This window comes from Streptomyces tailanensis (assembly GCF_008386495.1).
GTDB lineage: Bacteria > Actinomycetota > Actinomycetes > Streptomycetales > Streptomycetaceae > Streptomyces > Streptomyces tailanensis.
The window spans coordinates 1-57,671 of record NZ_VTHJ01000017.1; the positions used below are offsets into that span (position 1 = coordinate 1).

47 protein-coding genes (1 of these 47 running past the window's edge) are annotated in these 57,671 nt (G+C 70.7%); 17 read left to right on the plus strand and 30 right to left on the minus strand.

Annotated elements, in window-relative coordinates:
• Positions 1 to 260: 260 nt before the first annotated feature.
• The 6 genes from F3T56_RS16035 to F3T56_RS16060 all read right to left on the minus strand — a co-directional run bounded on the left by F3T56_RS16035 (position 261) and on the right by F3T56_RS16060 (position 13,028).
• The gene (locus tag F3T56_RS16035) at positions 261 to 1,943 is read right to left on the minus strand and encodes a serine/threonine-protein kinase (protein ID WP_149825868.1); all 1,683 of its coding nucleotides are present in this window, start codon (positions 1,941 to 1,943) and stop codon (positions 261 to 263) included.
• A 106-nt stretch (positions 1,944 to 2,049) separates the two neighbouring features.
• A complete protein-coding gene (locus F3T56_RS16040; protein WP_149825869.1) occupies positions 2,050 to 3,726 on the minus strand; it encodes a serine/threonine-protein kinase in 1,677 nt (558 codons plus the stop codon).
• Between the two features lie 130 nt (positions 3,727 to 3,856).
• Positions 3,857 to 5,479, minus strand: a complete 1,623-nt coding sequence (locus F3T56_RS16045; RefSeq protein WP_149825972.1) for a serine/threonine-protein kinase — start codon at positions 5,477 to 5,479, stop codon at positions 3,857 to 3,859.
• A gap of 192 nt (positions 5,480 to 5,671) precedes the next feature.
• A complete protein-coding gene (locus F3T56_RS16050; protein ID WP_149825870.1) occupies positions 5,672 to 8,320 on the minus strand; it encodes a protein kinase in 2,649 nt (882 codons plus the stop codon).
• A 469-nt stretch (positions 8,321 to 8,789) separates the two neighbouring features.
• Positions 8,790 to 11,027, minus strand: a complete 2,238-nt coding sequence (locus F3T56_RS16055; protein WP_149825871.1) for a serine/threonine-protein kinase — start codon at positions 11,025 to 11,027, stop codon at positions 8,790 to 8,792.
• Positions 11,028 to 11,321: 294 nt separating this feature from the next.
• The gene (locus tag F3T56_RS16060) at positions 11,322 to 13,028 is read right to left on the minus strand and encodes a glycerol-3-phosphate dehydrogenase/oxidase (protein WP_149825872.1); all 1,707 of its coding nucleotides are present in this window, start codon (positions 13,026 to 13,028) and stop codon (positions 11,322 to 11,324) included.
• A 280-nt stretch (positions 13,029 to 13,308) separates the two neighbouring features.
• Between F3T56_RS16060 and F3T56_RS16065 the strand changes: the two genes are divergently transcribed.
• Entirely contained in the window at positions 13,309 to 14,517 is a 1,209-nt protein-coding gene (locus F3T56_RS16065) for a nucleotide sugar dehydrogenase (RefSeq protein WP_149825873.1), read from the plus strand.
• Positions 14,518 to 15,241: 724 nt separating this feature from the next.
• Here the strand turns inward: F3T56_RS16065 and F3T56_RS16070 are convergent.
• The 4 genes from F3T56_RS16070 to F3T56_RS16085 all read right to left on the minus strand — a co-directional run bounded on the left by F3T56_RS16070 (position 15,242) and on the right by F3T56_RS16085 (position 19,630).
• On the minus strand, positions 15,242 to 16,366 hold the full coding sequence (locus tag F3T56_RS16070; RefSeq protein ID WP_149825874.1) for a GuaB3 family IMP dehydrogenase-related protein: 1,125 nt from the start codon (positions 16,364 to 16,366) through the stop codon (positions 15,242 to 15,244).
• A gap of 105 nt (positions 16,367 to 16,471) precedes the next feature.
• Positions 16,472 to 17,974, minus strand: a complete 1,503-nt coding sequence (guaB, locus tag F3T56_RS16075) for an IMP dehydrogenase (RefSeq protein WP_149825875.1) — start codon at positions 17,972 to 17,974, stop codon at positions 16,472 to 16,474.
• A 188-nt stretch (positions 17,975 to 18,162) separates the two neighbouring features.
• Complete coding sequence (locus F3T56_RS16080) at positions 18,163 to 18,738, minus strand: sigma-70 family RNA polymerase sigma factor (protein WP_005481141.1); 576 nt, start codon at positions 18,736 to 18,738, stop codon at positions 18,163 to 18,165.
• A gap of 280 nt (positions 18,739 to 19,018) precedes the next feature.
• Positions 19,019 to 19,630, minus strand: coding sequence for a response regulator transcription factor (locus F3T56_RS16085; RefSeq protein ID WP_003948568.1), 612 nt, complete (start codon positions 19,628 to 19,630; stop codon positions 19,019 to 19,021).
• Between the two features lie 401 nt (positions 19,631 to 20,031).
• On the opposite strand from F3T56_RS16085, the gene F3T56_RS16090 reads away from it, so the two are divergent.
• Complete coding sequence (locus F3T56_RS16090) at positions 20,032 to 20,361, plus strand: WhiB family transcriptional regulator (RefSeq protein WP_149825876.1); 330 nt, start codon at positions 20,032 to 20,034, stop codon at positions 20,359 to 20,361.
• Positions 20,362 to 20,426: 65 nt separating this feature from the next.
• On the opposite strand, the gene F3T56_RS16095 is transcribed toward F3T56_RS16090, so the two are convergent.
• Positions 20,427 to 21,329: a LysR family transcriptional regulator gene (locus F3T56_RS16095; protein ID WP_149825877.1), complete on the minus strand. Its 903-nt coding sequence runs from the start codon at positions 21,327 to 21,329 to the stop codon at positions 20,427 to 20,429.
• A gap of 81 nt (positions 21,330 to 21,410) precedes the next feature.
• Between F3T56_RS16095 and F3T56_RS16100 the strand changes: the two genes are divergently transcribed.
• The 4 genes from F3T56_RS16100 (at position 21,411) to F3T56_RS16115 (ending at position 25,337) form a co-directional block, all read left to right on the plus strand.
• On the plus strand, positions 21,411 to 22,091 hold the full coding sequence (locus F3T56_RS16100) for an MOSC domain-containing protein (RefSeq protein ID WP_172638972.1): 681 nt from the start codon (positions 21,411 to 21,413) through the stop codon (positions 22,089 to 22,091).
• Positions 22,092 to 22,222: 131 nt separating this feature from the next.
• A complete protein-coding gene (locus tag F3T56_RS16105; protein ID WP_149825878.1) occupies positions 22,223 to 23,737 on the plus strand; it encodes a multicopper oxidase family protein in 1,515 nt (504 codons plus the stop codon).
• A 49-nt stretch (positions 23,738 to 23,786) separates the two neighbouring features.
• Complete coding sequence (locus F3T56_RS16110) at positions 23,787 to 24,560, plus strand: SDR family NAD(P)-dependent oxidoreductase (protein WP_149825879.1); 774 nt, start codon at positions 23,787 to 23,789, stop codon at positions 24,558 to 24,560.
• 69 nt (positions 24,561 to 24,629) lie between these two features.
• A complete protein-coding gene (locus F3T56_RS16115) occupies positions 24,630 to 25,337 on the plus strand; it encodes an ester cyclase (protein ID WP_149825880.1) in 708 nt (235 codons plus the stop codon).
• A gap of 112 nt (positions 25,338 to 25,449) precedes the next feature.
• Here F3T56_RS16115 and groL read toward each other — a convergent pair whose 3' ends face one another.
• The 4 genes from groL to F3T56_RS16135 all read right to left on the minus strand — a co-directional run bounded on the left by groL (position 25,450) and on the right by F3T56_RS16135 (position 29,766).
• Positions 25,450 to 27,078, minus strand: coding sequence for a chaperonin GroEL (gene groL / locus F3T56_RS16120; protein WP_149825881.1), 1,629 nt, complete (start codon positions 27,076 to 27,078; stop codon positions 25,450 to 25,452).
• A 129-nt stretch (positions 27,079 to 27,207) separates the two neighbouring features.
• Complete coding sequence (gene groES / locus F3T56_RS16125; protein WP_003998759.1) at positions 27,208 to 27,516, minus strand: co-chaperone GroES; 309 nt, start codon at positions 27,514 to 27,516, stop codon at positions 27,208 to 27,210.
• Positions 27,517 to 27,778: 262 nt separating this feature from the next.
• Positions 27,779 to 28,657 (minus strand): polysaccharide deacetylase family protein, encoded by an 879-nt coding sequence (locus tag F3T56_RS16130; protein ID WP_149825882.1) that lies wholly within the window; start codon positions 28,655 to 28,657, stop codon positions 27,779 to 27,781.
• A 59-nt stretch (positions 28,658 to 28,716) separates the two neighbouring features.
• On the minus strand, positions 28,717 to 29,766 hold the full coding sequence (locus F3T56_RS16135) for a polysaccharide deacetylase family protein (RefSeq protein ID WP_172638973.1): 1,050 nt from the start codon (positions 29,764 to 29,766) through the stop codon (positions 28,717 to 28,719).
• 128 nt (positions 29,767 to 29,894) lie between these two features.
• Between F3T56_RS16135 and F3T56_RS16140 the strand changes: the two genes are divergently transcribed.
• The gene (locus tag F3T56_RS16140; protein ID WP_149825883.1) at positions 29,895 to 31,085 is read left to right on the plus strand and encodes a class I SAM-dependent methyltransferase; all 1,191 of its coding nucleotides are present in this window, start codon (positions 29,895 to 29,897) and stop codon (positions 31,083 to 31,085) included.
• A 15-nt stretch (positions 31,086 to 31,100) separates the two neighbouring features.
• On the opposite strand, the gene F3T56_RS16145 is transcribed toward F3T56_RS16140, so the two are convergent.
• The 5 genes from F3T56_RS16145 to F3T56_RS16165 form a co-directional block, all read right to left on the minus strand.
• The gene (locus F3T56_RS16145; protein ID WP_149825884.1) at positions 31,101 to 32,402 is read right to left on the minus strand and encodes an RNA polymerase sigma factor; all 1,302 of its coding nucleotides are present in this window, start codon (positions 32,400 to 32,402) and stop codon (positions 31,101 to 31,103) included.
• 48 nt (positions 32,403 to 32,450) lie between these two features.
• Positions 32,451 to 32,807, minus strand: coding sequence for a YciI family protein (locus F3T56_RS16150; protein WP_149825885.1), 357 nt, complete (start codon positions 32,805 to 32,807; stop codon positions 32,451 to 32,453).
• 140 nt (positions 32,808 to 32,947) lie between these two features.
• Entirely contained in the window at positions 32,948 to 34,009 is a 1,062-nt protein-coding gene (locus tag F3T56_RS16155) for an LCP family protein (RefSeq protein WP_172638974.1), read from the minus strand.
• 74 nt (positions 34,010 to 34,083) lie between these two features.
• The gene (locus F3T56_RS16160; protein ID WP_149825887.1) at positions 34,084 to 35,445 is read right to left on the minus strand and encodes a glycoside hydrolase family 10 protein; all 1,362 of its coding nucleotides are present in this window, start codon (positions 35,443 to 35,445) and stop codon (positions 34,084 to 34,086) included.
• 100 nt (positions 35,446 to 35,545) lie between these two features.
• Entirely contained in the window at positions 35,546 to 36,607 is a 1,062-nt protein-coding gene (locus tag F3T56_RS16165) for a LacI family DNA-binding transcriptional regulator (protein WP_149825888.1), read from the minus strand.
• A gap of 114 nt (positions 36,608 to 36,721) precedes the next feature.
• Between F3T56_RS16165 and F3T56_RS16170 the strand changes: the two genes are divergently transcribed.
• From F3T56_RS16170 to F3T56_RS16185, 4 genes are read left to right on the plus strand one after another with little or no spacing between them, the layout of a single operon-like run.
• Positions 36,722 to 38,047, plus strand: coding sequence for an ABC transporter substrate-binding protein (locus F3T56_RS16170; RefSeq protein ID WP_149825889.1), 1,326 nt, complete (start codon positions 36,722 to 36,724; stop codon positions 38,045 to 38,047).
• Positions 38,044 to 38,955, plus strand: coding sequence for a carbohydrate ABC transporter permease (locus tag F3T56_RS16175; protein WP_149825890.1), 912 nt, complete (start codon positions 38,044 to 38,046; stop codon positions 38,953 to 38,955). Before F3T56_RS16170 ends, F3T56_RS16175 begins: the two co-directional genes overlap by 4 nt.
• Positions 38,956 to 38,959: 4 nt before the next feature.
• The gene (locus tag F3T56_RS16180) at positions 38,960 to 39,862 is read left to right on the plus strand and encodes a carbohydrate ABC transporter permease (protein ID WP_425473577.1); all 903 of its coding nucleotides are present in this window, start codon (positions 38,960 to 38,962) and stop codon (positions 39,860 to 39,862) included.
• 59 nt (positions 39,863 to 39,921) lie between these two features.
• Entirely contained in the window at positions 39,922 to 42,246 is a 2,325-nt protein-coding gene (locus tag F3T56_RS16185) for a beta-xylosidase/alpha-l-arabinosidase (RefSeq protein WP_149825892.1), read from the plus strand.
• A 3-nt stretch (positions 42,247 to 42,249) separates the two neighbouring features.
• Here F3T56_RS16185 and F3T56_RS16190 read toward each other — a convergent pair whose 3' ends face one another.
• The 4 genes from F3T56_RS16190 to tsaB are packed head-to-tail and all read right to left on the minus strand — an operon-like array spanning position 42,250 to position 44,759.
• Positions 42,250 to 42,513 (minus strand): hypothetical protein, encoded by a 264-nt coding sequence (locus F3T56_RS16190; protein WP_149825893.1) that lies wholly within the window; start codon positions 42,511 to 42,513, stop codon positions 42,250 to 42,252.
• Entirely contained in the window at positions 42,510 to 43,613 is a 1,104-nt protein-coding gene (gene tsaD / locus F3T56_RS16195; RefSeq protein WP_149825894.1) for a tRNA (adenosine(37)-N6)-threonylcarbamoyltransferase complex transferase subunit TsaD, read from the minus strand. The genes F3T56_RS16190 and tsaD overlap by 4 nt, the downstream gene beginning before the upstream one ends.
• On the minus strand, positions 43,606 to 44,109 hold the full coding sequence (gene rimI / locus F3T56_RS16200; RefSeq protein ID WP_149825895.1) for a ribosomal protein S18-alanine N-acetyltransferase: 504 nt from the start codon (positions 44,107 to 44,109) through the stop codon (positions 43,606 to 43,608). The genes tsaD and rimI overlap by 8 nt, the downstream gene beginning before the upstream one ends.
• Positions 44,106 to 44,759 (minus strand): tRNA (adenosine(37)-N6)-threonylcarbamoyltransferase complex dimerization subunit type 1 TsaB, encoded by a 654-nt coding sequence (tsaB, locus tag F3T56_RS16205; RefSeq protein ID WP_149825896.1) that lies wholly within the window; start codon positions 44,757 to 44,759, stop codon positions 44,106 to 44,108. Before tsaB ends, rimI begins: the two co-directional genes overlap by 4 nt.
• Before the next feature lie 124 nt (positions 44,760 to 44,883).
• Here tsaB and F3T56_RS16210 point away from each other — a divergent pair, with 124 nt between their 5' ends.
• Positions 44,884 to 45,444 carry a hypothetical protein gene (locus F3T56_RS16210; RefSeq protein WP_172638975.1) on the plus strand — a complete coding sequence of 187 codons (561 nt, stop codon included), beginning with the start codon at positions 44,884 to 44,886 and terminating at the stop codon, positions 45,442 to 45,444.
• A 420-nt stretch (positions 45,445 to 45,864) separates the two neighbouring features.
• Here the strand turns inward: F3T56_RS16210 and tsaE are convergent, their stop codons facing one another.
• The 4 genes from tsaE to F3T56_RS16230 form a co-directional block, all read right to left on the minus strand.
• A complete protein-coding gene (gene tsaE / locus F3T56_RS16215; RefSeq protein WP_149825897.1) occupies positions 45,865 to 46,398 on the minus strand; it encodes a tRNA (adenosine(37)-N6)-threonylcarbamoyltransferase complex ATPase subunit type 1 TsaE in 534 nt (177 codons plus the stop codon).
• Entirely contained in the window at positions 46,364 to 47,605 is a 1,242-nt protein-coding gene (locus F3T56_RS16220) for an alpha/beta fold hydrolase (RefSeq protein ID WP_149825898.1), read from the minus strand. The genes tsaE and F3T56_RS16220 overlap by 35 nt, the downstream gene beginning before the upstream one ends.
• Before the next feature lie 121 nt (positions 47,606 to 47,726).
• The gene (alr, locus tag F3T56_RS16225; protein WP_149825899.1) at positions 47,727 to 48,887 is read right to left on the minus strand and encodes an alanine racemase; all 1,161 of its coding nucleotides are present in this window, start codon (positions 48,885 to 48,887) and stop codon (positions 47,727 to 47,729) included.
• 51 nt (positions 48,888 to 48,938) lie between these two features.
• Positions 48,939 to 49,850 carry a L,D-transpeptidase family protein gene (locus F3T56_RS16230; RefSeq protein WP_172638976.1) on the minus strand — a complete coding sequence of 304 codons (912 nt, stop codon included), beginning with the start codon at positions 49,848 to 49,850 and terminating at the stop codon, positions 48,939 to 48,941.
• 181 nt (positions 49,851 to 50,031) lie between these two features.
• Between F3T56_RS16230 and glmS the strand changes: the two genes are divergently transcribed.
• The 3 genes from glmS to F3T56_RS16245 all read left to right on the plus strand — a co-directional run bounded on the left by glmS (position 50,032) and on the right by F3T56_RS16245 (position 53,963).
• Entirely contained in the window at positions 50,032 to 51,879 is a 1,848-nt protein-coding gene (gene glmS / locus F3T56_RS16235; RefSeq protein WP_149825900.1) for a glutamine--fructose-6-phosphate transaminase (isomerizing), read from the plus strand.
• Between the two features lie 18 nt (positions 51,880 to 51,897).
• The gene (locus tag F3T56_RS16240) at positions 51,898 to 52,269 is read left to right on the plus strand and encodes a holo-ACP synthase (protein ID WP_149825901.1); all 372 of its coding nucleotides are present in this window, start codon (positions 51,898 to 51,900) and stop codon (positions 52,267 to 52,269) included.
• A 245-nt stretch (positions 52,270 to 52,514) separates the two neighbouring features.
• Positions 52,515 to 53,963, plus strand: coding sequence for an NAD(P)H-hydrate dehydratase (locus tag F3T56_RS16245; protein ID WP_172638977.1), 1,449 nt, complete (start codon positions 52,515 to 52,517; stop codon positions 53,961 to 53,963).
• Positions 53,964 to 53,970: 7 nt separating this feature from the next.
• Here the strand turns inward: F3T56_RS16245 and F3T56_RS16250 are convergent, their stop codons facing one another.
• A complete protein-coding gene (locus F3T56_RS16250) occupies positions 53,971 to 54,132 on the minus strand; it encodes a hypothetical protein (RefSeq protein WP_172638978.1) in 162 nt (53 codons plus the stop codon).
• 301 nt (positions 54,133 to 54,433) lie between these two features.
• Here F3T56_RS16250 and coaA point away from each other — a divergent pair, with 301 nt between their 5' ends.
• Together coaA and F3T56_RS16260 are read left to right on the plus strand one after the other, a co-directional pair.
• Positions 54,434 to 55,402, plus strand: coding sequence for a type I pantothenate kinase (gene coaA, locus F3T56_RS16255; RefSeq protein WP_172638979.1), 969 nt, complete (start codon positions 54,434 to 54,436; stop codon positions 55,400 to 55,402).
• A gap of 44 nt (positions 55,403 to 55,446) precedes the next feature.
• A complete protein-coding gene (locus tag F3T56_RS16260) occupies positions 55,447 to 56,385 on the plus strand; it encodes a DUF389 domain-containing protein (protein WP_149825904.1) in 939 nt (312 codons plus the stop codon).
• Positions 56,386 to 56,509: 124 nt separating this feature from the next.
• Here F3T56_RS16260 and glmM read toward each other — a convergent pair whose 3' ends face one another.
• Positions 56,510 to 57,671, minus strand: the 3' portion of a protein-coding gene (glmM, locus tag F3T56_RS16265; RefSeq protein WP_149825905.1) for a phosphoglucosamine mutase. The gene runs 197 nt beyond the window's last position; the window shows 1,162 of its 1,359 coding nt (coding positions 198-1,359); its start codon lies off the right edge, out of view; its stop codon occupies positions 56,510 to 56,512.

The window sequence follows — 57,671 nt, forward strand, 5'->3', positions numbered from 1 at the left end:
GTACGCCCAAGACCGTTCGGGGCGTGCGACTGAGCGGACTCGCTTCTGCTCAGTCCACAGGAACGGTACAAGGTCGGGTCGGCCGATCAGTCGGGCGCGTTCGCGGAGTCCCACGGATCGCTAATCCGACTGGTGAGCCTCGCCGGTCTCGTGGACGGCACCAGGCCGCCGCCCACGACATCACGGCGGACATCATCAAGGCCCGGGCGGCCAAGCTGGACTGAGGCCCCGGGCCCACCGGTCCAACCCGGCCGACCGGCCTACAGGTTGTCGATCTCCAGGGTCGCGAGCGCCGTACCGGCGATCTCACGGCCCTGTTCGGTGAAGTGCCCCTTGCCCGGGTAGTCGACCCACAGCCGGTACATGTCGCCGTTGCCCGCCCTGTAGTAGAGGACCCGGGCCTCCCGCTTCCGCGGGTTCCGGGTGTCCGTCGTCGTGTAGACGACGGTGTTCTCGGCGGCCTTGCGGTCCTGGTAAGTGGTCTCGTGCGGCTCGCCCGTGGGTGCGGGCTCGTCGGCGATGTCCCAGGTGTACTCGCCGTCCTTGAGCAGCCCCCAGTCGACGTACGCCTTGTCCAGCGCGGCGCCCGGGATCTCGTTCTCCTTGTCGTTCTTCTTGACGTCGCGGTCGACGGTGATCCATATCAGGCCGCTGGGGTCGACGAACCGGGCGGCGGGGCCGTCCTTCTCGTCCGGCTCGAACTTGTACTTCACGAACCCGTTGGGCACCCCGACGCTCGCGGCGACGTTCGGACCGAGGTCCCGCTGCTTCCATCCCTCGGGCAGCGGGCCCGCGAACGGCTTCGCGATCACCAGGTAAGCCGTCACCGCAGCCGCGACGACCGCCGCGCCCAGGCCGACGAGTGCCTTGGGGCCGAGGTGTACGCCCTTGCCCTTGCCGGTAGCCGGCCCGGCGGCGACCTGGTGGACCACCTGGGTGGGCGCCGGAGCCGGTGGGTTCGCGGCCTGTTCCAACAGGTCACGCACGCGGGCGGCGGTCGGACGGCGGGCGGGGTCCTTCTCCAGGAGGCCGTTGATGACCTCGGCCAGCGGACCGTGGGCCGAAGCGGGCGGCGCGGGAGCGGCGTTGAGCACCGACTGCAGGGTCGCGGGGGTGTTGCTGCGGCGGAAGGGCGAGACACCCTCCGTGGCCGCGTAGAGGACGACACCGAGCGACCAGAGGTCCGATGCGGGGCCGGGGCGCTGGCCCAGCACCCGCTCGGGGGCGATGTACTCGGGCGATCCGACGAAGCCGCCGGTGTCCGTCAGGTTCGTCTCGCCCTCGATCTGGGCGATGCCGAAGTCGGTGAGGACGACCCGGTCGTGGCGGCCGAGGAGGACGTTGTCGGGCTTGACGTCACGGTGCAGGATGCCCGCCGCGTGCGCGGCCTCCAGCGCGCCGAGGACCTCAAGGCCGATTCTCGCCGCGTCACGCACCCCGAGGGTGCCCTCCTGGAGCGCGTCGCCCAGCGAACGCCCCTGCACCAGCTCCATCACGATCCACGGCTGGCCGTCCACAACCGCCACATCGTGCACATTCACGACCGCCGGGTGATCGAGCCTGGCCGCCGCGCGCGCCTCACGGCGCATCCGCTCGGAGACGTTGGCCCGTTCACGCTCGGGAAGATGGTCCGGTACGCGGGGCTCCTTGACGGCGACCTCACGGTCCACCGTCTCGTCCTTCGCCCGCCATACCGTGCCCATGCCGCCGTGGCCGAGCTTGGCGAGCAGCCGATAACGGCCCGCTATCAGGCGCCCGATGCCGGGGTCGGGGGCGGGCGCGGCCTGCGGGGGCGTCGGCGCCGGTTGCTGGACCACCTGCGTGGGCTGCGCGTACGGGTTGCCCGGGTACGGCACGCCCGGCTGCGGCGGTTGCAGTCCGAAACTCGTCGGTTCATCGGCTCCGTAGCCGGATCCGTAAGGGGCTCCCCCGTTGCTGCTCATACGTTTATCTGTATCGCGGCAAGCCCTTGAGCTTCCACCCCGGTCGTTTTCCGGTCACAGACCCGTGACGCGGGCCGCCGCTTATCTCCCCTTTTAGGTGCCTCTCTCAGGAACCTACGAACGTGTCGACCGCGACGTCGAAGTACTCCTTCGCCTCGCTCACGTCCCCGACCGGCGCCGACACCCACACGTCGTACAGGCGTCCGTCCTGCTCCCAGCACAGGTCGTACGTGTGTCTGGGCCCCTCCGCCGCGCTGAAGCCGTCCCAGGTGAACTCCCAGAGCGCGGCGAACCGTCCGTCGTGCGTGGTCTCGGCGACCCGCCCGTACCGATAGCCGGGGTTGGTGGAGGGCCCCCTCTCGTGCGCGCGCCGCATCACCGCAAGCGGCCCGCCCTCCTTCGCGTCGCCGAGCTTGATCCCGATCCGGATCGCCTTCCCCGGCGACATGTAGAAGACCCGTTCCCCCTGCGGCTCCCGCGTGAAGCCCTCCGGCACGGCCAGACTGAAGCCCCGCTCGTCCTCGGCGAGCCGGTACCCGGAGGGCACGGTCGGCGCGGTGGCGGCCCCCGAGCGCGTGCCGGTGGGCGTACCCGGCTCGTCGGAGGTCTCTGTCGCCCCCGACGTCCCCGCGGTCCCGGTCGTACCCGGCGTACGCGGTGCCGAACTCGTGGGCGTGGGCGTCGGCGTGGGCGCACCGCCACCCCCGTCGCCGCCGTCCCGCATCAGCAGCGCCGCCGCCGACACCCCGGCCCCGGCCATCGCCGCCACCAGCGCGGCCGCGAGCAGCACGCTCCGGGTGGAGTGCGGCGGCGGCCGCCCCGCGGGTTGCTCACGCAGGGCCGCCGCCTCGTCCGGTGCGGGCGGCGGCGCATCCTGGACGGCCCCGGGCGCGGGCGTGTGCGGCACGTCCCCCCGGGTCGGCGTGTACCCGGCCGGTGGTCTCGGCGTACTGCCCGTCTCCCGGAACGCCCGCAGCAGCCGTTCCGCCTCCGCCGCGTCGAGCCGCCGGTCCGGGTCGCGCTCCAGCAGCCCGCGTACGACGGGGAGCAGCGGCGTGGCCTGCGCCGGCGGGCGGATCTCGTCGAAGACGACGGCGTGCAGGACGCCGCCCAACGAGTCCCGGTGGAACGGCGATTCCCCGCTCAGCACGGCGCACAGCAGCGCGCCCAGCGACCACAGGTCGGACTCCGGCCCGGTGCGGAGCCCGGACATCCGTTCGGGCGCGGTGTACTCGGGCGAGCCGACGAAGGACCCGGTCTCGGTGAGCGTCGTCGCGCCCGCGACCTGGGCGATGCCGAAGTCGGTGAGGACGACCCGGTCGGTGCCCGCCTCCAGCAGGACGTTGGCGGGTTTGAGGTCACGGTGCAGCACCCCGGCGTCGTGCGCCCGCCGCAGCGCGGCCAGCAGATCGAGGCCGATCCGGGCGGCCTCGCGCGCGTCGACCGGACCCTGGTTCGCGATCCGCTCCGCGAGCGAGCCGCCGTCGATCAACTCCATCACGATGTACGGGCGTTCGTCCTGCTCGACCACGTCGTGCACCACGATGATGTGCGGGTGACTCAGCCCCGCGACCGCCCGCGCCTCCCGCAGAGTGCGTTCGCGCAGCTGCCGGGACGTCTCCTCCGGCAGCGAGGGATCGAGGGCCAGCTCCTTGACCGCCACCTGGCGACCGAGGAGTTCGTCGGTGGCGCGCCACACGATGCCCATACCGCCCCGGCCGATCCTGGCCTCCAGCCGGTAACGACCCGCTACGACACGGACGTTCTCCCCCTCGGTCCCCATACGCCCCATCATGCCCCACCGGACCGGAACCCTCCGGTGCCTAGTCACGGGCTGGCCGACAAGCGACGTACGCGCGTCGCACGAGCGGCGCGCGGGAGCCTCGCCGCCACTCCCGCGCCCGCTGCCGTCGCTACTGCGCCGGCCGCCAGCTGCGCAGCACCGCGTCGAACTGCTCGCGCGCCGTCGCCCAGTCCGCCGTCGGCGCGGACATGTAGATCGTGTACTCGACGCCGTCCCGGGCGAGATACATCTGCTCGATCGCCCGGCGCGGCCCGGGGGACTCCGTGTCCTTCGCCACCGCGGTCCAGGTGAAGTCCCACAGCGCGCCCGGCCGGTCGCGGTAGATGTTCTCCTCCAGACGCACCCGCCGGTACTCGGTCCGCACCTTCACCTGCTCCTCCAGGTCGAGCTGGTGGTGGTACGGGCTGTCGAAGTCCGGCGAGTCGTCCACGGCGATCCGGAGGAAGTGCTCACCGTTGTCGGGCGTGTAGTCGATCTGCGCGCCGTCCACCTGCCGCTTCCAGCCCTTGGGCAGCGCAAGGTTGAATCCCTCCGGGTCCTCGACCCGCTCCCATCCCTCGGGAACGCCATCGGTCGACTGCTCCCCCTGGTTCCCGGCCGTCTGCCGCCACTCGTTCGCGTAGTACATCGCGGCGGCGCCCCCGGCCCCGACGAGCACGGCCAACAGAACGACGAGAGCGATCGTACGAACCCGCCGGCGCCGCCTGACGACGGGCGCGGGCGCGGGAGCACCGCCCTGCTGGACGGTGACCATCGGGGTGACAGGCGTGACGGGTCCCGCGGACGCGCCGTCCCCGGCGGCGGTCACGGGCGACGTGTGCTGCCCCGACACACCCGGCACATGCGCACCGCCTCCCTCTCCCACCTCACTCCCCGCCTGCTGCCGCGTGGGCACGTACGCCTGTGCCACCCGCGGCCGCCGCCCCTCCGCCGCCTCGGCGAGCATCTGCCCGGCCTCCTCCGCACCGGGCCGTGCGGCGGGGTCCTTGCACAGCAGCGCGGTGATGACGGGTCCGAGCGGCCCCGCGGCCACCGGCTCGGCGGCCTCCTCGCCCACCACGGCCTGCATGGTGGTGAGCGGTGTGGTGCGCCGGAACGGCGACTTGCCCTCCACGGCCGTGTACAGCGTGGCGCCCAGCGACCACAGGTCGGAGGCGGGCCCGGGTTCCTGTCCGCGCACCCGCTCGGGGGCGATGTAGTCGACGGAACCGACGATCTCCCCGGTCCGCGTGATGGTGGTGTCGCCCTCGACCTGGGCGATGCCGAAGTCGGTCAGCATGACCCTGCCGTCCTCGGCGAGCAGCACGTTGCCCGGCTTCACATCGCGGTGCAGTACGCCGGCCCGGTGGGCGGCCCGGAGCCCGCGCAGCAGCCACATCCCGATCCGTGCTGCCTCGCGCGGCTCGACGCGCCCCTGTTCCCTGACCGCGTCGGCGAGCGAGACGCCCTCGACCAACTCCATGACGATCCAGGGCCGGTTGTCGTGCTCCAGCACGTCGTGCACGGTGACGACGGCCGAGTGGCTGATCCGCGCCGCGGCGCGTGCCTCGGCCCGGGTCCGCTTCAGCAGGATGGTCCGCTCGTTCTCCGAGACGTAGAGCGCCGCCGTCAGCTCCTTGACCGCGACGGCCCGGTGCAGCACCACATCGTGCGCGCGCCACACCCTGCCCATACCGCCGCTGCCGATCGTGTCGACAAGTCGGTAGCGCTCCGCGAGGAGCAGACCCTGCATCTGATTCACGTTGCCCCGCAATGTTCTTGACAGGGTCAGATTAAGGAGCAGCCGTCATCCCGGGAAACCGGCCCGCCCGCACAGAGACCGCACTGTGACGGTTATCGCTTCCGTCAACGCAGCGCAACCTTCCGGCACCTGGGCGATACCGCACCCGGTCGGCCACCTCCGCCGAAGCGGTGCACGGCCGGATCAGCCGGTCACCCGGTACGTCTCCGACGCCTGCTCGAACAACCGCGTCACCTCGTCCCGCTCGGCCTCAGGCCCGCGCAACTGCACCACGTGGTAACGCCCGTCGAGGAGTATCGCGAGATTCCGTACGAAGATGCCGCGCCCCTCGGCGTCCTGCCAGGTGAACTGCCCCTCGGCGCTCTTCACTCCGCCGACCTCGACCAGTCGCATCCCGCCGGAGGTGGCCCACGACGAGTCGCGGAACGGCTGCAACTCACGCTCGTCCTCCCGCTGGTACTTCAGCGGATCGCTGCCGTACGTCGCCGCGCTGTCCCGCCCGGGTACGAGGATCAGCTCGAAGTCACCCTGGGAGTACACGACCTGGCCACGCCCGTTCTTGGGGCTGCGGTCCCATCCGTTGGCGACGGCGACCTCGAAGCCCTCGGCGTCCTTGCGCAGGGTGAACCCCTGGGCCACATCGGAGTCGCCGGTCTGCGGCTGGGTCGAGCCGGACGACTCCGAGGGGCTCGCCTCGCTCTCGCCCCCGTCGGGAGAGGGAGAGCCGGCGTTCTGGTCAGGCCGCGCCTGGCTGCTCGCCCCCGGCGCGGCGCTCGGCTGCGCGGCGGTGTCCGTACGCGTGCCCGTACCACTGTCGGCTCCGCTGCTCGGCTCGGCCTTGGGCATGAACACCATGGCGTACGTGACCGCCGCGGCCAGCGCGAGCAGGACCAGCAGAAGCAGGTTCCGGCCGAGCTTGCGGGGCTGCGGGGGCTTCTCCCGGGCACGGCGGTGACGGGCGTGCGCGCTGGTCGCGGGCAGCCCGGCACGGCGCCGGCGGACGAGCTCGCCCCGGCGCCGTACGATCGGCAGCCGGCTCGCGTCGACGGGCGGTGCCGCTATGACATGCGTGCCGGCCTCGGGCTCCGGCGCCGACCGCACGAGGGAGCGCAGCCAGCCGCGCAGCTCCTCGAAGTCCAGCCGCTCCGTGGGGTCCTGCCGCAGCAGCGACTCCACGACCGGCCGGAGCGGTCCGCACTCCTCGGCGAACGCGGGCGGCTCCGAGCACACCAGTTGCACCAGCTCGGCGGTGTTCTCCTCCGGGTACGGCGCATGCCCCTGCACGGCGCGGAACAGCAACGCCCCCAGCGCCCACAGGTCCGTCGCGGGCCCGATCGGCGCCGCCAACTGCCAGTTCTCGTGCACCGGCCCGGCCTGCTCCGGCGCCCACCGCTCCGTCACCGGCCCGACCACGGCCATCCGCGCCTGCCGCGCCCGCTCGGCGGCGAGCGCGGTGGCGGGACCCCGCCGGGGGGCGGCAGCGCCGACGCCCCGGTCCCACGGGGTGCCGTCCGCACCACCGGTGGGGATGGGAGCGTCACTCACCGAGACCCCGTTGCCGTGCGCGGGGGTGCCGACAGGGGTGTTGCCATGGCCGTCGAGGGTGAAGGTGTCGTTGGCGGCGGGAAGCGCCGGTCCGCCCTGGCCGTTGCCGCCGCGCGGCCCCGCACCGTGCCAGGCATTCGGGGCACCGCCGCCGCGCGAGCCGACGCCGTACGGGTCGGCGATCTGCCCCGGCGGTACGGGGGTCGCCTCCAGGCCGGGGGGCAGGGCGCCGGAGTGTCCGGCTGTCGACGGTGCCGTACCTTCCTGGCCCGCCCCGCCGGGTGCCGGGCGCTGCGCGGGCAACCCCGTGCCGGTGCCGCCCCGTTGGTCGACGTTCACACGAGCCGCGGCCCTCGCCCCCGCGCGGTACGCGGCGATCGCGCCCGCCCGCGCCGCCCGGGCGTCACCGCCGGCGTCCAGCGCGCGCTGCCCCCCGGAGGGATCCGTGACCGGCCCCGCGCTGCCCGCCCGCGCCTCTATCGCGGCCCGCCGCGCGGCCTCGGGATCCCCGGCACCGGGACCAGCTCCACCACCGGGCCGCGCGCCACCGGGAGCCAGAGCCCCGCGTGCGCCGGAACCACCGGGCGCCCCCCGACCTGGACCCGGACCTGCCACGCCTCCGGACGCTCCGGAGTCACCGACGGGCGGGGCCTCCGGATGTTCCTCGAAATCCCGTACCGGCACCGGGTCGTACCCGCACAGCGCCTCTTCCGCCGCCCCGGCCGCCAGCCCTGTGAGCATTACGCGGCCGTCGTCGCAGACGAGCACCGTACGGGCGGTGATGTTGCGGTGCACCCAGCCGTGGGCGTGCAGCGCCCGCAGCGCGGTGAGCACGTCGGAGGCGACCTCGGCCGCCCGGTAGGGGGTCAGCGGTTGCTCCGCGAGCAGCGCCGCGAGCGGCCGCGCGGACACCAACTCGCTCACTATCCACAGCGAGCCGCCCTCGGCGAACACATCGAAGACCTGGTCGAGCCGTGGGTGGTCGGGGATCTGCGCGGCGGCCTGCGCCGCCTCGATGGCCCGTCGTACGGCCGGGTCGGTCGGCCTGCGCGTGGTCCGCGCCGCGCCCCGGCGCACCCTGCCGTCCCGCGCCACGTACCCCTCGGGCAACCCGTCGGAGTCGAGCACCTCCGCCTCGACGACCTCGGGCAACGGCACCTGCCGTACCAGGACTTCCTGTCCGCTGTAGGTGTCGAAGGCCCGGGTCTCGGCGAGTTCGAACTCGTCGGAGGGCGGCAGCGGCAGGCGATAGCGGTCCGCGAGTACTCGTCCCGCGTATGCGTCCACGATGCCCTCCCTCGGCCGCCCGGCTGGTCAATTCCGCTCGCTGCGCGTCCCGTTCCGTTCTGGATGCGTACGGTCCGCAGCCATTCACGATACGTGCCGGAGGCAACCGGCATTGAGGGGATGCGACATCTCACCCGTCTCGAAAGCGCTCGAACGCCCTCGATCTTCCCCGGAACACCCGTCCCCGAACTCACACGCCGGACCCAACTCCCGACGTCGAACTCACATCGACAATGCTCACACCGCCCCGCGCCCCCACACGCCCCTGTACCGCGCCCCGAGCCGAGGCACGGACTCTCACATGTCCATAACGAGATGGGCACCGGCGCACAACGGCCCTCCGGCAACCCCCGACGGCCCACCGTCACCCACGTTCACGCCGCCGCACGGGCGCATGGCGTCGCACAGGCGCATGCCCTCGCACGCGCCGCCACGGATCACACCCCGGCGCCCCCGCGGGCGGGCCGCATCACGACTTCGGCTCGAACGTCTTCGTGAACGTCTGCCACGTGTCCTTGCGCAGCTCGCCGCTCCACTCCGACGCCTTGGCGGTGTACATCAGCGCGTACCCCTGCTGGGAGTCGACGACGAATCCCCGGTCGATCGACCGGTACTTCGTGCCGCTCTCCACATAGGTGAACTCCCAATCGGCCGTGTTCCAGCCCCGGAAGTCCACCGCCTCTATTCGGATCCGCTTGTACTGCGAGCGCCTCATCGCGCCCTCTTGGTTCTTCCAGTCCGCGACCGGATCGTCCTTCGGGGTGCTCGTCCACCCGACGAGCAGCTTCTGTCCGTCAGGGCCGGTGAACCGGGCCCCCGCCGCGTCGGTGGACTGGTACTTCCACCCCTGCGGCAGCCCGATGGAGAACCCCTGACTGCTCTTGTACGTCTCGGTGGCGATGTCCCCCGAGCCCTCCGAGCCCCCGGAGCCGTCGCCGTTCTCCGACCCGCTCGACGTACCGGAACCGGCGCTGGGCGAACCGCTCTCGGACCCCGCCGATCCGCCGGCCTCCTGCGTCGTGTGACCGTCAGGACTGGGAGCGGACTCCTTGTCCTCGTCCTTGCTCTCGTCCTCGCCACTGCTCCCCGAGGCCACCCCGCTGGACGCGCCGACCTTGGTGTCGGTGCCCTTGCTGTTGTCCGAACTGCCGTCGTCGCCAACGAGGTTGAGCGCCAGCACGGTCCCGAGGATGACCAGCACCACGGCCGCCGCGATGAGCGCCAACGTCCGCCGCGACACCACATCGGTGATCGGCGCCCTGGGCACGGGCCGCGGCGGCAGATCCGGCGGCGGCATCTGGGGCCATCCCGAAGTCCGCCCCGCCGAGACGGAGTTGCCTGCGCCGACGTCCCCGCCACGCGCCCCGACGGCCCCGGCCACCGGCTTGCCCACGCCCAGCCCGGAAGCACCGGCGCCCTTGGCCTGCTCGGCCGCCGATCCACTCCTGGCGGTCGTACTCGACGAAACCCCCACGGACGCGGACTTGGCCGAAACAGCCGCCGCCGAAGCGGAAGAAGCGGCCTTCGCGGCCCCCGCCCCACGGGGAGACCTCCCAGCTGTCCCCCCGGAGGTCCCCCCGGAACTCCCACCCGAAGTCCCACCGGAGTTGGAGTCACCAGCGGACGTCGTACCCCGCGAGGTACCGGCACCCACGGCAGCGGCCCCGGCCGCAATCGCCCCTGCCGCACCCTTCCGCATGGACCACCGAGGCGCACGCGGCCGCTCGCCGCCGCCGTCTTCGCCCCGCTTGGCCCCGGCCCCGCCCGAACCGCCCTTCTTCGGACGCTCCTCCGGCACCGGCGGCAACGGCACGACCCGCGTCGCGTCGAGCGGCTCGGCCTCCTTCGAGTCGGGCGCGTGGATCACCTTGTTGAGCATCGCCCGCGCACCGGTGTCGTCGAGCCTCCGCTCGGCGTCCTTGGTGAGCAGCCCGAAGATGACGTCCTTGAGCGGCCCCGCGCGCTTGGGCTCCGGCACCGGCTCGGTCATCACCGCGGTCAGCGTCGCTATGGCCGACCCCTTGTCGTACGGCGGCACCCCCTCGACCGCCGCGTAGAGCAGGCCGCCGAGCGACCACAGGTCGGCCGCGGGCCCGGGCTTGTGGCCGCGCGCCCGCTCCGGCGAGATGTAGGAGGGTGCGCCGACGAGCATGCCGGTCGAGGTGATGGAGGGGTCGCCCTCGACCTGCGCGATACCGAAGTCGGTGAGGACAACCCGGCCGTCGTGCTTGTCTATCAGCACGTTCGACGGCTTCACGTCCCGGTGCAGGATGCCCTCGCGGTGCGCGGCACGCAGGACGTCGAGGATCGCGAGGCCCACCTCGGCGGCCCGCCTCGGTTCGAGCACGCCGTCCTCACGGATGACCTCGGCGAGCGACTTGCCCTCGACGAGCTCCATGACGATCCAGGGCCGGTCGTCCTCGTGCACCACATCGAAGACCGTTACAGCGGCGTTGTTACGGATCCGCGCGATCGCCTTGGCCTCCCGCAACGTACGCGTGATCAGCCGCCGCTTCTCGTCCTCGTCGATGCTCGACGGGAACCGCAACTCCTTGACGGCGACCGTACGGCCCAGCGTCTCGTCCTTGGCCCGCCACACCGTGCCCATGCCGCCGCGACCGAGCACCCCTCCCAGCCGGTACCGCCCGGCGAGGAGACGTGCGTCCGTGTCCTGACGGGATTCCCCAGCCCGCTCCGCCTCCGACATGAGTCCCCTCGATACAACCCGCCCTGACAGAGCCTCCATTGTCACCCACCCGCCGACCGTCCCACGCCCAGGGTGCCCCTCAACAAGCCACCCGGCCGAGAACCCCCTCACCACGGCCCGTCAGACATCCAAGACCGGCCGCCAATCAGCCCGTCCGGCGTTTGAGGACGAGCCCGAAGGGCGACAGCGGGGGTCTGGGGGCGCAGCCCCCAGGGGATGATGGGGGTCCCCCCGCTCGAGCGAAGCCGAGAGTGGGGAAGGGTAGGGGCGGCGGGGGCGAATCCCAACGGCCGACTACAGCGGCACGATGTCCGGCGCCCCCAACCGAGCCGCATCGGCCGTCAGATCATCCGGCTGCCGCTGCGACTCCCGCTCTGCCTCCACCCTCTTCTCGTAGTGCTGGACCTCCCGCTCGATCTGGTCCGCGTCCCACCCGAGCACGGGAGCCATCAACTCCGCGGCCTCCCGCGCACTACGCGTCCCCCGGTCGAACGTCTCGATCGATATCCGCGTACGCCGCGTCAGCGCATCATCGAGATGCCGCGCCCCTTCGTGCGACGCCGCGTACACCACCTCGGCCCGCAGATAGTCGTCGGCGGCCTGCAACGGCTCGCCCAGCGAGGGGTCGGCGGCGATGAGGTCGAGCACCTCCTCGGCCGCGGACCCGTACCGGTTCAACAGGTGCTCCACGCGCACCACATGGAGCCCGGTGCTCGCCGCTATGCGCGCCCGCGCGTTCCACAGCGCCCGGTACCCCTCCGCCCCGAGCAGCGGCACATCCTCAGTGACGCACTCGGCAACCCGCTGGTCCAGCCCGTGCACCGCCGCGTCCACCGCATCCTTGGCCATGACCCGGTACGTCGTGTACTTGCCGCCGGCCACGACCACGAGCCCCGGCACCGGATGGGCGACGATGTGCTCGCGCGACAGCTTGCTCGTGGCCTCCGACTCCCCGGCGAGCAGCGGCCGGAGCCCCGCGTACACACCCTGCACGTCGTCCCTGGTCAGCGGCACGGCCAGGACGGAGTTCACATGCTCCAGCAGGTAGTCGATGTCCGCGCTGGACGCCGCCGGATGGGCCTTGTCGAGGTCCCAGTCGGTGTCCGTCGTCCCCACGATCCAGTGCCGCCCCCAGGGGATCACGAACAGCACGGACTTCTCGGTGCGCAGGATCAGCCCGGTCGTGGAGTGGATCCGGTCCTTGGGCACGACCAGATGGATGCCCTTGGACGCCCGTACGTGGAACTGCCCGCGCTCGCCCACCATCGCCTGGGTGTCGTCGGTCCACACCCCGGTCGCGTTCACGATCTGCCGCGCGCGGACCTCGTACTCGCCGCCGGCCTCGACGTCCTGCACCCTGGCCCCGACCACCCGCTCGCCCTCGCGCAGAAACCCCGTCACACGCGCGCGGTTGGCGGCCTTCGCCCCGTACGACGCCGCCGTACGCACCAGGGTCGCCACATAACGCGCGTCGTCCATCTGCGCGTCGTAGTACTGCAACGCCCCGACCAGCGCGTCCTTCTTCAAACAGGGCGCGATCCACAGCGCGTGCCGACGCGTCAGATGACGGTGCAGCGGCAACCCCCGACCGTGCCCGCGCGCCATCGCCATCCCGTCGTACAACGCGACGCCCGAGCCCGCGTACCACCGCTCCCAGCCCTGGTGCTGCAACGGATAGAGGAACGGCACCGGCTTCACCAGATGCGGCGCCAGGCGCTCCAGCAACAGCCCGCGTTCCTTCAACGCCTCCCGTACGAGGGCGAAGTCGAGCATCTCCAGATAACGCAGGCCGCCGTGGATCAGCTTGCTGGACCGACTGGACGTACCCGACGCCCAGTCACGCGCCTCGACCAGCCCGGTCGAGAGGCCTCTCGTCACCGCGTCCAGCGCGGTGCCCGCACCGACCACGCCACCACCCACGACCAGCACATCCAGCTCGCGCTCGGCCATACCCGCCAGTGACTCGGCGCGCTGCGCCGGTCCCAGTGCCGCTGTCCTCACCGCTGCCTCCCGCTGTTTGTCGCGCTGGCCGCACCTGTCGATGCCCGCCATGCAAGACCCGGCTCGCATCCCCTGCCCAAAATTCTGACCGTGTTGCCCGAGTTCGGCCACCACCGGCTTCCAGCCTGTGGATAACTCCGCAGGACGCGCACAGAAAAACAACTCCCCAATCCCGCATATCGGTCATATTTACGCCTAGTGTGACATTGCGCTCGCTCATCCAGTCCACAGGGCTTGCGAGCCTGTCCCGCTTCGGTTATTGGGAAGGACGGCCCACGCCATGCCCGCAGATCTCGCCGTCATCGGACTCGGCCAACTGGGCCTTCCGCTGGCCCAGGCCGCCGTCGCCGCCGGCATCGCGACGATCGGTTACCGCACCGGCCCCGAGGGCGGCTCCCTCACCCCCGCCGAACTGCGCCGCATGCTCGCCCAGGGCTTCCGGACCGCCACCCACCCCGCCGAACTCGGCCGCGTCCGTACGGCCGTCATCTGCGCCCCCACGCCACACGGCGCGGACGGCGCCCCCGACCTCGCCCAGGTGGGTGAAGCCGCCCGCACCCTGGCCGCCCACCTGCGCCCGCACACCACGGTCATCCTGGAGTCCCCGGTCCACCCGGGCACGACCGCGGACTTCCTCCGCCCGCTCCTGGAAGAGGGCTCACGGCTGCGCGCGGGCCGCGACTTCCACCTCGCGTACTCCCCCGCCCGCGTCGACCCGGGCAACCGCGACTTCGGCCCCGCCAACACCCCCAAGGTGATCGGCGGCCTCACCCCCGCCTGCACCGAGTCGGCCGCCGCCTTCTACGGCCGCCTCACCGACAAGGTGGTACGCGCGCGTGGCACACGCGAGGCGGAGACGGTGCAGCTGCTGGAGACCAACTACCGGCACGTCAACATCGCCCTCGTCAACGAGATGGCCGTCCTCTGCCACGACCTGGGCGTCGACCTCTGGGACGTCATCCGCTGCGCCGAGACCAAGCCCTTCGGCTTCCAGTCCTTCCGCCCCGGCCCTGGCGTAGGCGGCCACGCCCTCCCCCAGGACCTGTCCGGCCACTCACCCCGCTCCCTGCGCATGGTCGAACTCGCCCAGCGGGTCAACAACCGCATGCCCCAGTACGTCGTCCAGCGCGCTGCCACCCTCCTCAACGAGCACGGCAAGTCCGCCCGAGGCGCCCGCGTCCTCCTCCTCGGCATCACCTACAAGCCCGACGTCCCCGACCAACAGGGCACCCCCGCCGACGAAATCGCCCGCCGCCTCCTCGAACTAGGCGCCCACGTCAGCTACCACGACCCCCACGTCCCCACCTGGAACATCCTCGATCGCCCCATCCCCCGAGCCGACTCCCTATACGAAGCCACCGCCGACGCCGACCTGACGATCCTCCTCCAGCAGCACCGGACGTACGACTTGCAGGGCCTGTCAGTGAAGGCGCAGTTGTTGCTGGACACCCGGGGGGCTACGCCTACGGGAGCGGCGCACAGGTTGTGAAGGGGGGCGCGTGGGTGGCTGTGCCTCCGGGGACGGTGGCGTACGGGGAGGGCGCGCCGCTAGCGTGTGGAGAGGTGGAGCCCGCCGCGTTGGCAATGCGGTACTGCGGCAGGCCTCCCGGATGGTTCACGGAGTGTCCGCCCCTAGTTCTGATGGGGGCGGCCGCTCACCTTCCGTAGATCCACAAGATCCACCTCCTCCGGCACCGGGCCCGCCCCACGGCGAATCCGGTACCGTACAAAAAGGTGGAGCCCGCCGCAGGTGGCACTGCGGCAGGCTCCTGAAGATGATCGGGTGTCCGCCCCTATTCCGCTTGGGGGCGGCCGCTCACCTTCCGTAGATCCACAAGATCCACCTCCTCCGGCACTTCACCATCCGAAGACGGATCCGGTCCCAGCGGGTGGACTTGCGGTGGCGTCCCATGGGCGCCCCCTTCCACGATGCCGCCCATTTGCCCGGTGGACGGTCCGTTGGAAATCGGGCCGGGCCCCGAGGGCGGGGTCCGGACCATGTCCTTGGAAGGGGGCTCCCAGCAGAACTGGGGCGCCGAGAAAGACGCTATCGCCCCGCTAAGCCCATTCGGCCCACATTCGCCCCAAACGCAACCACGCGCCCCCACCCACAACTCACGCCCCCACCAGCCCACTTGGACACGCAAAAGGGACCCGGTCGCCCACAGGCAACCGAGCCCCTACCTACCGCTCAAGCCGAGCGCCGCGTCACCTCACCGCTTGTGCTGCGAGTCCGCCACAGTCACCTCGACCCGCTGGAACTCCTTCAGCTCGCTGTACCCGGTGGTGGCCATCGCCCGCCGCAGCGCACCGAAGAGGTTCATGGAACCGTCCGGGGTGTGGGACGGGCCCGTCAGGACCTCCTCCAGCGTGCCGACCGTGCCCAGGTCCACCTTCTTGCCGCGCGGCAGCTCCTCGTTCACCGCCTCCATGCCCCAATGGTGGCCCTTGCCGGGCGCATCCGTGGCACGGGCCAGCGGCGAGCCCATCATCACGGCGTCCGCGCCGCAGGCGATCGCTTTGGGAAGGTCGCCGGACCAGCCGACACCACCGTCGGCGATGACGTGCACGTACCGGCCGCCGGACTCGTCCATGTAGTCCCGGCGGGCGGCGGCCACATCGGCCACCGCCGTGGCCATCGGCACCTGGATGCCCAGCACGTTGCGCGTGGTGTGCGCGGCGCCGCCGCCGAAGCCGACGAGGACACCGGCCGCGCCCGTGCGCATCAGGTGCAGGGCGGCCGTGTAGGTGGCGCAGCCGCCCACGATCACCGGGACGTCCAGCTCGTAGATGAACTGCTTCAGGTTCAGCGGCTCGTGCGAGCCGGAGACGTGCTCCGCCGACACGGTCGTACCGCGGATGACGAAGATGTCGACGCCGGCGTCCACGACGGCCTTGGAGAACTGGGCGGTGCGCTGCGGGGAGAGCGCGGCGGCGGTGACGACACCGGAGTCGCGCACCTCCTTGATCCGCTGCCCGATCAGCTCCTCCTTGATGGGAGCCGCGTAGATCTCCTGGAGGCGGCGGGTCGCGGCCTCGTCGGGCAGCCCGGTGATCTCGTCGAGCAGCGGCTGCGGGTCCTCGTACCGCGTCCACAGGCCTTCGAGGTTCAGGACGCCGAGGCCGCCCATCTCGCCGATGCGGATCGCGGTGGCCGGGGAGACGACCGAGTCCATGGGGGCGGCCAGGAAGGGCAGCTCGAAGCGGTAGGCGTCGATCTGCCAGGCGATCGAGACCTCCTTCGGGTCCCGCGTACGGCGGCTGGGGACGACGGCGATGTCGTCGAAGGCGTACGCCCGGCGGCCGCGCTTGCCGCGCCCGATCTCGATCTCAGTCACGTCTGTGGCCTTTCCCTGATGCGTTTCAGCGTCTTCCAGTATCGCCGACGGGCACGACGAGGGCGGCCCCGGATGCTCCGGGGCCGCCCTGACCGGTCCTGTCGCCTACTTGCGGCTGTAGTTCGGCGCCTCGACCGTCATCTGGATGTCGTGCGGGTGGCTCTCCTTGAGGCCCGCGGACGTGATCCGGACGAAGCGGCCCTTGGACTCCATCTCCTCGATGGTGGCGGCGCCCACATAGCCCATGGTCTGGCGCAGACCGCCGACGAGCTGGTGCAGCACGTTGCCCAGCGGGCCGCGGTAGGGCACCTGGCCCTCGATGCCCTCGGGCACGAGCTTGTCGTCGGAGGCCACCTCGGCCTGGAAGTAGCGGTCCTTCGAGTACGACCTGGCCTGGCCCCGGGACTGCATGGCGCCGAGCGAGCCCATGCCCCGGTACGACTTGAACTGCTTGCCGTTGATGAACTGCAGCTCGCCGGGCGACTCCTCACAGCCCGCGAGCAGGCTGCCCAGCATCACCGTGTCGGCACCGGCGGCCAGCGCCTTGCCGATGTCGCCGGAGTACTGCAGACCGCCGTCGCCGATCAGCGGGACGCCGGCCGGGCGGGCCGCGAGGGACGCCTCGTAGATGGCCGTGACCTGCGGGACGCCGATGCCGGCGACCACACGGGTGGTGCAGATCGATCCGGGGCCCACACCCACCTTGATGCCGTCGACACCGGCGTCGATCAGCGCCTGGGCGCCGTCACGCGTGGCGACGTTGCCGCCGATCACGTCGATGCCGACGCTCGACTTGATCTTCGCCATCCAGTTGAGGGCGTTGCTGTTGTGGCCGTGCGAGGTGTCGACGACCAGGAAGTCCACCCCGGCCTCGGCGAGCGCCTGGGCACGCTCAAGCGCCTCAGGGCTGGCGCCCACGGCGGCACCGACGATCAGACGGCCCTCCGAGTCCTTCGCGGCGTTGGGGTACTGCTCGGCCTTCACGAAGTCCTTGACCGTGATGAGGCCCTTGAGGACGCCCGCCTCGTCGACCAGGGGAAGCTTCTCGATCTTGTGACGGCGCAGCAGCTCCATGGCATCGGCGCCGGAGATGCCGACCTGGCCGGTGACCAGCGGCATCGGCGTCATGACCTCGCGCACCTGACGCGAACGGTCGGACTCGAAGGCCATGTCGCGGTTGGTGACGATGCCCAGCAGCTTCTTGTTGCCGTCGGTGACCGGGACACCGCTGATGCGGAATTTGGCGCACAGCGAGTCGGCCTCGGCGAGCGTGGCGTCCGGGTGCACGGTGATCGGGTCGGCGACCATGCCGGACTCGGAGCGCTTCACCAGGTCGACCTGGTTGGCCTGGTCCTCGATGGAGAGGTTGCGGTGCAGCACGCCGACGCCGCCCTGGCGGGCCATCGCGATCGCCATGCGGGACTCGGTCACCTTGTCCATTGCCGCCGAGAGCAGCGGGATGTTCACACGGACGTTGCGGGAGATGCGGGACGAGGTGTCGACCGCGTTGGGGAGCACTTCGGATGCGCCCGGCAGCAGCAGCACGTCGTCGTAGGTCAGCCCGAGTGTCGCGAATTTCTCGGGCACTCCGTCGACGTTGGCAGTCATGACACCTTCCCCAAATGGCCTTGATCGGTGCGGATGTCCATGCTAACGGGAAGCGTGGTGCGCACATTCCACGGTACGAAGTGACCTCGGGCTTCGTATGTTCGTACGGAAAAGGCGCCCCGCCTGTTCGTTTCGGGGCGCCTTCCACTGTCCGGCTCGAGCCTTGGCGTACTGCCTCGGCCTTGGCGTTACTGCTCGGCCAGCGCCCGGAGCCTGCTCAACGCCCGGTGCTGCGCCACCCGTACCGCACCCGGCGACATCCCCAGCATCTGTCCGGTCTCCTCGGCCGTGAGTCCCACGGCGATCCTCAGGAGCAGCAGCTCCCGCTGATTCTCCGGGAGGTTGGCCAGGAGTTTCTTGGCCCACTCGGCGTCACTGCTGAGCAGCGCGCGCTCCTCGGGGCCCAGGGAGTCGTCGGGCCGCTCCGGCATCTCGTCCGAGGGGACGGCCGTGGAGCCGGGGTGGCGCATCGCGGCGCGCTGGAGGTCGGCGACCTTGTGGCCCGCGATGGCGAAGACGAACGCTTCGAACGGCCGTCCGGTGTCCTTGTAGCGCGGCAACGCGAGGAGGACGGCGACACAGACCTCCTGTGCCAGGTCCTCCACGAAGTGCCGCGCGTCGCCCGGCAGCCGGGACAGCCGGGTGCGGCAATAGCGCAGGGCCAAGGGGTGGACATGGGCGAGCAGATCGTGCGTCGCCTGCTCGTCCCCGTCGACCGCGCGATGCACGAGCGCACCGATCACTGTCGTCTCGTCGTCGCGCATCGGTCCATGGTGCCTTGCGGCCGTCCGGTCCGTGGCGCCACGTCCATGGTTGTGCACCGAAGCGTTATGAGCAGGCGCGCCGGAACTCATCTCCTGCGCCCTCCCCTCCCGCTCGTTCGACTGCTCCCCGAGGAACTCCACACCTCAAGGATGCGGCATCCGCGGCGAAACGAGCAGCGGGCACCCGGCGAGCCGTGTTGCCACCGCCGTCCACCTCGCGGCGGACACCCCCACCCACCTGACGGTAGGCGGGGATTCTCGTACCCCCGTCACGGCTCACTCAGCGAACCAGACCCCAGCGGAAGCCGAGGGCCACGGCGTGCGCGCGGTCCGAGGCGCCGAGCTTCTTGAACAGCCGCCGGGCGTGGGTCTTGACCGTGTCCTCAGAGAGGAACAGCTCGCGACCGATCTCGGCGTTGGAACGGCCGTGGCTCATGCCCTCCAGGACCTGGATCTCCCGCGCGGTGAGCGTCGGCGCGGCGCCCATCTCGGCGGAGCGCAGCCGGCGCGGGGCGAGCCGCCAGGTCGGGTCGGCGAGGGCCTGCGTCACCGTGGCGCGCAGCTCCGCGCGGGAGGCGTCCTTGTGCAGGTAGCCCCGCGCGCCGGCGGCGACCGCGAGGGCCACGCCGTCCAGGTCCTCGGCGACGGTGAGCATGATGATGCGCGCCCCGGGATCGGCGGACAGCAGCCGCCGTACGGTCTCGACGCCGCCCAGACCGGGCATGCGTACGTCCATCAGAATCAGGTCCGAGCGGTCGGCCCCCCAGCGGCGGAGGACTTCCTCGCCGTTGGCCGCCGTGGTCACGCGCTCGACGCCGGGCACGGTCGCCACCGCGCGGCGCAGCGCCTCTCGGGCAAGCGGGGAGTCGTCGCAGACGAGGACGGATGTCATGGCCGCCCTCCGCAGCTGATGCGCGTCACCTTGAGCCTCCAGGCTGGTACGAAATCGTCACCTGTGCGGTCGATACTCACGAGCGGACACGAACGCCTGCCCGAGCGCTTGTTCCTTCAACCGCCTCCGCCCGTCTCAACGACGGTCACTCGAAAGAGTTACGGGATGGCTGGTCACCTTCGGCACTCTACGTGAGGGGGCCGACACGGTGCAGACATGCACAAGGGACTCTCAACGTTTCATCACAACCTATGCCCCATTCAGCCGTTTTTGTTCCTATTCGCCGCCGTCTGGAGATAGATTCGCAATGAGTCATATTTTCATCTCCTTTGATAGTCGATGTACGGTCATGGGTATCGATGACCTGTCATCTGCCCATAACAGCCACAAGGGGACACGTAATGGCAGATTTCTCCCGCCTTCCCGGACCGAACGCCGATCTATGGGACTGGCAGCTCCTCGCGGCGTGCCGCGGGGTCGACAGTTCGCTCTTCTTCCACCCCGAGGGGGAGCGCGGTGCGGCACGGAGTGCCCGTGAGAACTCGGCCAAAGAGGTCTGCATGCGATGCCCGGTCCGCGCGCAGTGCGCGGCCCACGCCCTGGCGGTGCGCGAGCCGTACGGCGTGTGGGGCGGGCTGACCGAGGACGAGCGCGAAGAGCTCATGGGCCGGGCACGGCACCGGCTGGTGACCGCGTCCGCGCCGGGAAGCGACACCGGCTCGAACAGCTGAAGGAACGTTTCTGCACGGTGGTGCACGCGCGCGTGCACCCTTGATTCGGGCCCGCGGCGTCGGGTCTACCGGGCGGCAGCCTTGGCCAGTTGGTCCAGCGTCGCCGCCACCGCGGGCACCCGGGCCAGGTCCGGCAGGCTGAGCGCCACGATCTCGCGGCGCAGCACCGGCTCGACCGCGATCATCCGGACCCCCTTGGGACGCACGGACTCGATGGCCAGCTCCGGCAGAACGGCGACCCCGAGGCCCGCGCCCACCAGGCCGACCACCGCCGGGTAGTCGTCGGTCGCGAAGTCGATGCGGGGCGTAAAGCCCGCGCTCTCACAGACCCGTACCAGCTGCCCCCGGCAGCGCGGGCAGCCGGCGATCCAGGATTCCCCGGCGAGTTCTCCGATACCGATGGACCCCGTACGGGCCAGTGGGTGCCCCTGGGGTACGAGTCCGACGAGCCGGTCGGTGAGCAGCGGACGGACCACCAGGTCGTCCCACTCCCCCTCCTCGGCGCCCGCCGCGCCCTCGTGGCGGAAGGCGAGCGCGATGTCGCAGTCGCCCTCGCGGAGCATCTCGACCGAGCGCGGTGGTTCGGCCTCCTCCAGGGAGACCCGGGTGCCGGGGTGGGCGGCGCGGAGGGCGGCCAGCGCGGTGGGGACGAGGGTGGAGCTGCCGCTGGGGAACGACACCAGGCGCACGCGTCCGGCGCGCAGCCCGGCGATGGCGGCGACCTCCTCCTCGGCCGCGGTGAGCCCGGCGAGGATCCCGGCCGCGTGCCGCACCAGCGCCTCGCCCGCCTGCGTCAGCCGCATCTCACGGCCACCGCGGACCAGCAGCGGCGTACCGACGGAGGATTCGAGCGCCTTCATCTGCTGGCTGACGGCGGGCTGGGTGCAGCCGAGTTCGCGTCCCGCCGCCGAGAAGGAGCCGGTGGCGGCGACGGCACGCAGGACACGGAGATGACGGGCCTCGATCACGATCCGAGCATAAGCGTGGCTTGGACCTGGAGCCGAATAATGCGTCGACGCTTTGGCCGCCGCTCTCCTAGCGTGGCTGCCATGAAGCTTCTGTCACTGAACGTGGGACGTCCCAAGGCCGTCGACATCGCGGAAGAGTCGAAGAGCGTGACGGGCATCGACAAGCGGCCGGTGGCCGGGCCCGTACGGGTGACGGCGCCCGGGCCCAAGGGGGTCGGCGCCAGTGGGGTGGCCGGGGACGCGGTGTGCAACACGGAGCACCACGGCGGGAACGATCAGGCGGTCTATGCCTTCGCCCGCGAGGACCTGGACGGATGGGAGCGGGAACTGGGCCGCACCCTGCCCAGCGGTACCTTCGGCGAGAACCTCACCACCGAGGGGCTCGACGTCTCCGGTGCGCTGATCGGCGAGCGCTGGCGGATCGGCGCCGAGGTGATCCTGGAGGTCACCACCGGCCGTGTCCCCTGCCTCAACTTCCAGCAGCACATGGGTGAGCGGGGATGGGTCAAACGCTTCACGCGGAAGGGGGCGCCCGGGGCGTATCTGCGGGTGATCCAGCCGGGCGAGATCCGTGCGGGCGACCCGATCGAGATCGTCCACCGCCCGGACCACGACATCACCGTCGCCCTTGCCTTCCGGGCCTCGATGACCGAACACGAGATGCTGCCACGGCTGTTGGCCGCGGCGGAGGCGTTGCACCCGGAGGTGTTGGAGATCGCGCGGAAGTATGCGGCGGAGCGGGCTGCGGCCGAAGCCGAGTAGAGCGCGAGACGAACTCACCGTGGGCACACGGCTCCTAGGGGGGATCCCCGGGAGCGGGTGAGGGTCGGATCAGGGCCGGGCCGGGGGCTGTCCCGGATGTTCGCAGGGCGGCGGGCCGGAACGCTGGAGGCATGTCGCGGATCAAGCGTGTCCTCATCGTGCTCGGCTCGGTCGTCACCGTCGTGGTGCTGATCGTCGGCGGCCTGTTCACATGGCTGTGGACCGGCGCCGACGTCAGCACGGTCGGCAAGGTCGCGTTCGACAAGGAGCTGGCGATACCTCCGCTCGCGCGGTCGTCCGTCGGCAAAGACGGCACACGCGTCTTCGACCTGCGTATGCAGGCGGGCGAGACGGAGTTCGTGGAGGGCCGGAAGACGCCCACGTGGGGCTTCAACGGCTCCTATCTGGGGCCCACTCTGCGTGCCGAGCGCGGCGAGAAGGTCCGCGTGCGGGTACGGAACGGTCTGGGCGAGGCGTCCACCGTCCACTGGCACGGCATGCATCTGCCCGCGCGCATGGACGGCGGCCCCCACCAGATGGTCGCCCCCGGCGCCACCTGGAGTCCGCGGTGGACGGTGGACCAGCCGGCGGCCACCCTCTGGTACCACCCCCACCCGCACGGCGCGACCGAACAGCACGTGGCGCGGGGCCTGGCCGGGCTGTTCCTCGTCGACGACGAGGAGTCGGCGAAGCTCGCGCTGCCGAAGGAGTACGGCGTGGACGACCTGCCCGTCATCGTGCAGGACGTGCGGTTCGACGGCGCCGAGTTCGACCACGACCGCGACCTCATGCGGAACGTGGGCTTCCTGGGCGACCGCACCCTGGTCAACGGCACCCTGAATCCCTATCGGGAAGTCCACGACGAGCTCATACGCCTTCGGCTGCTCAACGCCTCCACGGCACGCACCTACGACTTCGGCTTCCCGGACGGCCGCGCCTTCGCCCTGGTCGCGTCGGACGGGGGTCTGCTGGAGCGGCCGGCGTCCATGGACCGGGTGCAGCTGTCGCCGGGTGAGCGGGCCGAGATCGTCGTACGGATGCGGGCGGGCGAACGCGTGACGCTGCGCAGCTTCCCGCAGGACAACTACGGGGACGCCTGGCAGCGCCGGTTCGGCGGGGGCGACGACTCCTTCGACGTACTGGAGCTGCGGGCGGCCGACCGGCTGCGTCCATCGGCCGAACTTCCCTCCGCTCTCGGTGAGCTGGAGATACCCGTCGGCGAGGGTGCCGCGGTACGGGGCAGGTACTTCGACCTGAAGCGGTCCGGGATCAACGGACGCGACATGGAGATGGGCCGCGTCGACGAGACGGTCACGCGGGGGACGACGGAGGTGTGGACGGTCCGCAACGGCAACGGAATGCCCCACAACTTCCATGTACACGACGTGCAGTTCAGGGTTCTGGAGGTCAATGGGAAGACAACATCGCCGGCGCTGCGCGGCCCCAAGGACACGGTGTTCCTGCCGCATGGGACGACCATGAAGCTCGCCCTCCGCTTCGACGGGCCAGCGGACCCGGACACGCCGTACATGTACCACTGTCATCTGCTGTACCACGAGGACGAGGGGATGATGGGGCAGTTCGTGGTGGTGGAGAAGGGGCAGCGGGCCGGCATACCGGCGGGGCACGCACATGACGGCCGGTAGGCCGGTGCAGCAAGCGGATCTCCATGGTCCGGGCCCCTACCCTTACGCCATGACAACGGCTCTGATTACGGGATCGACCGCGGGCATCGGTGCCGCCTTCGCGCGGCGGCTGGCGGCGGACGGACACAACCTCGTCCTGGTGGCGCGTGACACCAAGCGGCTGCGGGAGCAGGCCACGGAGTTGCACGACCGGCACGGCATCGAGGCGGAGGTGCTCACCGCGGACCTGGCGACGGACGACGGCATCGAGGCGGTGGCCGCTCGGCTGGCCGACCGGAAGAGCCCGGTCGACCTGCTGGTCAACAATGCTGGCTTCGGTAACAAGGGCCGCTTCCTCGACGTGTCGATGGCCGACGAGCTGAAGATGCTCAAGGTCCACTGCGAGGCGGTCCTCCGTCTGACCTCGGCGGCGACCGAGGCCATGCGGGAGCGGGGCCGGGGTGGGGTCGTCAACGTGGCGTCGGTCGCCGCCTTCGTGCCGCGCGGCACATACGGGGCGTCGAAGGCGTGGGTCGTGCAGTTCACGCAGGGCGCGGCCCGGGATCTGGCCGGCAGCGGGGTGCGGCTGATGGCCCTGTGCCCGGGGTTCGTGCGTACGGAGTTCCATCAGCGGGCGGGTATGGGGACGGACAACATTCCGGGGTGGATGTGGCTCGACGCGGACAAGCTGGTGACGGCCGCCCTGGCGGACCTGTCCCGCGGCAGGACCGTCTCCATCCCCGACCCGCGTTACAAGGCCCTGATGGGTGTGGTGAAGGTGGTGCCGCGAGGGCTGCTGGGCGGGATCAGCTCCAAGACGGGACGCAAGTACGGGCCGCAGTAGGCGGGGTGGCGGCCCTCGGAGGGACAATGGAGCTGTTCGACCGGACCCAGGGGGGCCGGAGGCAGTGTCATGACATTTGTGCAGCTCATCGACTGTAGGACCAGTCGGTTCGATGAAATGAACCGGCTGATGGACTCGTGGGTCGAGCAGACCAAGGGGAAGCGGACGGCGACGCACAACATCATCGGGAAGGACCGGTCCGACGCGGCGCACTTCATCGAGATCGTGGAGTTCCCGTCGTACGAGGAGGCGATGCGGAACTCGAACCTCCCGGAGACCGATCGGATCTTCCAGGAGATGGTGGCGCTCTGCGACGAGATGCCCACGTTCACCGATCTGGATGTCGTACGGGACGAGCAGTTGTACGCGGCGACCGCGCGCAGGTTCTTCGAGGCGCTGGCCACGAAGGGTGAACTGCCGCCGCTCAACGACGTGCTCGTCGAGGACTACCACGACCACGATCCCTCCAACCCGCAGGACACGATCGGCATGGACGCCATGAGGCGCGAGGTCGGGATGTGGCGGGGCGCATTCGACTTCTCGTTCACGGTCGAGGACCAGATCGCCCAGGGTGACCGGGTGTGCACCCAGTGGACCTGGAACGCGACGCACAAGGGCGATTTCCTCGGGATCCCGGCCACCGGGAAGAAGGTCTCCATGACCGGGACGACCATCCATCGGTGCACGGCGGACGGCAAGATCTCCGAGGGCTGGTGGCAGTACGACCGGCTCGGACTGATGGGGCAGCTGGGCGCCCTGGAAGATCTGGAGCGGTAGACCCGATCAGGCCTGGAGCGGTAGACCCGGTCACGCCGACGCGGAAAGGCCCGGCACCCGCGAGGGGTGCCGGGCCTTCCCTACGGCTTACCGGCGTACGGGTAGGTGTACGTCAGTGGGCGTGGCCGTGACCATGGCCGTGGCCCGCGTCGGCCGGCTCCTCTTCCTTCTTCTCGACGACCAGGGTCTCGGTCGTGAGGAGGAGGGAGGCGATGGAGGCGGCGTTCTCCAGGGCGGAGCGGGTGACCTTGACCGGGTCGATGACGCCCTGCTTCACCAGGTCGCCGTACTCGCCGGTGGCGGCGTTGAAGCCCTGGCCCTTGTCGAGCTCGGCGACCTTGGAGGTGATGACGTAGCCCTCCAGGCCGGCGTTCTCGGCGATCCAGCGCAGCGGCTCGACGGCGGCCTTGCGGACGACGGCGACACCGGTGGCCTCGTCGCCGGTCTTGTCGAGGTTGCCCTCGAGGACCTTGACGGCGTGGACGAGCGCGGAGCCACCACCGGAGACGATGCCCTCCTCGACCGCGGCACGGGTCGCGGAGATGGCGTCCTCCAGACGGTGCTTCTTCTCCTTCAGCTCCACCTCGGTGGCGGCGCCGACCTTGATCACGCATACGCCGCCGGCCAGCTTCGCGAGGCGCTCCTGAAGCTTCTCGCGGTCCCAGTCGGAGTCGGTGTTCTCGATCTCGGACTTGATCTGGGCGACGCGGCCCTGGACGTCCTCGGAGTTGCCGGCGCCGTCGACGATCGTGGTGTCGTCCTTGGTGACGGTGACGCGGCGGGCGGAGCCGAGCACATCGATGCCGACCTGGTCGAGCTTGAGGCCGACCTCCTCGGAGATGACCGTGGCGCCGGTGAGGGTCGCCATGTCCTGCAGCATCGCCTTGCGGCGGTCGCCGAAGCCGGGGGCCTTGACCGCGACGGCGTTGAACGTGCCGCGGATCTTGTTGACCACCAGGGTCGACAGGGCCTCGCCCTCGACGTCCTCGGCGATGATCAGCAGCGGCTTCGAGGAGTTGGTCTGGATGACCTTCTCCAGCAGCGGCAGCAGGTCGGCGATGGCGCCGACCTTGCCCTGGTGGATGAGGATGTACGGCTCGTCGAGGACGGCCTCCATGCGCTCCTGGTCCGTGACGAAGTACGGCGACAGGTAGCCCTTGTCGAAGGCCATGCCCTCGGTGAAGTCCAGCTCCAGACCGAAGGTGTTGGACTCCTCGACGGTGATGACACCGTCCTTGCCGACCTTGTCCATCGCCTCGGCGATGAGCTCGCCGACCTGCTGGTCCTGGGCGGACAGACCGGCGACGGCGGCGATGTCGGACTTCTCGTCGATCGGCCGGGCGGTCGCGAGGAGCTCCTCGGACACGGCCTTGACCGCGGCGTCGATGCCCTTCTTCAGGGCGGCCGGGGAGGCACCGGCGGCGACGTTCTTCAGGCCCTCACGCACCAGCGCCTGGGCGAGCACGGTGGCGGTGGTGGTGCCGTCACCAGCGATGTCGTTGGTCTTGGTCGCCACCTCCTTCACCAGCTGGGCGCCGAGGTTCTCGTACGGGTCCTCGACCTCGACCTCACGGGCGATGGTCACGCCGTCGTTGGTGATGGTGGGGGCGCCGAACTTCTTGTCGATGACGACGTTGCGGCCCTTGGGGCCGATCGTCACCTTGACCGTGTCGGCAAGCTTGTTGACGCCGCGCTCGAGGGCGCGACGGGCGTCCTCGTCGAACTTCAGGATCTTCGCCATGGGAGCGGTTCAGCCCTCTCGGAAAATGTCGGTGAAACGAACTGCGCCCCTGACGCCCGGCTGATTAGTGGTCGCGGGGGCCAAGGGCGCAGCTCACAAGCAATGTGCTTCGGTTGGGAAGCGGGTGAATTACTTCTCGATGATCGCGAGCACGTCGCGAGCCGAGAGGACGAGGTACTCCTCGCCGTTGTACTTCACCTCGGTGCCGCCGTACTTGCTGTACAGCACGATGTCGCCGGTCTTGACGTCGAGCGGCAGGCGCTCGCCGTTCTCGAAGCGGCCCGGGCCCACGGCCAGGACGACGCCCTCCTGGGGCTTCTCCTTGGCGGTGTCCGGGATGACCAGGCCAGAGGCGGTGGTCTGCTCGGCGTCGAGCGGCTGGACCACGATGCGGTCCTCAAGCGGCTTGATGGCAACCTTGGAGCTGGTGGTCGTCACGATCCGACCTCCCCCTTCGGAGATCTCACGGGGTTAACTGTCTGAGGTGGCGACCAGGTGGATCCGTCGTCGCGGGTGCCGGACCTGCCCGTCGCGTAGTTGGCACTCTCCAGGGGGGAGTGCCAGAACTGAGACTATGACCGTGGTTAGCACTCGGTCAAGCGGACTGCTAATCGCGAGCGGCGCGGCGGATATTCACATGCGGATTCCGCATGGGGTCACCAGGCATCAGAGCATGGGGTCACCAGGAGTCAGAGGCGGGTCAGAGGTAGTCCTCCAGGCGCCCCACTGTCAGTCCCTGCTCCTGGATCCGGCGCAGCAGCCGGGTCGTCATCTGCGTGAGGCTGGCACCCTTCAACTGGTCTGGGCCCTGAGTGAGGGTTCCCCCGCTCGAGCGAAGCCGAGGATGAGGGAGCGCCAGGACGATGTCGCCGGGGCGGAGGCGGTCGCCGACGGTGTGGCGGAGGCCGGTGATCCGCATGGACGCGCGCCACAGGACGACCGCCGAGATGCCGCAGTCGGCGGCGGCGCGGAGCGTGGTGGTGTCGTAGGCGCCGTAGGGCGGGCGGAAGAGGGTCGGGCGGATGCCGAAGCGCTGTCTGAGTTTGTTCTGCTGTCCGCAGATCTCGGCCCGTTGCCCGGCGTACGGCAGGCCGCGCAGGGCGGTGTGATCGAGGGTGTGGTTCTGTACGGTCGCGCCGACCGCGCGGAGCCGGGCGAAGTGGCCGTACCCCGGGCCCACCACGCTGTCCGTGAGGAAGATGCTCACCGGAAGCCGCAGTTCGCGCACCATGTCCACGAAGCGCGGGTCCTTCTCGGCCCCGTCGTCGTACGTCAGGAAGACGACCTTGTCCCGGGTGGGGATGTGGTCGACGACCGGCGCCGGCCCGGGCCCCGACGCGTGAGGGGCGGGCGGCCGGTCGGGGTTGCTCGGCGCGGGAGCGAGGGGGGCGGACAGGCCCCAGCGGCGGTACGGCGGCGGGGAGGGGTGGGGCCCACCCGGAGCCGGTCCGTGGGCCGGCCCGTGAGCCGGTCGGGAGGGATCCGTCGAACCGTTCTCCCCCGGCCCCGCGGCGGTGTCGGCGGGGTCGGGGGACCGGTCGCCGCAGCCGGCGGCGAGGAGCGCGGCCGTCAGCAGCATCGCCGCGCCCCCTGGCAGGAGGTGCGGCCCGCGCCGACGGCGTGCGCCCCGCCGCCGCCTCACAGGTAGTCCTCCAGCCGGGCCACCGCGTACCCCTCGGCGGTCACCAGGTCGAGGAAGCGGCGGATCATGTCGGGCATGGTGCCCTTCCAGTGGTCGCGGCCCCGGAAGTGGCTGAGAACGATGTCGCCCGGGCGGAGGGTGCGGTCCGTTTCGCGGTAGTCCCAGCGGTCGGCGAAGACCTCCTCGTTCCAGAGGGGGACGGCCTTGATGCCGCAGACCTTGGCGGCGCGCAGGGTGTTCTGGTCGTAACTGCCGTACGGCGGCCGGAAGAGCGTGGGCCGGGTGCCGTACCGCTCCTCGATCACGTCCTGCATGCCGCAGATCTCGCGCTTCTGGGCGGCGTAGGGGAGGGCGCGCATGACGCGGTGGTTGAGGGTGTGGTTGTTGATGACGACGCCACGGTCGCGCATGCGCGCGAAGTAGCCGTAGTCCTCCTTGATCAGGTAGTCGCTGAGGAACGCGGTGTACGGGATCTTCAGCTCGCTCATCATCCGCAGGAACGCCGGGTCCTTCTCGGCGCCGTCGTCGATGGTGAGGAAGACGACCTTGTCGCGGGTGGGGATGGTGGTGAAGACCGGCGGAAGTCCGTCCTCCACGTGCCCGTCGACCTCGAATCCCTCACGGGTCTCGAGGACCGGCTTCCTCTCCGGCGGCGGGGGCGGGGTCAGCGGCACCTCGGCCAGCCCCCAGCGCTTCGCGGCGGCGACCCGGGCGGCGTACGACCGGCGCAGCTTCCCGGCGTACGCGTCGAGGTCGCGGGCGGGGGGTTCGACGAGGGATCGGCGATCGCCGGGCTGACCGTGGAACGGCCGCCGGCGTTCGACCCCAGAGCCTTCCTCGGAGCCTCCTCCGGAACCTTCCCTGGATACCTCTCCGGAGCTCTCCCCGGAACCGCCCTTGGCGCCGCCCTCGGCACACCCGGACACGATGACGGCGACCGCGAGGGCGGGTACGGCGAGGACGGCGATTCCGCCCCGGACTCCGCTCCCCCGCCACCCGTTCGCCTGTTTCGCACCCTCTACATAATTTTGTCGTACTAGTCGCATGGCGCCGCATCCTCGCAGGGCGGCCCCGCCCCGCCGACCCGACACCGCCACGGCCCGCGCACCATCCACCGACTGGCCCACACGAGTCCTACCTGACCTCTGCGACCTCCCTGACCGACAATGGCCCGGTGAACGACCTCGACCCCGCCACCTTCCTCACCCCCCTCCTCACCCCCGAGGGCCGCGCCCTCCTCGACGAGGTGCGCGGCACCGAACCGGCGCGGGAGTTGGCCGTGGCGACCCGGCTGCGCCGCGACCACCCCGCCGCCCTGGTCTCGGCCGCGATGGCCCAGGCACAGCTGCGGCAGCGGGCGGCGGCGAAGTTCGGGGCGGCGGACGCGGAGCGGATGTTCTTCACGCCGAACGGGGTCGAACAGTCCACGCGGGCGAGCGTGGCCACGTACCGCGCCCGGTGTTTCCAGGCGCTCGGCGTGCGCTCCGTCGCCGACCTGTGCTGCGGCATCGGCGGCGACGCCATCGCCCTCGCCCGGGCCGGCATCCGGGTCCTGGCCGTCGACCGCGACCCGCTGACGGCGGCGGTGGCCCGCGCCAACGCCGACGCGCTCGGCCTCGCCGACCTGATCGAGGTACGGGAGGCGGACGTCACGGACATCGACACCTCCCCGTACGACGCGGTCTTCGTCGACCCGGGCAGACGCGGCGGCCGGGGCCGGATCTTCGACCCCGAGGCGTACTCACCCCCGCTCTCCTGGGCCGTCGCCACCGCCCTCAAGTCCCCGCGCGCCGCACTGAAGATCGCCCCCGGCATCCCCCACGAGGCGGTCCCCGCCGAGGCCGAGGCCGAGTGGATCTCGGACGGCGGGGACGTGAAAGAGGCGGTGCTGTGGTTCGGCACGGGCGCGGAGGGCGCCGTCCGCGCGACCCTCCTCCCCGGCCCGCACGCCCTCCTCGGCCGCGGCCTCCCCGACCCCGACGTCCGTCCGGTGGGGCGCTACCTCTACGAGCCCGACGGCGCTGTCATCCGCGCCCACCTCGTCGCCGAGGTCGCCGAGGCCCTGGGGGGCGGCCTGATCGACCCCACCATCGCCTACGTCACCGCCGACGAGCACCACGTCACCCCGTACGCCACCGCCTACGAGATCACCGACCGACTCCCCTTCAACGTCAAGAAGTTGAAGGCCCTGCTGAGGGAACGCGGGGTCGGCGTCCTGACCGTGAAGAAGCGGGGCTCGGCCGTCGAGCCGGAGGAGCTGCGCAAGAAGGTCAAGCCCCAGGGCCCGAATTCGGCGACGGTCTTTCTGACCCGGGTCGCGGGGGCGCCGACGATGCTGATCGGGCATCCGGTTCGGACAGAGTGAGCGGGACTACCTGCGCTACACCTCGCTCGCGGCCGCCTTCCGCAGCAGAAGGCCCCGCTCCCGCTCGTTCCGCGCCAGCCCCGCCGCGCGTTCGAACTCGGCCCGGGCCTCCGCCGTACGGCCCAGCCGGCGCAGCAGATCACCGCGGACGCTCGGCAGCAAGTGGTAGTCGCGCAGGGTGGGTTCGGTGGCGAGGCGGTCGACGATCTGAAGGGCGGGTTCCGGGCCGTCGGCCATCGAGACGGCGACCGCGCGGTTGAGTTCGACGACGGGGGACGGGGAGCGGGCGGCGAGAAGGGCGTAGAGGGTGGCGATCTTCGGCCAGTCCGTCTCCTCGTAGGTGTACGCCTGGGCGTGGCATGCGGCGATGGCCGCCTGGAGGGCGTACGGGCCGGGGGCGCCCGGGGAGAGGGCGGTGGCGCGGCCCAGGGCGGTGAAGCCACGGGTGATGAGAAGGCGGTTCCAGCGGCGGCGGTCCTGGTCCTTGAGGAGGACCGGTTCGCCGGACGGGCCGGTACGGGCGGCGGCTCGCGACTCCTGGATCTCCAACAGGGCCACCAGGCCGTGCACTTCGGGTTCCTTGGGCATCAGCCCCGCCAGCTGCCGGGCCAGCCGCAGGGCGTCCTCGCACAGGGCCGGGCGCAGCAGGTCGTCGCCGACGGTGGCCGCGTACCCCTCGTTGAAGATGAGGTAGATGACCTCCAGTACGGAGTCCAGCCGGGCCTGGCGGTCCGGGCCGTAGGGCACCTCGAAGGCGACGGCCTTGGCGGCGAGGGTCCGTTTGGCGCGCACGATGCGCTGGGCGACGGTCGCCTCCGGGGCGAGGAAGGCGCGGGCGATCTCCGGCGTGGTCAGACCGCCGAGGAGGCGGAGCGTGAGGGCGATGCGGGCCTCGGCGGAGAGTACCGGGTGGCAGGCGGTGAAGACGAGGCGGAGCAGGTCGTCGTCGATGTCGTCAGGGTCACGAAGGACAGACGGCTCGTCGAGGTGCGGCCCCGCCGCCTCCAGGTCCCGGCCCACCTCCGCGAGCTTCCGCGCGTACCGCTCCCGGCGCCGTACGAGGTCGATCGCGCGGTGCTTGGCCGTGGCCGTGAGCCAGGCGCCCGGGTTGTCCGGAACCCCGTCCCGCGGCCACCGCTCCAGCGCCGCGACCAGCGCGTCCTGCGCCAGCTCCTCCGCGATACCGACGTCCCGCACGATCCGGGCGACGCTGGCGATGACGCGGGGGGATTCAAGCCGGAAGACGGTGTCGATGGCGTTCACGGCGGACTGGGCGGGGCCGGCGGACTGGGCGGGGCCGGTGGGCTGTGATGTCACAGCCCACCATCAGACACCCGTACGGCCTCAGGGCAAAGGACGGGCCCGTCAGCCCTCCTGGATCTCCCGCACCTCGCACGTCACCGTCCAGTGCTCCTCGTGCACCTTCAGGAACCGCTTGGCCCACTCCACGGCCTCGGCCATGTCCTTGCACTGCATGAGCGCGTAGCCGCCCACGACCTCCTTGGTCTCGGTGAACGGCCCGTCGGTGACCGACAGTTCGCCGCCCTCCCAGCGCACCCTCTTCCCCTGCGCGGTCGGCATCAGCCCGGCGGTGTCGAGCATGACCCCCGCCTTGGTGATCTCCTCCAGCAGGTCCCCCATCCGCTGCATCAGCTCGGGGCTCGGCCCCTCGGCGGGCGCGGTGGACTCGTCGATCCGGACCATCGACAGATAACGCGGCATGGTGACTCCTTCGGTAAGGGCGGGCGGGGTCTCTTCCCGCCTCTCACCCTTGCGTCGAACGGGCCCCACGCGAATCGACACGGCCGCCATATTTTTTTCGAGATTCCTCGACAGCCTCGGCGGCCTCGACGGCCGGAGGCTCACTTCAACGACTCCCACAGCTCGGCCGCCTCCGGCTCGTCCGGGACCACGCGGTTGTGGTCCCAGAGGGCCGTGGTCACCGGCAGCGTCACGGTCTTCGTGTCGTCCGAGGACAGGCCCTTCAGGCTCTCGCCGAGGCTCATCAGTTCGCTCAGCGAGTCCAGCCCGGTGTCCGTCGTCAGGCTGCCTGTGATCGCGTCGGCGGCCTTGTAGAGCTCGGCGGGGTCGGTCAGGAGGTTCGTGGACGCGATCTGCTCCAACAACGACTTGACGAGCGTCTGTTGGAGGCCGATGCGGCCGAGGTCGCTGCCGTCGCCGACGCCGTGGCGGGTGCGGGCGAGGGCCAGGGCCTGTTCGCCGTCCAGGTGGTGGGTGCCGGCCTCCAGCGTCAGATGGCTGTCCTCGTCGTCGATGTCCTCGTCCGTGGTGACCGTGACGCCGCCGAGGGCGTCGACCAGCTTCGCGAAGCCCGAGAAGTCGATCTCGATGTAGTGGTCCATGCGGAGGTCCGTCATCGACTCGACCGTCTTCACCGCGCACACCGGCCCGCCCACCGCGTACGCGCTGTTGAACATCACGTTGTACGCGACCGATGTCGAACCGCCCGACTCCGTGGGGCAGGACGGGCGGGTGACCAGCGTGTCGCGCGGGATGCTGACCACCGTCGCCTCGGTGCGGCCCTCGTCGATGTGGACCACCATCGCCGTGTCGGAGCGGGCACCGGAGTCCTCGTCGCCGCCGCCGAGTTCGGCGTTCTCCTCGCCGCTGCGGGAGTCCGAGCCGAGGACGAGGATGTTCAGCGCGCCGCTCGGCAGTGGCGCGGCAGAGGCTGAAGGGGACACCTGGGTCTTCGCGGGGCGGTCGTCGCCGAGCGCGCTGTTGATGTCGACGCTCGTGATGTTGTCGTTGAGCTGCCAGAACGCCCAGCCTGCCCCACCCGCGCCGAGTACGAGGACGCCGGCGAGCGTGAATCCGATGACCTTCAGCCGGCGCGACCGCCGGCCCAGCCGTCTGTCCAAGCCCTCGTTGTCGTCCCCGTACTCGTTTCCTTCACCAGTCACACACAGGAACGTACGTCCGAATTGTTACGCGCAGGAACCTCCCGCGCGCTTTCCTTCGGGAATTCTCAGACTTCTCAGCCCAACGTCACCGTGGGCACCGGATTGCTCCCGCTCCACGACGCGTTGAACCCGAAGGTAACCGAACTGTCGTTCGACACACTTCCGTTCCAGGACGCGTTCGTACAGCTGACCGTCGTGCCGGTCTGCGTACAGGTCGCGTTCCAGGCCTGGCCGATCTGCTGCCCGGCCCCGAAGGTCCAGTTGACGCGCCAGGAGGAGAGCGAGGAGCCGCCCGCGCAACTGATCGTCACATTGCCGGTGAAGCCGGTGTTCCACTGGTTCGCCACGCTGTACGCCGCCGTGCAGCCGTCCGGCACCGGCGGCGAGGTGCCCGTGCCGCCGAGCGCGGTCACGATGCCGTAGTACGCGGGTTTCGGCGCGTAGTTCTCGTCGTACAGGGTCGCCGCGCCCTGGCCCGGGAAAGTGTCCGGGATCCAGGAGTCGGAGTCGGTGAAGCCCCAGACCGTGACGCCGGTGCACCGGATCACCGCCACGCACGCCTTCACCACGGCCTCGTACTCGGTGCGCTGCTGTGCCAACTTGGCCTCAGTGGCGGGGAGTTGCATACGGATGTCGAGTTCCGTGATGGCGACGTCCACGCCCAGGTCGGCGAAGCGCTGGATGTTCTGCTGGAGCGTGGAGGGGACCTGGCCCAGGATCAGGTGGGCCTGCAACCCCACCCCGTCGATCGGGACGCCGCGTGCCTTCAGGTCCCTGACCAGGTTGTACAGGGCGGTGCTCTTCGCGTTGACGCCCTCGACGTTGTAGTCGTTGATGTAGAGCTTGGCGGCCGGGTCGGCGGCGCGGGCGGCGGTCAGGGCCTGGGCGATGTAGTCAGTGCCGAGGCCGTTGTACCAGAGGGTCTGGCGGTAGGTGCCGTCCTCGTTGAACGGCTCGTTCACCACGTCCCAGGCGGCCAGCCGGCCCTTGTAGCGGCCGACTTCGAGTGCGATGTGGTCGTTCATCAGCTGGCTGAGCTGGGCGGGCGTCCAGGTGCCGTTCGTCAGCCAGCTCGGGTTCTGGCTGTGCCAGACGAGGGTGTGGCCGCGCACGTCCTGGTCGTGGGCCTCGGCGAAGTCGACGATCTGGTCGGCCTCGGTCCAGTTGAAGGTGCCCCGGGTCGGCTCGACGGAGCCCCACTTCATGGCGTTGCCGGGGGTGAGCCAGTTGAACTCCCGGCCCGCGATCTCACCGTACGTGCCGGTGAGCTTGGAGCCGGTCACGGCGGTGCCGATGGCTTTGCCCTTGGCGGCGGCGAGGTCGCGGAGGGGCGGGTCGGCGGCGTGGGCGGCAGGGGCCGCGATCAGGAGGGCGCCGAGCGCGACGACGCCGGTCAGCAAGGACGTGAGGGATAAGCCTGTTCTCAGAGATCTCATTGCGGGTGCCTCCGAAAGTTTCGGCTGTGCAACCGATTGACTTCGGAGCAGTCTGGGGCGCCGCACAACACTCGTCAATACACCGGCACCACTCCCCCCGCTAGACCGCCGGAGGTACCCCCGTACTGCTCCGCACCACCAAACTCGTAGCCAGCTCCACCCTCGTCGCCGCCGAAGACCCCTCGTGCCGCCCCAGGTCCAGCACCAGCCGGGCCGCCGCCTCGGCCATCTCCATCAGCGGCTGTCGTACGGTCGTCAGCGGCGGCCCCACCCAGCGGGCCACCGGCAGGTCGTCGAAGCCGACCACGCTCAGGTCCTCGGGGATGCGGAGCCCCAGTTCGCGGGCGGCTTCGTAGAGGCCGAGCGCCTGAAGGTCGTTGCCGGCGAAGACGGCGGTGGGGCGGTCGGGGCGGCGCAGCAGCTCCAGGCCCAGCCGGTAGCCGGTCTCGTGGTGGAAGTCCCCGGCCTTGATCAGATCGGCGTCGACCGGCAGCCCGGCGGTCTCCAGCGCGGCCCGGTAACCGTCGACCCGGGCGCGGCTGCACATCATCCGCGAGGGCCCGCTGATGGCGCCGATGCGCCGGTGGCCGAGTTCTATCAGGTGCCGGGTGGCGGCGAGGCCGCCCTGCCAGTTGGTGGCGCCGATCGAGGGCACGTCGTCGCCGGGGTCGCCCGCCGGGTCCATGACCACGAACGGGATGGACCTGCTGGTCAGCAGCGCACGCTGCGACTCGTCCAGCCCGGACAACACGAGCACGACACCGTGCGGGCGGCGGGCGGCGACCTGGTCGGCCCAGGTACGGCCCGGAGTGAGCCGCCCGGCACTCTCCGAGAGCACGACACTCAGCCCCTCCCCCCGGGCCACGTTCTCGACACCCCGGATGACCTCCATCGCCCAGGCGCTCTCCAGCTCGTGGAAGACCAGGTCGATCAGCGGGGACCGGGTCGCCTCGGCGCGCCGGCGCCGGTAGCCGTACTCGCGCAGCAGCTCCTCGACCCGGGTACGGGTCGCGGGGGCGACATCGGCACGGCCGTTGAGCACTTTCGAAACAGTCGGAGCCGAGACACCGGCCTGCCGGGCGATCTCGGCCAGCGTCGCCGTCTGCGTGGACGGCGACGTACGCACTCTTGTCTGGGTTTCCTCGGGCTTCACGGGCTTCATGGGCCGGATCGTATCCCTGCGCGACCTCTTGACGAACCCTTTCGACGGCCATAGGTTCCCGGAACATTCGAAGTACCACCCGAAACATTCGTCACGTTCGCGAGGGGTGCTGTCATGGAGTCGAACAGAGGTCGGACGTTCAGCAGGCGCTGGGTGCTCGGCGCCGGTGCCGCCTCGTTGCTCACCACCGGGCTCACCGCCTGCGGCGGCTCCGGCGGCGGCGCGGGCGGGGACGGCAAGACGATCACGGCGTTCGTGTACGGCGACGACGCGGTGAAGGTCCAGCAGGCCGGTGTCGCCCGGTTCAACAAGTCGGCCGCGGCGAAGAAGGCCGGCGGCACGGTCAAGCTCACCGAGGTCCCCGGCTCCGACTACTCCCCCAAGCTCCGCACGGCCATGGGCTCCCCGAGCGCCCCGGACGTCTTCTTCAACTGGGGCGGCGGCTCCATCAAGGCCTACGAGGAGGCGGACAAGCTCGTCGACCTCACCGACGTCATCGAGGGCGACCCGGTCCTCAAGAACGGCTTCCTGCCCTCGGTCCTCGCCGCCGGCGATCTCAAAGGCCGCCACTACGGCATCCCGATGCGCGGCATGCAGCCGGTGATCCTCTTCTACAACAAGTCCGTCTTCGCCGAGCACAACCTCCAGCCGCCCACCACCTGGGACCAACTCCTCGACAACAACGCCAAGTTGAAGAAGGCGAAGATCACCCCCTTCGCGCTCGGCGGCTCCGACATCTGGCCCGACCTGATGTGGCTGGAGTACCTGGTCGACCGCCTCGGTGGCCCCGAGGTCTTCAAGCGCATCCAGGACGGCGACGCCGAGGGCTGGGGCGACCCCGCCGTCCTCAAGGCCGCCGAACTGGTCAAGGAACTCATCGACGACGGCGCCTTCGGCTCCAAGTTCACCTCGGTTTCGTACGTCAACGGCGGCGCCCCCGCGGTCTTCGCGCGCGGCAAGGCCGCCATGCACCTGATGGGCTCATGGGAGTACTCCACCCAGCTCGGCAAGTTCCCGGACTTCGCCAAGAGCAACCTGGGCTGGGCCGCCTTCCCGACCGTCGAGGGCGGCACGGGCGACGTCCGCAACGTCGTCGGCAACCCCACCAACTACTGGTCGATCAACGCCCGTACGAAGAACAAGGACCTGGCGATCGGCTTCCTCAAGGACTGCGCCTCGGAGGCGTACGCCCAGGACCTCATCGACAACGGCGACGTCCCCACCACCTCCAACGCGGCCGACCTGCTGTCCTCCTCGCCCAACCCCGAGTACGCGAAGTTCCAGTACGACATGGTCCAGCAGGCCCCCGCCTTCACTCTCTCCTGGGACCAGGCACTCGGCGACGCGCTGGGCACCAAGATGCACACGGAGATAGGCAAGCTGTTCGCGGGGCAGTCCTCGCCGAGCGAGTTCGTGACGGCCTGCAAGGGGCTGAAGTGACCACGACGGTCGACAAGCGGCAGGCGGCCCCCACGGTTCCCACGGCCCCCACGAGGAACTCGCGGGTCGGCCGCCCCCACGCCGTCTGGGCCCTGCCCGCCGTCCTCTTCTTCACCTTCTTCGCCGTAGTCCCCATGGGCCTCGCCTTCTACCTCTCCTTCACCGAGTGGGACGGCCTCGGCGACCCCCGCCCCGTCGGCTTCGCCAACTGGCAAAAGCTCATCGACGACCCCCGCCTCACCCAGTCCCTCTCGCTGACCGTCGTCCTGACGGTCGCCAGCTGGGCGTTCCAGACGGTCGTGGCCCTGCTCCTCGGCGTATGGGCGGCGGGCCGCCAGCGCAACCGGGCCGTCCTCTCCGCGATCTTCTTCGTCCCGTTCCTGCTCTCCTCCACCGCCATCGCGATCCTCTTCTACGCCCTCCTCGACCCGAACTTCGGCATCATCCAGAAGGACACCCTGGGCTCGCAGAGCGGCGCGTTCCTCGCGATCGTCTTCGTCGGCGGCTGGCAGTTCATCCCGTTCCACACCCTGATCTACCAGGGCGGGGCCCGCCAGATCCCCGAGGTCCTCTACCAGGCGGCGGCCATCGACGGCGCCGGCCGCTACCGCCAGTTCTTCTCGATCACGCTCCCGCAGCTGCGCCACACGATCACCACGTCCACGGTCCTGATGGTGGTCGGCTCACTGACGTACTTCGAGACCGTCCTGATCCTCACCAAGGGCGGCCCCGGCACGGACACCGCGATTCTGCCGTACCTGATGTACGAGGCGGGCTTCAAGACGTACGACTTCGGCTACGCGAGCGCCATCGCATCCTTCCTGGTCCTGGCCGCGACGGGCCTCTCGCTCGTCCTGGTCCGGCTGACGGGCTTCGGCACCATGCGCAGCACCCGCGAAGGGATGTGACGGAGTGTCACACGATACGTTGCCGCGTCCGACGAAGACCCGTCAGCCGGAGGAGAACCGGCCCGTGGAGTCACCCCGCCGACGCCACTGGACGAAGCGCGCCAACCCGGTGGCGGGCCTGGGCTCGTTCATCTGGCTGCTCATCGTCCTAGTCCCGATCTACGCGATGCTGTCGGCCTCCCTCACGGGCGCGGACAAGGCCCTGACCGGCAACCCCCTGCGCCCACCGTCCGAACCCACTCTCGACAACTACGGCACCGTCCTCGACAGCGACTTCGGCCATCTCCTCAGCAACACGGCGATCGTGGCGATCGTGGTCGTAGGCATCGTCCTCACCCTCTCGATCCCCCTGGCCTACGTCGCCGTCCGCACCCGCGACCGCTGGTCGAACGCGGCGTTCCGCCTGTTCCTGCTGGGTGTGGCGATCCCGGCGCAAGCAGTGGTCGTCCCTCTGTACCTGCTGATCGCGAAACTCGGCCTCTACGACACTCTCCCGGCCGTCATCCTCCCGACGGCCGCCTTCGCCATGCCGGTCTCGGTCCTGGTCCTGGTGGGCACGCTCCGGGACGTCTCCGAAGACCTGTATGAGGCGATGGCCCTGGACGGCGCGTCCCCCCTGCGGATGTTGTTCCAGCTGACGATCCCGCTCGCCAAGGGCGGCATCAGCACGGTCGTCATCTACTCCGCGCTCCAGGCCTGGAACGGCTTCCTCTTCCCCCTGATCTTCACCCAGTCCGACGGCCCCCGGGTCCTCACCCTCGGACTCTTCAACTACGTCAGCCAGTTCGGCGTCAACATCCCCGCCCTGCTCGCCTCGGTCGTCCTCTCCGGCATCCCCATCTTCGCCGTGTACCTGGTGGCGCGGCGGGCACTGGTGGGCGGGTTGATGGGGGTGGGGGGCAAGTGATCCGCCAGACCACCAGTCCTCACCAGCTGTTGAAACTCACCAACCCCTGAAGGAGTTTCATGACCACGGCCCCTTGGCGTGACCCCGCCCTGCCCGCAGCGGCCCGGGTCGAGGACCTGCTCTCCCGGATGACCCTGGAGGAGAAGACCGCCCAGCTGTACGGCGTGTGGGTGAAGGCCGATGCGACCGGCGAGGACATCGCCCCCGACGAGGAGGGCATGACGGAGTCGTTCGACTTCGACGAGCTGATCACCCGGGGCCTCGGCCAGCTCACCCGCGCCTTCGGGACGGCCCCCGTGGACCCGGCGCTGGGCGCGCAGGCACTGGCCCGCGCCCAGCGCCGCATCATGGCCGCGAACCGCTTCGGCATCCCGGCGGTCGCCCACGAGGAGTGCCTGGCGGGCTTCACGGCATGGCAGGCCACGGCATACCCGGTCCCCCTCGCCTGGGGCGCGTCCTTCGACCCGCCCCTCGTCGAGGAGATGGCCCGGCACATCGGCCGCGACCTGGCCTCCGTGGGCGTGCACCAGGGCCTGGCCCCCGTCCTGGACGTCGTCCGCGACCCGCGCTGGGGACGGGTCGAGGAGACGATCGGCGAGGACCCGTACCTGGTGGGCACGATCGGCACGGCGTACGTACGGGGCCTGGAGTCGGCCGGGATCGTGGCGACGCTGAAGCACTTCGCCGGGTACGCGGCGTCCGTGGGCGCCCGCAACCACGCGCCCGTACGGGCCGGTGTACGCGAATTCGCGGACGTGACCCTGCCCCCGTTCGAGATGGCGCTACGGGATGGTGGCGCCCGCTCGGTGATGGCCGCCTACACGGAGACGGACGGCGTCCCGGTCTCGGCGGACCCGCGCCTCCTCACCGAACTCCTCCGCGACGACTGGGACTTCACCGGCACGGTCGTCTCCGACTACTTCGGCGTCGGCTTCCTGGAGACGAACCACCGCGTGGCGGGAAACCGCGCGGAGGCCGCCCACGCGGCGCTGGCGGCGGGCGTGGACGTGGAACTGCCGACTCTGCGCTGCTACGGCGAGTCCCTGGTGACGGCCGTACGCGCGGGCGAGATCCCCGAGTCCCTGGTGGACCGGGCGGTCCGCCGAGTCCTGCTGCAAAAATGCGAACTGGGCTTGCTGAACGAGGACTGGACCCCAGAGCCCGCCGCCCCAACCAAGGTCGACCTGGACCCCCCGGTGAACCGCGCCCTGGCCCGGCGCCTGGCGGAGGAGTCGGCCGTCCTCCTGGACAACCCCGACGACGTACTACCGCTCGCCCCCGACATCAGGATCGCGGTGGTGGGCCCCCGGGCCGACGACTCGCTGGCCATGCTGGGCTGCTATTCGTTCCCGTCCCACGTCCTCCCGGCCCACCCCGGCACCCCGCTGGGCATCGAGATCCCCACGGTCCTGGAGTCCCTGCGCGGCGAACTCCCGGACGCGAAGATCACGTACGCCCCCGCCTGCGACGTCGACGGCGACGACACCGCCGGCTTCCCGGAAGCGGTCGCCCGCGCGGCGGAGGCGGACGTCTGCGTGGCGGTGCTCGGCGACCGGGCGGGCCTCTTCGGCCGCGGCACCTCCGGCGAGGGCTGCGACGCGGAGGACCTCCGGCTGCCGGGCGTCCAGGCTCGATTGCTGGACGCACTGGCGGCGACGGGCACGCCGGTGGTGCTGGTCCTCCTCACCGGTCGCCCGTACGCGCTGGGCCGCTGGAGCGGCCAGCTGGCGGCGACGCTCCAGGCGTTCTTCCCCGGGGAGGAGGGCGGCCCGGCGGTGGCGGGAGTGCTGTCGGGCCGCGTCTCCCCCTCGGGCCGCCTCCCGGTGAGCGTCCCGCACCGCCCCGGCGGCCAGCCGTGGACGTACCTCCAGCCACCGCTGGGTCTGGTGGGCGCGGCCAGCAACCTCGACCCGACGCCGCTGTACCCGTTCGGGCACGGCCTGTCGTACACGACATTCGCATGGGAGGACTTCACGGGTGGCGAGGAGGAGCCGCCGGAGATCGCCACGGACGGTACGTACGACGTGTCGCTGACCGTCCGCAACACGGGCGACCGCGCGGGCGCGGAGGTCGTGCAGCTGTACCTGCACGACCCCGTGGCCTCGGTGACCCGCCCCGACATCCGCCTGATCGGCTACCGCCGCCTGGAGCTGGAGCCGGGCGAGGCCCGACGCGTGACCTTCCGCTTCCACGCCGACGTGTCGTCCTTCACGAACCGCTCCGGACGCCGGGTGGTCGAACCGGGCGCCCTGGAACTGCGGTTGAGCGCGTCAACGACGGACGTACGCCACCGGGCACGCCTGACGCTGACCGGTCCGGTACGCGAGCTGAGCCCGGACCGCCGGTTGCACTGCGCGACGGAGGTCCAAGCCGTGGAGTCCTGACGCTCAGTCCGCCCCCACCGACTCGAACCGCCACCGATGCACCGCCCGGCTGACCAACTCCCCACCCGGCTCCGGCAGTTCGGGCAACTCGGCGTCGTACGCCGCGTCCCACCACGTGATGACCAGCACGCGATCCTGAGGCGCCCGGAAGATCTCCCGGCGCAGGAGCCGCCCGTTGTCCGGCAGCTCCTGCGCCCGGGCCCAGGCGAGCAGTTCGCCCCCGCGCCCCTCGACGGCCCGGGCCTCCCACATCAACGCGACGGTCATGAGTACAGGTTGTCCTTGGCCAGCTCATGCACATGATCGTGATCATGCGTATGCGACGCACCCGGCACATGAGGATCCGTAACGGGCAGCGACGAGTCCGCCGACAGATCCCAATCGGAGGCGGACCGCCCCCGGGCCACCATCTCGGCACCCAGCGCCGCCACCATCGCCCCGTTGTCCGTGCACAACTTCGGCCGAGGCACCCGGAGCCGAATCCCGGCCGCCTCGCACCGCTCCTGGGCAAGCACCCGCAGCCGGGAGTTGGCGGCGACACCGCCGCCGATCATCAGGTGATCCACACCCTGGTCCTTGCAGGCCCGTACGGCCTTGCGGGTCAGCACGTCCACGACCGCTTCCTGGAAGGAAGCCGCCACATCCCGCACCGGCACCTCCTCCCCCGCCGCACGCTTGGCCTCGATCCAGCGGGCCACGGCGGTCTTCAACCCGGAGAAGGAGAAGTCGTACGCGGGATCGCGGGGCCCGGTGAGCCCGCGCGGGAAGGCGATCGCGTCCGGGTCCCCTTCCCGCGCGTACCGGTCGATGACCGGCCCGCCCGGGAACCCCAGATCGAGCACGCGGGCGATCTTGTCGAAGGCCTCGCCCGCCGCGTCGTCGATGGTCGCGCCCATCGGCCGTACGTCCGACGTGATGTCCGTCGAGAGCAGCAAGGACGAGTGACCGCCGGACACCAGCAGCGCCATCGTCGGCTCGGGCAGCGCCCCGTGCTCCAGCTGGTCGACGCAGATGTGCGACGCGAGGTGGTTGACGCCGTACAACGGCTTCCCCAGCGCGTACGCGTATGCCTTCGCCGCAGAGACCCCCACCAGCAGGGCACCGGCGAGCCCCGGCCCCGCCGTGACCGCGATGCCGTCGAGGTCCTTGGCGCTGACCCCCGCCTCCTTCAGCGCCCGGTCGATGGTCGGGACCATCGCCTCCAGATGGGCCCGCGAGGCCACCTCGGGCACGACACCACCAAAACGGGCGTGCTCGTCGACGCTGGACGCGATCGCGTCCGCGAGCAACGTCCTCCCCCGGACGACACCGACACCGGTCTCGTCGCAGGAGGTCTCGATCCCCAGGACCAGGGGTTCGTCAGCCATTGATCTCGGTTCCTTGTACGGAGGTCGAAGGGGAGTTGAGGCACATGACCAGGGCGTCGACGTTGCCCGGCTGGTAGTAGCCGCGGCGGAAGCCGATCGCCTCGAAGCCGAAGCGCTCGTACAGCTTCTGGGCACGAACGTTGTCGACCCGGCATTCGAGCATCACCTGGGCGCACTCGAACGCGGTCGCGGCCCGCAGCAGCTCGGTCAGGATCAGCGCGCCGAGCCCGGTGCCCCAGTGGTCGCGGGCGACGGCGATGGTCTGTACGTCGGCGACGTCACCGGCGGCGGCGACGCCCCCGTACCCGACGATCGGCCCGCCCGCCGGGTCCTCGGCTACGACGTACCGCCGGGTCGCCTCAGGCCCGCGCGCATGGGCGAGGTCCGACCAGAACATGCCCCGGGACCAGGCGTCCTCGGGGAAGAGGTCCTTCTCCAGCTCCAGTACGGGCTCGATGTCCCACCAGCGCATCTCGCGCAGCACCGCGGTCGTCACTTGGGGGTGACCACCTTGTAGTTCTTGGGCACCTGGGCGTCGGGCCGGCGCAGGTACAGCGGCCGGGGCGCCGGCAGTTCCTCACCCTTGCCCAGCCGCTCGGCGGCCAGCGCGGCGAGGGCGGCCGCGGAGACATGCTCGGGCGCGCGGGCGTCCGGGAAGGTGTCGGGGTAGAGCAGCGCGCCCGCCCCGACCGCCGGCAGCCCGGCGACCACGTCGGCGATCTCGGCGGGCCGGTCGACGGCCGGTTCCGTCACTCTCGTCCGCGGATCCTCGTACCGCGCCCAGTAGACCTCCTTGCGCCGGGCGTCGGTCGCCACGACGAAGGGGCCCTCGACCTCGGCCGCGTACGCGAGCCCGTCGAGCGTGCACAGTCCGTGGACGGGGACGCCGAGGGCGAGCCCGAAGGTGTCGGCGGTCATGAGCCCGACGCGCAGCCCGGTGTACGGGCCGGGGCCGACGCCGACGACGACGCCGGTGACGGCGTCCAGCCGGACGCCCGCCTCGGCGAGGACCCGGTCGACGGCGGGCAGCAGCAGTTCCCCGTGCCGACGCGCGTCCACCTGGCTCGACGCGGCGACGACGTCCGTCCCGTCGTGCAGCGCGACGGTGACGGCGGGGGTGGCGGTATCCAGAGCGAGCAAGAGCACGCAAACAGCCTACGGCGCTTCCGCCGGACGCACGGCCGCCCGGGACCACAGCCACTCTGCTGCTACCGTCACAGCACAGACGTACTTCAAGGGCGTACGTGGGTACGAGAGGTGGGCACACAAGGTGGCCAGTAGCAGCTCGGGATTCGTGGCCGGGCTCACCGCGGCGGCCATCGCCGCAGTCGGTTTCCTCACCTATCAGGCGTCGGCGAACGTCCCCGACGACCTCGGGAAGCCGTCCGCCTCCGACACCCCGGCGGCCAAGAAGTCCAAGGCGCCCGCCGAGCAGGAGAAGGACAGGGCCGAGGCCCTCCCCGAGTCCTCGGGCACCGGCGAACGCGTCGTCTACTCCCTCGACGAGGACCGCGTCTGGCTGGTCGGCGCGGGCGAGAAGATCACCCGCACCTTCGAGGTCACCCCCAGCACGGTCGACCCCGCCCCCGCCACCTACACCGTCACCTCCCGCTCCGCCGCCGTCACCGGCTCCGACGGCACCCCCATCGAACACGTGGTCCGCTTCGCCACGGTCGACGGCGTGGTCATCGGCTTCAGCGCGGCGGTCGACGGCTCCACCCCCCAGCCCGACCCCACCACCAAAACAGGCGGCATCCGCGAGTCCCGCAAGGACGGCAAGGCCATGTGGGACTTCGCGGGAATCGGCACGAAGGTGGTTGTGGTCGAGTAAGGGGCGCCTCGTAACCGTCGGGCGCGACCTTTTAGGGGCGCGGGGCTGTATCGATCTGCGGCTCCGCCGCGCGGGCGCGAGAAACCCCCGCTCACCCGCAGCCGCGATACGACCCCGAACCCCCTCCCGGAGCGCTACGCAGCCTTGGGCCGCCGCACATCAACAGGCTTGGCCGCAACCTCACGCGGCGGTGTAGACACCACCTTCGCCGCCGCACACGCAGCCAAAAGGTCCCGCATCGACACCCCGCCAATCCCAGAGGGCTTCCGTCGATCTGACGCTGGCATGGACGCCTCCTGGTGCACCCGGCGAACCAAGTTAGGTAGACCTAACCAAGGACTGGTTACCATGTGACCACGCCGAAGACGCCGAACGCAACATCTTGCCGACACCTTGTCGGAACCTACGCAGAAACCGACATCAGGCCGAGAGCGCGCCCAGCTCCACCGAGGCCCATCGCTCCCCCAGCCCGGTCACCGTCACATGCCGCACCTCATCGGCCGTATCCCCGACCGCCCGATGAATGACGACATTCAGCCGGTCGTCCGTCAGCTCCTCGACCTTCCCCTCGCCCCACTCCACCACGATCACGGAATCCGGCAGCGAGACATCAAGATCAAGGTCCTCCATCTCGTCCAGCCCGCCGCCCAGGCGATACGCGTCGACGTGAACGAGCGGCGGCCCACCCGCGAGCGACGGATGCACCCGGGCGATGACAAAGGTCGGCGAGGTGACCGCCCCCCGCACCCCGAGCCCCTCCCCGAGCCCCCGGGTCAGAGTCGTCTTCCCCGCCCCCAGCTCCCCGTTGAGCATGACGAGATCGCCCGCACGCAGCAGCTTGGCCAGGCGGCGGCCCAGCTCCAGCATCTGCTCGGGAGAAGTAACGGTGATCTCGACGGACGACGAGGACGACATGGGCTCACCCGGGACGTGCGGTGCTGCTGGCGCTTCCATAACCACTTACGGTAGCCCCTGCCGGTACGGCCCCCACGCGAGTGAGCAGGTCGGCGAGCCGGTCCGTGACGAGCTCGGGGTGCTCCAGCATCACCAGATGCCCGGCGTCCGGTACGAGCACGAGCTCCGCGTCGGGCAGCAGATCGGCGATGGCCTCGCTGTGCTCACTCGGCGTGACGAGGTCCTTGACCCCGGCCAGCACGAGCACCGGCAGTCCGGCGAACGCCGCCAGCGCCTCGGCCTTGTCGTGTTCGGTGAACGCCGGATAGAACTCGGCGACGACGTCGATCGGCGTGCCCTCGATCATCCGCTCGGCGAACCGCGCTACGGCGGGGTCGACGTCCCGGGACGCGAACGAGTACCGCTTGATGATCCCGGCGAACAGGTCGGTGGTCGCCCGCCGCCCCCGCTCCACCAGCGCGGCCTGCTGCCCCAGCGCCTTCAGCACGCCCGGCAGCACCCGCCGCACCGCGTTGACGCCCGCGACCGGCAGCCCGAAGTTGACCTCGCCGAGCCGCCCCGACGACGTACCGACCAGGGCGACCGCGACGACCCGTTCCCCGATCAGCTCGGGGTACTGGTCGGCCAGGGCCATGACGGTCATACCGCCCATGGAGTGCCCGACGAGCACGATGGGCCCCTCGGGGGCGGCCGCGTCGATGACGGCCTTCAGGTCGCGCCCGAGCCGGTCGATGGTGACCGGCGCCGCGTCGGGCGTCCGGGCAGCACGGCCGGAGCGGCCGTGGCTGCGCTGGTCCCAGTGCACCATCCGTACTACACCGCGCAGCGCGGCCCGCTGGAAGTGCCAGGAGTCCTGGTTGAGGCAGTAGCCGTGGCTGAAGACGACGGTGACCGGAGCCGGGGCCTTGCGGCCGAAGAGCCGGCGTCTGCGGGACGACAGGCCGGCGTCGGGCTCGACGTCGTCGACCTCGTAGTACAGCTCGGTGCCGTCGTCCGCGTACGCCTTGCCGGGGGTGCCGCGCAGCGCGCCGTACGGGCCGGTGGAGTCGAGCGCGAGGCGGGCCTTCTTGCGCATGCCGCGTCCGACGGTGAGCCGCTCTATGGCGACACCGGCGGCGGCGCCCGCGGCGACCACGCCTATCGCGGCCCCCGCGATTCCGGCCCTGCGCCAGATCCCGTCGGCGGAGGCCGCCGCGGCGGCCGCGCTCGCGACGGCCTCCACGGCCTCCGCGCTGCCTTCGCTCACGTCCGCTCCTCTTCGCCGACTTCCGGTGCTGCCGCTCGTATACGTGTACTACCCGTACGGAGTTACCCGTCTCGTTCGTCTTTCACTTACTCGTGCTCTTACTCATCGTGAAGTACGGGGCTCACTCACCCGTGTTCACATAGACGCGCGGAACGCGGGTTCCGATCCGCGTCACGATCTCGTACCCGATGGTTCCGGCCGCCTGCGCCCAGTCCTCGGCGGTCGGCTCGCCCCGGTCGCCCGTCCCGAACAGCACCACCTCGTCCCCGGCGGCGGGTTCGTCCCCGCCGAGGTCGACGACGAACTGGTCCATGGCGACCCGTCCGGCGGCCGTCCGCCATTTGCCGCCGACCAGCACGGGCCCGGTGCCGGAGGCGTGCCGGGGAATGCCGTCCGCGTAGCCGACGGGAACCAGGCCGAGGGTCGTGGCGCCCGGGGTGACGTAGTGGTGCCCGTAACTGACGCCGTGGCCCCCGGACACGTGCTTGACGAGCGCGAGCGCGGCGCTGAGCCGCATCACCGGGCGCAGCCCGAGGTCGGCCGAACTGCCCAGCTCCGGGCTGGGTGAGATCCCGTAGACGGCGATGCCCGTCCGTACGAGGTCGAAGTGGGCGTCGGGGAGGGTGAGCGTGGCGGGCGAGTTGGCGATGTGCCGTACCTCGGGGCGCACGCCCCGCTCCTCGGCGTACGCCACCATCGCGCGGAAGCGGGTGAGCTGGGCCTCGATGGACGGATGGCCGGGCTCGTCGGCGCAGGCGAAGTGCGACCAGAGCCCGGTGACCGAGATGACCCCGTCCGCCTCCGCGCGCAGCGCTTCGTCGACGAGGTCTGTCCAGTCGTCGGGCTGACACCCGTTCCGCCCGAGTCCGGTGTCGGCCTTGAGCTGTACGCGCGCGCGTACGCCCGCCTGCCGGGCCGCCTCCGTGACCTCCCGCAGCGCCCACATGCCGCTGACCGAGACGTCCAGGTCGGCCTCGACGGCCTCCCGCCAGGGCCCGCCCGGGGTCCAGAGCCAGCACATGATCCGCCCCGGCAGCCCCGCCGCCCGCAGTGCGAGCGCCTCCTCCGGCGTCGCCGTCCCCAGCCAGGCCGCCCCCGCCTCGACCGCAGCCCGGGCACACCGCACGGCCCCATGGCCGTACGCGTCCGACTTGACCACGGCCATCAGGGCGGCACCCGGCGCCAGCGCGCGCAACGTCCGCACATTGGCCCGCAGGGCATCCAGATCGATCTCGGCGCGGGCCCGCAACGGCGAGCTCCGCAGAGGTGCTGTCTCACTCATGTCAGCCCCAGTGTCTCAGAGCCCACGGACACTCCCCCGGCCCACCTTGATTCATGTACCCGGCCGCCGCCCCCACACGAAAACCCGGTCCCCCTTCTTCAGAACCCCCCACAACGCCCGCGCGTCCGCCAGCCGCAGATTCACGCACCCCATGGACCCGATCTGCGTGTACAGGGACCCGTACACCGCATGAAACGCCTGGCCCCCGCTGAAGAACTGGCTGTACGGCATGGGCTGGTGGTACAGCGTCGACCAGTGGTTCTTGTGCTTCCAATAGACCTTGTGCCAGCCGGCCCGCGTCGGATACTGCCGCCGCCCGCTCCGCATCGGCACCGGCCCGAACACCGCCTTCTTCCCCTTCTGCACCCAGGTCAGCTGCCGGGACAGATCCACACACGCCACCTTGTACGTACGCTCCGGGCACTTCCCGGCCGCGTTGGGCTGCTTCCGGGCAGACAGCTGCTGCATCCGCACCCAGGTCACCGGCCCCGCGAACCCGATCGCCGGCTTGATGCGGTACTTGACCTGGAACGCCCGGATGGCGAGACAGTCCGCACGCGACTGCTTCCCATCCACTTTCTTCCGCTTCAGCCACCGCTCGACCTGCTTCTGATACGGCCCGGTCAGCTTCGTGCAGGAGACCTCGGCCTTGGCGACGGCCGCCGCCTCGCTGAGCGGCACGTACTCGATGAGGTCGTACGTCCCGGCCGCCGCGTCCGCCGGCTCGCTCGCCTCCTCCTCGGCGCCCGGCTCGTACACCTGCGGCGGCAACACCTGGTCCGGCGTATCGATCGACCAGGGCTGGTTGGGGCCGGGCGGCACCCCGGGGACGAGTTGTCCGCTGCCAGGTCCGGGGGCAGGGACGGGCGGCGCGGGGTCGGCCAGGGCGCCTTCCGTGGGGAGAACGGTCAGCACGGCGAGAAGCGCGGCCACACCACGGAACGTCATTTGTCTGCTCGTCATGCGATCAGCCATACGTGCCGTGCACGCGCGCGTGGACGTGCCGCGCGTCGGGTCACCCGATATGCGCGCGGGATGTCACCCGATATGAGGGCTCACCGGAGACCCTACTGTCACGTAGAGTCACATAGAGCACACGGCAGGTCGCGACGGGGCGACACGCCAGGACGACACAGGGGTTGATATGTGCGGAATCGTGGGATACATCGGCTCGCAGTCCGCCCTCGACGTGGTCCTGGCCGGGCTGAAACGGCTGGAGTACCGGGGCTACGACTCGGCGGGCGTGGCGATGCCGGCCGACGGGGGCCTGGCCGCCGCCAAGAAGGCGGGGAAGCTGATCAACCTGGAGAAGGAGTTGGTCGGCCGTCCGCTGCCCACCGGCACCACCGGTATCGGCCACACACGCTGGGCCACGCACGGCGGCCCCACGGACACCAACGCCCACCCGCACCTCGACAACGCGGGCCGGGTGGCCGTCGTCCACAACGGCATCATCGAGAACTTCGCCGCGCTCCGCGCCGAACTGGCCGAGCGGGGCCACGACCTGGTGTCCGAGACGGACACGGAGGTGGTGGCACATCTGCTCGCCGAGGAGTTCTCGTCGTGCGACGACCTCGCGGAGGCGATGCGGCTGGTGTGCCGACGCCTGGAGGGCGCGTTCACGCTGGTCGCGGTGCACGCGGACGCGCCGGACGTGGTCGTGGGCGCCCGCCGGAACTCGCCGCTCGTGGTGGGCGTTGGAGAGGGCGAGGCCTTTCTCGCCTCGGACGTCGCCGCGTTCATCGCCCACACGCGGTCGGCGATCGAGCTGGGTCAGGACCAGGTGGTGGAGCTGCGCCGGGACGGCGTGACGGTGACGACGTTCGACGGCCGCCCCGCCGACGTGCGCACCTACCACGTCGACTGGGACGCGTCGGCGGCCGAAAAGGGGGGGTATGACTACTTCATGCTCAAGGAGATCGCCGAGCAGCCCAAGGCGGTCGCCGATACGCTCCTGGGCCGTATCGACGCCTCGGGCTCACTGACGCTGGACGAGGTCCGCATCGGCGCGGCCGAACTGCGCGAGGTGGACAAGGTGGTCATCGTCGCGTGCGGTACGGCGTTCCATGCCGGCCTCATCGCCAAGTACGCCATCGAGCACTGGACGCGGGTCCCGTGCGAGGTGGAGCTGGCGAGCGAGTTCCGATACCGGGACCCCATCCTCGACCCCCGCACCCTCGTCATCGCGATCTCCCAGTCCGGCGAGACCATGGACACCCTGATGGCGCTGCGCCACGCCCGCGAGCAGGGGGCCCGCGTCCTCGCGATCTGCAACACCAACGGCTCGACGATCCCCCGCGAGTCGGACGCGGTGCTGTACACCCACGCGGGCCCGGAGGTCGCGGTCGCGTCGACGAAGGCGTTCCTGACCCAACTGGTGGCCTGCTACCTCGTCGCGCTCTACCTCGGCCAAGTGCGGGGCACCAAATGGGGCGACGAGATCCAGGCGGTGATCCGCGACCTCTCCAGAATCTCCTGCGAGGTGGAGCGGGTCCTCGAAACCATGGAGCCGGTACGGGAGTTGGCCCGCACGCTGGCCACGAAGAACACGGTGCTGTTCCTGGGCCGCCATGTCGGCTACCCGGTCGCCCTCGAAGGCGCCCTGAAACTCAAGGAACTGGCCTACATGCACGCGGAGGGCTTCGCGGCGGGCGAGTTGAAGCACGGCCCGATCGCCCTGATCGAGGAGGACCTCCCGGTGGTGGTCGTGGTTCCGTCCCCCGCCGGCCGCTCCCTCCTCCACGACAAGATCGTCTCCAACATCCAGGAGATCCGAGCGAGAGGCGCCCGCACGATCGTCATCGCGGAGGAGGGCGACGAGACGGTGGTCCCGTACGCCGACCACCTGATCCGCATCCCGCCGACGCCGACCCTGCTCCAGCCGTTGGTCGCGACGGTCCCTCTCCAGGTCTTCGCCTGCGAGTTGGCGACCGCCCGGGGCAACGAGGTGGACCAGCCGAGGAACCTGGCGAAGTCGGTGACGGTGGAGTGACGTCGTAGGGTGCGGCCCATGCCCATCATCGGAGTCGGCATCGACGTCGCCGAGATCGACCGCTTCCGCGCCGCCATGGAACGCACCCCCACCATGGCCGAACGCCTCTTCCTGCCGAGCGAGCTCCTCCTCCCGAGCGGCGAACGCCGAGGCATCGCCTCCCTCGCCGCCCGCTTCGCCGCCAAGGAAGCCCTCGCCAAGGCCCTGGGCGCCCCCGCCGGCCTCCACTGGACCGACGCCGAGGTCTACGTGGAACCCACCGGCCAACCCCGCCTCCGAGTAACCGGCACAGTAGCGGCCCGCGCCGCCGAACTGGGCGTCAGCTCCTGGCACATCTCGTTGAGCCACGACGCGGGGGTGGCCTCGGCGGTGGTGGTGGCGGAGGGGTAGAGCCCTTACCCGACTGCGGGCAATCGTGCCGCTGGGGCGATGGGGGTACCTCCCGCTCATGGGGGCCCCTCCCGCTCGAGCGAAGCCGAGAGTGGGGGAGAAGTCGAGAGTGGGGGAGGGTGGGCGCAGCGGCACCTCGTAGCGCCGAGCTGCGCACCCCACCCCCGCCCAGCCCCAACGCCGGGTGCCCCCCCCAAGCCCGGCTGCCCTCGCACCCGCCCCCACCCACAAGGCAGACTCACCCCATGCGCTCAGCCCACCGCGTAGAAACCGTCCGCACAGCCGAACGCACCCTCATGGCCCAACTCCCCGACGGCGCCCTGATGCAGCGCGCGGCCGCAGGCCTGGCCGCGGCCTGCGCAGCCACCCTCCCCCATGTCTACGGCAGCCGCATCGTCCTTCTCACCGGCAGCGGCGACAACGGCGGCGACACCCTCTACGCAGGCGCCCGCCTGGCCAAACGCGGCGCAGGAGTGACGGCCGTCCTCCTCAACCCCACCCGCACCCACCCCGAAGCCCTCAAGGCCCTCCTCCGGACAGGCGGCACCACAACGACCCCCACCGCCCAAACCACCCCGGCCCTCATCGACCGAGCCGACCTCATCCTCGACGGCATCGTCGGCATCGGCGGCAAGGGCGGCCTCCGCCCCGAAGCCGCCCCCCTGGCCGAACTCGCAGCCGCCTCCCCCGCCACCGTCGTATCCGTCGACCTCCCCAGCGGCATCGAACCCGACACGGGCGAGGTGAACGGCCCGGCCATCCACGCCGACCTCACCGTCACCTTCGGCACCCACAAACCGGGCCTGCTCATCGACCCGGCCCGCGAGCACGCCGGCTCCGTACGCCTGATCGACATCGGCCTCGCCAGCGCCCTCCCCACCACCGCCGACCTGGAGTCCCTCCAGCACGCCGACGTGGCCGCCCTGCTCCCCCACCCGTCTCAGGAGAGCGACAAGTACCGCCGGGGAGTGGTCGGCATCGCGGCAGGCTCGGCCCACTACCCGGGCGCGGCGGTCCTCGCGGTCGCGGGTGCCCTACGCGGCGGCGCGGGTGCCGTCCGCTACGTGGGCCCGGCCGCGGACGCCGTACTGGCCCGCTTCCCGGAAACCCTGGTGTCGGACAGGGGCCCGAGAAGGGCCGGCCGTGTCCAGGCGTGGGTGACCGGCCCCGGCGCCGGCGACGACGCGGCCCCGGTCGCCGAGGCCCTCTCCACCGACGTCCCCGTCCTCCTCGACGCGGACGGCCTCCGCCTGGCGGACCGCGACACCGTACGAGCCCGCACGGCGCCCACGCTCATGACGCCGCACGCCGGCGAGGCCGCGGCCCTCCTGGGCGTCTCCCGCGAGGAGGTGGAGTCGGCCCGCCTCACCGCCGTACGCGACCTGGCCCGCGACTACCACGCCACGGTCCTCCTCAAGGGCTCCACGACCCTGATCGCCACCCCCGACGACGACACCCCGGTCCGCGTCAACCCCACCGGCACCCCCTGGCTCGCCACGGCCGGCAGCGGCGACGTCCTCTCCGGCCTCGCGGGCTCCCTCCTCGCCGCCGGCCTCGCCCCCCTGGACGCGGCAAGCGCGGCCGCCTACCTGCACGGCCTGGCGGGCCGCTACGCCGCGAACGGCGCGCCCACAAGCGCCCAGGACGTAGCGGAAGCCATCCCGGCGGCCTGGCGCGACATCACGAAGGCCTGACGGCCCTCTACTCCCCGTCCTCTATCCGCTCGATGGCCTCCCGCACCATCCCCAGATACTCGACCTCCTCGCACCGCGGCTTGCTTCCCATCCGGTACATGTCGAGGCAGTCGTAGAGGTACTCCCCGAGATCCTCGTCCGGCAGATCGACCGCCAGTTCGCTGCACACGCGCCCGGTGAGATCCGGTTGATCAACGCGCGTGGATTTCCGACGCAGGACATTCTGAATACGCATGGCGGCAGTCCCCCAAAGCCCATGACCATGACCCGCATGGTCGGTCGAAAGGCGGCTCCCTCCCGACTGGCCCGGACGCTAGACCCCTTCACCACCTCAGGTCCATACTTTGACCACAGTTCACACACAGTAATGACACAGCCGTACAGCGGCGTGACGGACCCCACCCACCACCCCGCCCGCCACCCCGTTCGAACTCCGTTAACAATGGACTGTGATCTCTCCGGTCTCCTCGATGCCCCGGAGCGCCCACCGGCAGCGGCCGGAGGCGACTCCCTACGTCGACCTCACCCGTTCCGAGTGGAGCGCGCTGCGCGACAAGACGCCGCTGCCGCTGACCGCCGAGGAGGTCGAGAAGCTGCGCGGCCTGGGCGATGTCATCGACCTCGACGAGGTACGGGACATCTACCTGCCGCTGTCCCGCCTCCTCAACCTCTACGTGGGCGCCACGGACGGCCTGCGCGGCGCCCTGAACACCTTCCTGGGCGAACAGGGCTCCCAGTCCGGCACCCCGTTCGTCATAGGCGTCGCCGGCTCCGTGGCGGTCGGCAAGTCGACCGTCGCCCGCCTCCTCCAGGCCCTCCTCGCCCGCTGGCCCGAGCACCCGCGCGTGGAGCTGGTCACCACGGACGGCTTCCTGCTCCCGATGAAGGACCTCCAGGAGCGCGGCCTGGTCTCGCGGAAGGGTTTCCCCGAGTCGTACGACCGCCGGGCGCTCACCCGTTTCGTCGCCGACATCAAGGCCGGCAAGGACGAGGTGACGGCCCCCGTCTACTCCCACCTCATCTACGACATCGTCCCGGACCGACGGCTCACGGTCCGCCGCCCCGACATCCTCATCGTCGAAGGCCTGAACGTCCTTCAGCCCGCCCTCCCCGGCAAGGACGGCCGCACCCGCGTCGGTCTCGCCGACTACTTCGACTTCAGCGTGTACGTCGACGCGAGCCCCGACGACATCGAACGCTGGTACCTCAACCGCTTCAAGAAGCTCCGCCAGACCGCCTTCCAGAACCGGGACTCGTACTTCCGCAAGTACACCCAGGTCTCCGAGGAAGACGCCCTCGACTACGCCCGCGGCCTCTGGCGCACCATCAACAAGCCCAACCTGGTCGAGAACATCGCCCCCACCCGGGGCCGTGCCGCGCTCATCATCCGCAAGGGCACCGATCACAAGGTCCAACGGCTCAGCCTGCGCAAGCTGTGAGACGGCGCCCCATGGACGTAACGCCGAGCTGTTAGACAGAGGCCATGCTGCATCTGCGCCTGATCACGCCGCCGGACAAGACCGACGAGGTGGTGCGCCTGATCGAGAAGAGAGTCGGGACGACTCACCTCGTCGTCATGGCGGGCGCCGCCCGCAACCCCGCCGGCGACGTCGTGATGTGCGACGTCGCACGCGAGGCGGGCGACGAACTGATCGGCGCGCTCAGGGCGTCGGGCCTCGACGAGACCGGCTCCATCGCGGTGGAGAACATCGACCTGTCGCTCTCCAAGCGCGCCGACAAGGCCGAGGCGGAGGCACCCGGCGAGGGCGCGGACGCGGTCCTGTGGGAGCACCTGGCAGACGCGACACACGAGGAGTCGACGCTCTCCATCACCTACGTCGCCTTCATCACCCTCGCCACGATGATCGCGGCCTGCGGCGTCGTCCTCGACAACGCCATCCTGATCGTGGGCGCGATGGCGGTCGGCCCCGAGTTCGGCCCCCTGGCCGGCTTCAGCACGGCCATCGTCCAACGCCATCCGCGCCTCGCCCTGCGCTCCCTGATCGCCCTCCTCGTGGGCTTCGCGGTGGCGATGGCCGTGACGGTCGCCTTCAGCCTCTTCATGGACTCGCTCGGCTACTTCACCGAGGCCGAACTGGAGGCCACCCGCCCCAACACCGCCTTCGTCTACGCCCCCGACGCCTTCTCCTTCGTCGTGGCCGTCCTGGCCGGCATCGCGGGCACCCTCTCCCTGACCTCGGCCAAGTCGGGCGCCCTGGTAGGCGTGGCCATCTCGGTCACCACGGTCCCGGCGGCCGCCAACGCCGCGGTGGCCCTGAGCTACGGCGACATGAAGCAGACGGTCGGCTCCACGGAGCAACTGCTCCTGAACCTCCTGGGCATCATCCTGGCCGGCACCCTGACCCTGCTCTTCCAGAAGTGGCTCTGGTCCAAGCCGCGCAAGGGAAACAGCGCCTCGTAACCGGGGGTCACAGGGGCGCGGGGCTGTGCTTATGTGCGGCTCCGCCGCGTGGGCGCGACAAGCCACAACGATCCCGCAGCCCGCCAACAACCGCAGCCCCCACCCCCTACCCGGAACCGCCCAACTACCCGAGCGCAGACTTCACCGCATCAGCCAACCGCCCAGCCACAGACCGAGCCTGCTCAATATCCGCAGCCTCGACCATCACCCGAACCAACGGCTCGGTCCCGGACGGCCGCAACAACACCCGCCCGGTATACCCCAGTTCCCGCTCGGCCTCAGCAACGGCCGCAGTCAGCTCGGCAGACGTCCCCACCCGCGACCGATCCACATCAGGCACATTGATGAGCACCTGAGGCAGCCGCTCCATCACACCGGCCAGCTCCTTGAGCGTACGACCGGTCCGCGCAACCCGAGCCGCCAGCAGCAACCCGGTCAACGTCCCGTCACCCGTGGTCGCATGATCCAACACGATCACATGCCCGGACTGCTCGCCGCCGAGCGCGTACCCGTGCTCCTTCATCTCCTCCAGCACATACCGGTCCCCGACCGCGGTCTGCACCAGCCGCAGCCCCTCCCGCTCAAGCGCCAGCTTGAAGCCGAGGTTGGACATGACCGTGGCGACGACGGTGTCCGACCGCAGCACACCCCGCTCACGCATGTCGAGCGCGAGCACCGCGAGGATCTGGTCCCCGTCGACCTCGTTGCCCTCGTGGTCGACGGCGAGGCACCGGTCGGCGTCCCCGTCGTGCGCGATACCGAGGTGCGCCCCGTGCTCGACAACGGCAGCCCGCACCTTCGCGAGGTGCGTGGACCCGCACCCGTCATTGATGTTGAGCCCGTCCGGCTCGGCCCCGATGGTGACGATCTCGGCCCCGGCGCGCTTGAACGCCTCCGGCGAGACCCCGGCGGCGGCACCGTGCGCCTCGTCGAGGACGATCTTGAGCCCGTCGAGCCGGTTGGGGAGGACGGAGAGCAGATGCTCGACGTACCGCCCGAAGCCGTCGTCGTACGACCGGACCCGCCCGACGCCCGCGCCCGTGGGCCGGTCCCAGGGAGCGCCCGTCCGGTGCTCCTCGTACACGCCCTCGATCCTGTCCTCCAGCTCGTCGGCGAGCTTGTGGCCGCCGCGGGCGAAGAACTTGATCCCGTTGTCGGGCATGGCGTTGTGGCTGGCGGAGAGCATCACACCGAGGTCGGCGCCCAGCTCGCCGGTGAGGAACGCCACCGCGGGGGTGGGCAGCACACCGACGAGCAGCACGTCGACGCCCGCGCTGGCGAGGCCG

What these genes read in the sequence shown, in the direction of transcription:
- F3T56_RS16035 (WP_149825868.1), bottom strand. Translation starts at nt 1,943, where the DNA reads ATGAGCAGCAACGGGGGAGCCCCTTACGGATCCGGCTACGGAGCCGAT.
- F3T56_RS16040 (WP_149825869.1), bottom strand. Translation starts at nt 3,726, where the DNA reads ATGGGGACCGAGGGGGAGAACGTCCGTGTCGTAGCGGGTCGTTACCGG.
- F3T56_RS16045 (WP_149825972.1), bottom strand. Translation starts at nt 5,479, where the DNA reads ATGCAGGGTCTGCTCCTCGCGGAGCGCTACCGACTTGTCGACACGATC.
- F3T56_RS16055 (WP_149825871.1), bottom strand. Translation starts at nt 11,027, where the DNA reads ATGTCGGAGGCGGAGCGGGCTGGGGAATCCCGTCAGGACACGGACGCA.
- F3T56_RS16065 (WP_149825873.1), top strand. Translation starts at nt 13,309, where the DNA reads ATGCCCGCAGATCTCGCCGTCATCGGACTCGGCCAACTGGGCCTTCCG.
- guaB (WP_149825875.1), bottom strand. Translation starts at nt 17,974, where the DNA reads ATGACTGCCAACGTCGACGGAGTGCCCGAGAAATTCGCGACACTCGGG.
- F3T56_RS16080 (WP_005481141.1), bottom strand. Translation starts at nt 18,738, where the DNA reads ATGCGCGACGACGAGACGACAGTGATCGGTGCGCTCGTGCATCGCGCG.
- F3T56_RS16085 (WP_003948568.1), bottom strand. Translation starts at nt 19,630, where the DNA reads ATGACATCCGTCCTCGTCTGCGACGACTCCCCGCTTGCCCGAGAGGCG.
- F3T56_RS16090 (WP_149825876.1), top strand. Translation starts at nt 20,032, where the DNA reads ATGGCAGATTTCTCCCGCCTTCCCGGACCGAACGCCGATCTATGGGAC.
- F3T56_RS16100 (WP_172638972.1), top strand. Translation starts at nt 21,411, where the DNA reads ATGAAGCTTCTGTCACTGAACGTGGGACGTCCCAAGGCCGTCGACATC.
- F3T56_RS16105 (WP_149825878.1), top strand. Translation starts at nt 22,223, where the DNA reads ATGTCGCGGATCAAGCGTGTCCTCATCGTGCTCGGCTCGGTCGTCACC.
- F3T56_RS16110 (WP_149825879.1), top strand. Translation starts at nt 23,787, where the DNA reads ATGACAACGGCTCTGATTACGGGATCGACCGCGGGCATCGGTGCCGCC.
- F3T56_RS16115 (WP_149825880.1), top strand. Translation starts at nt 24,630, where the DNA reads ATGACATTTGTGCAGCTCATCGACTGTAGGACCAGTCGGTTCGATGAA.
- groL (WP_149825881.1), bottom strand. Translation starts at nt 27,078, where the DNA reads ATGGCGAAGATCCTGAAGTTCGACGAGGACGCCCGTCGCGCCCTCGAG.
- F3T56_RS16130 (WP_149825882.1), bottom strand. Translation starts at nt 28,657, where the DNA reads ATGCTGCTGACGGCCGCGCTCCTCGCCGCCGGCTGCGGCGACCGGTCC.
- F3T56_RS16135 (WP_172638973.1), bottom strand. Translation starts at nt 29,766, where the DNA reads ATGCGACTAGTACGACAAAATTATGTAGAGGGTGCGAAACAGGCGAAC.
- F3T56_RS16150 (WP_149825885.1), bottom strand. Translation starts at nt 32,807, where the DNA reads ATGCCGCGTTATCTGTCGATGGTCCGGATCGACGAGTCCACCGCGCCC.
- F3T56_RS16160 (WP_149825887.1), bottom strand. Translation starts at nt 35,445, where the DNA reads ATGAGATCTCTGAGAACAGGCTTATCCCTCACGTCCTTGCTGACCGGC.
- F3T56_RS16165 (WP_149825888.1), bottom strand. Translation starts at nt 36,607, where the DNA reads ATGAAGCCCGTGAAGCCCGAGGAAACCCAGACAAGAGTGCGTACGTCG.
- F3T56_RS16170 (WP_149825889.1), top strand. Translation starts at nt 36,722, where the DNA reads ATGGAGTCGAACAGAGGTCGGACGTTCAGCAGGCGCTGGGTGCTCGGC.
- F3T56_RS16185 (WP_149825892.1), top strand. Translation starts at nt 39,922, where the DNA reads ATGACCACGGCCCCTTGGCGTGACCCCGCCCTGCCCGCAGCGGCCCGG.
- F3T56_RS16190 (WP_149825893.1), bottom strand. Translation starts at nt 42,513, where the DNA reads ATGACCGTCGCGTTGATGTGGGAGGCCCGGGCCGTCGAGGGGCGCGGG.
- tsaD (WP_149825894.1), bottom strand. Translation starts at nt 43,613, where the DNA reads ATGGCTGACGAACCCCTGGTCCTGGGGATCGAGACCTCCTGCGACGAG.
- tsaE (WP_149825897.1), bottom strand. Translation starts at nt 46,398, where the DNA reads ATGGAAGCGCCAGCAGCACCGCACGTCCCGGGTGAGCCCATGTCGTCC.
- alr (WP_149825899.1), bottom strand. Translation starts at nt 48,887, where the DNA reads ATGAGTGAGACAGCACCTCTGCGGAGCTCGCCGTTGCGGGCCCGCGCC.
- F3T56_RS16230 (WP_172638976.1), bottom strand. Translation starts at nt 49,850, where the DNA reads ATGACGAGCAGACAAATGACGTTCCGTGGTGTGGCCGCGCTTCTCGCC.
- glmS (WP_149825900.1), top strand. Translation starts at nt 50,032, where the DNA reads ATGTGCGGAATCGTGGGATACATCGGCTCGCAGTCCGCCCTCGACGTG.
- F3T56_RS16240 (WP_149825901.1), top strand. Translation starts at nt 51,898, where the DNA reads ATGCCCATCATCGGAGTCGGCATCGACGTCGCCGAGATCGACCGCTTC.
- F3T56_RS16245 (WP_172638977.1), top strand. Translation starts at nt 52,515, where the DNA reads ATGCGCTCAGCCCACCGCGTAGAAACCGTCCGCACAGCCGAACGCACC.
- coaA (WP_172638979.1), top strand. Translation starts at nt 54,434, where the DNA reads ATGCCCCGGAGCGCCCACCGGCAGCGGCCGGAGGCGACTCCCTACGTC.
- F3T56_RS16260 (WP_149825904.1), top strand. Translation starts at nt 55,447, where the DNA reads ATGCTGCATCTGCGCCTGATCACGCCGCCGGACAAGACCGACGAGGTG.